This is a genomic window from Micromonospora sp. NPDC050397, assembly GCF_044901685.1.
In the GTDB taxonomy this organism is placed as follows: Bacteria; Actinomycetota; Actinomycetes; order Mycobacteriales; family Micromonosporaceae; genus Micromonospora_G.
The window spans coordinates 172,281-229,951 of the sequence record NZ_JBJDPS010000006.1; the positions used below are offsets into that span (position 1 = coordinate 172,281).

The 57,671-nt window shown below is 67.4% G+C and carries 50 protein-coding genes, 1 tRNA gene and 1 pseudogene (2 of these 52 cut by a window edge); 21 read left to right on the plus strand and 31 right to left on the minus strand.

All coding sequences use genetic code 11. From position 1 onward, the window contains the following. Positions 1-1,495, plus strand: the 3' portion of a protein-coding gene (locus ACI2K4_RS21835; protein WP_404513626.1) for a UPF0182 family protein. The gene continues 1,532 nt to the left of window position 1, outside the view; the window shows 1,495 of its 3,027 coding nt (coding positions 1,533-3,027); the start codon falls outside the window, past its left edge; the stop codon is at positions 1,493-1,495. A 182-nt stretch (positions 1,496-1,677) separates the two neighbouring features. Then, positions 1,678-1,754, plus strand: a tRNA-Met gene (locus tag ACI2K4_RS21840). A 737-nt stretch (positions 1,755-2,491) separates the two neighbouring features. Here ACI2K4_RS21840 and ACI2K4_RS21845 read toward each other — a convergent pair. The 7 genes from ACI2K4_RS21845 to ACI2K4_RS21875 form a co-directional block, all read right to left on the minus strand. Beyond that, complete coding sequence (locus ACI2K4_RS21845) at positions 2,492-3,331, minus strand: hypothetical protein (protein ID WP_404513628.1); 840 nt, start codon at positions 3,329-3,331, stop codon at positions 2,492-2,494. 170 nt (positions 3,332-3,501) lie between these two features. Next, positions 3,502-3,819: a hypothetical protein gene (locus ACI2K4_RS21850; RefSeq protein WP_404513630.1), complete on the minus strand. Its 318-nt coding sequence runs from the start codon at positions 3,817-3,819 to the stop codon at positions 3,502-3,504. Then, positions 3,816-5,219 carry an MFS transporter gene (locus tag ACI2K4_RS21855; protein ID WP_404513632.1) on the minus strand — a complete coding sequence of 468 codons (1,404 nt, stop codon included), beginning with the start codon at positions 5,217-5,219 and terminating at the stop codon, positions 3,816-3,818. The genes ACI2K4_RS21850 and ACI2K4_RS21855 overlap by 4 nt, the downstream gene beginning before the upstream one ends. After that, positions 5,210-6,058 carry a phosphotransferase gene (locus ACI2K4_RS21860; protein ID WP_404513634.1) on the minus strand — a complete coding sequence of 283 codons (849 nt, stop codon included), beginning with the start codon at positions 6,056-6,058 and terminating at the stop codon, positions 5,210-5,212. Before ACI2K4_RS21860 ends, ACI2K4_RS21855 begins: the two co-directional genes overlap by 10 nt. 50 nt (positions 6,059-6,108) lie before the next feature. Next, positions 6,109-6,657 carry a kinase gene (locus ACI2K4_RS21865; protein WP_404513636.1) on the minus strand — a complete coding sequence of 183 codons (549 nt, stop codon included), beginning with the start codon at positions 6,655-6,657 and terminating at the stop codon, positions 6,109-6,111. Continuing rightward, a complete protein-coding gene (gene fxlM / locus ACI2K4_RS21870; RefSeq protein WP_404513638.1) occupies positions 6,654-7,895 on the minus strand; it encodes a methyltransferase, FxLD system in 1,242 nt (413 codons plus the stop codon). The genes ACI2K4_RS21865 and fxlM overlap by 4 nt, the downstream gene beginning before the upstream one ends. Before the next feature lie 91 nt (positions 7,896-7,986). Beyond that, a complete protein-coding gene (locus ACI2K4_RS21875; RefSeq protein ID WP_404513640.1) occupies positions 7,987-8,469 on the minus strand; it encodes an NUDIX domain-containing protein in 483 nt (160 codons plus the stop codon). Positions 8,470-8,696: 227 nt separating this feature from the next. On the opposite strand from ACI2K4_RS21875, the gene ACI2K4_RS21880 reads away from it, so the two are divergent. Both ACI2K4_RS21880 and ACI2K4_RS21885 read left to right on the plus strand, forming a co-directional pair. After that, positions 8,697-9,560, plus strand: coding sequence for a helix-turn-helix domain-containing protein (locus ACI2K4_RS21880; protein WP_404513642.1), 864 nt, complete (start codon positions 8,697-8,699; stop codon positions 9,558-9,560). Positions 9,561-9,660: 100 nt separating this feature from the next. Next, the gene (locus ACI2K4_RS21885; protein ID WP_404513644.1) at positions 9,661-10,212 is read left to right on the plus strand and encodes an NUDIX hydrolase; all 552 of its coding nucleotides are present in this window, start codon (positions 9,661-9,663) and stop codon (positions 10,210-10,212) included. Positions 10,213-10,379: 167 nt separating this feature from the next. On the opposite strand, the gene ACI2K4_RS21890 is transcribed toward ACI2K4_RS21885, so the two are convergent. From ACI2K4_RS21890 to ACI2K4_RS21950, 13 genes and pseudogenes are all read right to left on the minus strand, one after another. Then, positions 10,380-11,024: a hypothetical protein gene (locus ACI2K4_RS21890; RefSeq protein ID WP_404514085.1), complete on the minus strand. Its 645-nt coding sequence runs from the start codon at positions 11,022-11,024 to the stop codon at positions 10,380-10,382. Between the two features lie 9 nt (positions 11,025-11,033). Next, positions 11,034-11,338: pseudogene (locus tag ACI2K4_RS21895) on the minus strand (protein-L-isoaspartate(D-aspartate) O-methyltransferase); the annotation flags it as partial. Positions 11,339-11,825: 487 nt separating this feature from the next. Then, positions 11,826-12,662 (minus strand): HAD family hydrolase, encoded by an 837-nt coding sequence (locus tag ACI2K4_RS21900; RefSeq protein ID WP_404513646.1) that lies wholly within the window; start codon positions 12,660-12,662, stop codon positions 11,826-11,828. 156 nt (positions 12,663-12,818) lie between these two features. Then, a complete protein-coding gene (locus ACI2K4_RS21905) occupies positions 12,819-13,652 on the minus strand; it encodes an endonuclease/exonuclease/phosphatase family protein (RefSeq protein ID WP_404513648.1) in 834 nt (277 codons plus the stop codon). A gap of 4 nt (positions 13,653-13,656) precedes the next feature. After that, complete coding sequence (locus ACI2K4_RS21910) at positions 13,657-14,493, minus strand: helix-turn-helix domain-containing protein (protein ID WP_404513650.1); 837 nt, start codon at positions 14,491-14,493, stop codon at positions 13,657-13,659. Between the two features lie 3 nt (positions 14,494-14,496). Continuing rightward, positions 14,497-15,321, minus strand: a complete 825-nt coding sequence (locus tag ACI2K4_RS21915; RefSeq protein WP_404513652.1) for a hypothetical protein — start codon at positions 15,319-15,321, stop codon at positions 14,497-14,499. Positions 15,322-15,527: 206 nt separating this feature from the next. Continuing rightward, positions 15,528-16,442 carry a S1 family peptidase gene (locus tag ACI2K4_RS21920; RefSeq protein WP_404513654.1) on the minus strand — a complete coding sequence of 305 codons (915 nt, stop codon included), beginning with the start codon at positions 16,440-16,442 and terminating at the stop codon, positions 15,528-15,530. 100 nt (positions 16,443-16,542) lie between these two features. Further along, positions 16,543-16,872, minus strand: a complete 330-nt coding sequence (locus ACI2K4_RS21925) for a hypothetical protein (protein ID WP_404513656.1) — start codon at positions 16,870-16,872, stop codon at positions 16,543-16,545. 225 nt (positions 16,873-17,097) lie between these two features. Next, positions 17,098-17,718, minus strand: coding sequence for a GNAT family N-acetyltransferase (locus ACI2K4_RS21930; RefSeq protein ID WP_404513658.1), 621 nt, complete (start codon positions 17,716-17,718; stop codon positions 17,098-17,100). A gap of 510 nt (positions 17,719-18,228) precedes the next feature. Further along, positions 18,229-18,642 carry a hypothetical protein gene (locus ACI2K4_RS21935; RefSeq protein WP_404513660.1) on the minus strand — a complete coding sequence of 138 codons (414 nt, stop codon included), beginning with the start codon at positions 18,640-18,642 and terminating at the stop codon, positions 18,229-18,231. A 179-nt stretch (positions 18,643-18,821) separates the two neighbouring features. Beyond that, the gene (locus ACI2K4_RS21940; protein ID WP_404514062.1) at positions 18,822-19,859 is read right to left on the minus strand and encodes an ABC transporter substrate-binding protein; all 1,038 of its coding nucleotides are present in this window, start codon (positions 19,857-19,859) and stop codon (positions 18,822-18,824) included. Between the two features lie 172 nt (positions 19,860-20,031). Continuing rightward, positions 20,032-20,829 (minus strand): class I SAM-dependent methyltransferase, encoded by a 798-nt coding sequence (locus ACI2K4_RS21945; RefSeq protein ID WP_404513662.1) that lies wholly within the window; start codon positions 20,827-20,829, stop codon positions 20,032-20,034. A gap of 65 nt (positions 20,830-20,894) precedes the next feature. After that, positions 20,895-21,158, minus strand: a complete 264-nt coding sequence (locus ACI2K4_RS21950; protein WP_404514063.1) for a hypothetical protein — start codon at positions 21,156-21,158, stop codon at positions 20,895-20,897. Positions 21,159-22,239: 1,081 nt separating this feature from the next. On the opposite strand from ACI2K4_RS21950, the gene ACI2K4_RS21955 reads away from it, so the two are divergent. The 7 genes from ACI2K4_RS21955 to ACI2K4_RS21985 all read left to right on the plus strand — a co-directional run bounded on the left by ACI2K4_RS21955 (position 22,240) and on the right by ACI2K4_RS21985 (position 36,950). After that, positions 22,240-23,220, plus strand: a complete 981-nt coding sequence (locus ACI2K4_RS21955) for a TauD/TfdA dioxygenase family protein (protein ID WP_404513664.1) — start codon at positions 22,240-22,242, stop codon at positions 23,218-23,220. Positions 23,221-23,401: 181 nt separating this feature from the next. Next, complete coding sequence (locus ACI2K4_RS21960) at positions 23,402-24,136, plus strand: DUF6875 domain-containing protein (protein WP_404513666.1); 735 nt, start codon at positions 23,402-23,404, stop codon at positions 24,134-24,136. Continuing rightward, the gene (locus ACI2K4_RS21965) at positions 24,130-31,164 is read left to right on the plus strand and encodes an amino acid adenylation domain-containing protein (protein ID WP_404513668.1); all 7,035 of its coding nucleotides are present in this window, start codon (positions 24,130-24,132) and stop codon (positions 31,162-31,164) included. The genes ACI2K4_RS21960 and ACI2K4_RS21965 overlap by 7 nt, the downstream gene beginning before the upstream one ends. Positions 31,165-31,166: 2 nt before the next feature. Continuing rightward, positions 31,167-33,077, plus strand: coding sequence for an asparagine synthase (glutamine-hydrolyzing) (asnB, locus tag ACI2K4_RS21970; protein ID WP_404513670.1), 1,911 nt, complete (start codon positions 31,167-31,169; stop codon positions 33,075-33,077). Then, a complete protein-coding gene (locus tag ACI2K4_RS21975; protein WP_404513672.1) occupies positions 33,074-34,042 on the plus strand; it encodes a TauD/TfdA dioxygenase family protein in 969 nt (322 codons plus the stop codon). Before asnB ends, ACI2K4_RS21975 begins: the two co-directional genes overlap by 4 nt. A gap of 256 nt (positions 34,043-34,298) precedes the next feature. Then, positions 34,299-35,801, plus strand: coding sequence for an IMP dehydrogenase (locus ACI2K4_RS21980; RefSeq protein WP_404513674.1), 1,503 nt, complete (start codon positions 34,299-34,301; stop codon positions 35,799-35,801). A 210-nt stretch (positions 35,802-36,011) separates the two neighbouring features. Further along, entirely contained in the window at positions 36,012-36,950 is a 939-nt protein-coding gene (locus ACI2K4_RS21985) for a RimK family alpha-L-glutamate ligase (RefSeq protein WP_404513676.1), read from the plus strand. A gap of 138 nt (positions 36,951-37,088) precedes the next feature. On the opposite strand, the gene ACI2K4_RS21990 is transcribed toward ACI2K4_RS21985, so the two are convergent. From ACI2K4_RS21990 to ACI2K4_RS22000, 3 genes are all read right to left on the minus strand, one after another. Beyond that, positions 37,089-37,628 (minus strand): GNAT family N-acetyltransferase, encoded by a 540-nt coding sequence (locus tag ACI2K4_RS21990; RefSeq protein ID WP_404513678.1) that lies wholly within the window; start codon positions 37,626-37,628, stop codon positions 37,089-37,091. Continuing rightward, on the minus strand, positions 37,609-39,048 hold the full coding sequence (locus tag ACI2K4_RS21995) for a helix-turn-helix domain-containing protein (protein WP_404513680.1): 1,440 nt from the start codon (positions 39,046-39,048) through the stop codon (positions 37,609-37,611). The genes ACI2K4_RS21990 and ACI2K4_RS21995 overlap by 20 nt, the downstream gene beginning before the upstream one ends. Before the next feature lie 324 nt (positions 39,049-39,372). After that, positions 39,373-40,197: a diguanylate cyclase domain-containing protein gene (locus ACI2K4_RS22000; RefSeq protein ID WP_404513682.1), complete on the minus strand. Its 825-nt coding sequence runs from the start codon at positions 40,195-40,197 to the stop codon at positions 39,373-39,375. Between the two features lie 540 nt (positions 40,198-40,737). Between ACI2K4_RS22000 and ACI2K4_RS22005 the strand changes: the two genes are divergently transcribed. Both ACI2K4_RS22005 and ACI2K4_RS22010 read left to right on the plus strand, forming a co-directional pair. Continuing rightward, on the plus strand, positions 40,738-41,649 hold the full coding sequence (locus ACI2K4_RS22005; RefSeq protein ID WP_404513684.1) for a helix-turn-helix domain-containing protein: 912 nt from the start codon (positions 40,738-40,740) through the stop codon (positions 41,647-41,649). Next, the gene (locus ACI2K4_RS22010) at positions 41,642-41,878 is read left to right on the plus strand and encodes a DUF397 domain-containing protein (protein ID WP_404513686.1); all 237 of its coding nucleotides are present in this window, start codon (positions 41,642-41,644) and stop codon (positions 41,876-41,878) included. The genes ACI2K4_RS22005 and ACI2K4_RS22010 overlap by 8 nt, the downstream gene beginning before the upstream one ends. A gap of 315 nt (positions 41,879-42,193) precedes the next feature. Here ACI2K4_RS22010 and ACI2K4_RS22015 read toward each other — a convergent pair whose 3' ends face one another. From ACI2K4_RS22015 to ACI2K4_RS22025, 3 genes are read right to left on the minus strand one after another with little or no spacing between them, the layout of a single operon-like run. Continuing rightward, positions 42,194-43,633: an ASCH domain-containing protein gene (locus ACI2K4_RS22015; RefSeq protein WP_404513688.1), complete on the minus strand. Its 1,440-nt coding sequence runs from the start codon at positions 43,631-43,633 to the stop codon at positions 42,194-42,196. A gap of 17 nt (positions 43,634-43,650) precedes the next feature. Continuing rightward, positions 43,651-44,187 carry an AAA family ATPase gene (locus tag ACI2K4_RS22020; RefSeq protein WP_404513690.1) on the minus strand — a complete coding sequence of 179 codons (537 nt, stop codon included), beginning with the start codon at positions 44,185-44,187 and terminating at the stop codon, positions 43,651-43,653. Positions 44,188-44,212: 25 nt separating this feature from the next. Next, positions 44,213-45,190: a hypothetical protein gene (locus ACI2K4_RS22025; protein WP_404513692.1), complete on the minus strand. Its 978-nt coding sequence runs from the start codon at positions 45,188-45,190 to the stop codon at positions 44,213-44,215. A 441-nt stretch (positions 45,191-45,631) separates the two neighbouring features. Here ACI2K4_RS22025 and ACI2K4_RS22030 point away from each other — a divergent pair, with 441 nt between their 5' ends. Beyond that, on the plus strand, positions 45,632-46,060 hold the full coding sequence (locus ACI2K4_RS22030) for a hypothetical protein (protein ID WP_404513694.1): 429 nt from the start codon (positions 45,632-45,634) through the stop codon (positions 46,058-46,060). 430 nt (positions 46,061-46,490) lie between these two features. On the opposite strand, the gene ACI2K4_RS22035 is transcribed toward ACI2K4_RS22030, so the two are convergent. From ACI2K4_RS22035 to ACI2K4_RS22055, 5 genes are all read right to left on the minus strand, one after another. Then, positions 46,491-47,564: a M23 family metallopeptidase gene (locus tag ACI2K4_RS22035; RefSeq protein WP_404513696.1), complete on the minus strand. Its 1,074-nt coding sequence runs from the start codon at positions 47,562-47,564 to the stop codon at positions 46,491-46,493. A gap of 151 nt (positions 47,565-47,715) precedes the next feature. Further along, entirely contained in the window at positions 47,716-48,309 is a 594-nt protein-coding gene (locus tag ACI2K4_RS22040; protein ID WP_404513698.1) for a phosphoesterase PA-phosphatase, read from the minus strand. Next, positions 48,306-49,460: an MAB_1171c family putative transporter gene (locus tag ACI2K4_RS22045; protein ID WP_404513700.1), complete on the minus strand. Its 1,155-nt coding sequence runs from the start codon at positions 49,458-49,460 to the stop codon at positions 48,306-48,308. The genes ACI2K4_RS22040 and ACI2K4_RS22045 overlap by 4 nt, the downstream gene beginning before the upstream one ends. After that, positions 49,453-49,989, minus strand: coding sequence for a hypothetical protein (locus ACI2K4_RS22050; RefSeq protein WP_404513702.1), 537 nt, complete (start codon positions 49,987-49,989; stop codon positions 49,453-49,455). The genes ACI2K4_RS22045 and ACI2K4_RS22050 overlap by 8 nt, the downstream gene beginning before the upstream one ends. A gap of 134 nt (positions 49,990-50,123) precedes the next feature. Beyond that, a complete protein-coding gene (locus ACI2K4_RS22055) occupies positions 50,124-50,579 on the minus strand; it encodes an XRE family transcriptional regulator (RefSeq protein WP_404513704.1) in 456 nt (151 codons plus the stop codon). A gap of 223 nt (positions 50,580-50,802) precedes the next feature. Here ACI2K4_RS22055 and ACI2K4_RS22060 point away from each other — a divergent pair, with 223 nt between their 5' ends. The 7 genes from ACI2K4_RS22060 to ACI2K4_RS22090 all read left to right on the plus strand — a co-directional run. Beyond that, the gene (locus tag ACI2K4_RS22060; RefSeq protein ID WP_404513706.1) at positions 50,803-51,102 is read left to right on the plus strand and encodes a hypothetical protein; all 300 of its coding nucleotides are present in this window, start codon (positions 50,803-50,805) and stop codon (positions 51,100-51,102) included. A gap of 12 nt (positions 51,103-51,114) precedes the next feature. Continuing rightward, positions 51,115-51,834, plus strand: a complete 720-nt coding sequence (locus ACI2K4_RS22065; protein WP_404513708.1) for a hypothetical protein — start codon at positions 51,115-51,117, stop codon at positions 51,832-51,834. Continuing rightward, positions 51,831-53,333 carry a hypothetical protein gene (locus ACI2K4_RS22070; RefSeq protein WP_404513710.1) on the plus strand — a complete coding sequence of 501 codons (1,503 nt, stop codon included), beginning with the start codon at positions 51,831-51,833 and terminating at the stop codon, positions 53,331-53,333. The genes ACI2K4_RS22065 and ACI2K4_RS22070 overlap by 4 nt, the downstream gene beginning before the upstream one ends. Beyond that, positions 53,330-54,865 carry an SCO6880 family protein gene (locus ACI2K4_RS22075; RefSeq protein ID WP_404513712.1) on the plus strand — a complete coding sequence of 512 codons (1,536 nt, stop codon included), beginning with the start codon at positions 53,330-53,332 and terminating at the stop codon, positions 54,863-54,865. The genes ACI2K4_RS22070 and ACI2K4_RS22075 overlap by 4 nt, the downstream gene beginning before the upstream one ends. A 64-nt stretch (positions 54,866-54,929) precedes the next feature. Next, complete coding sequence (locus tag ACI2K4_RS22080) at positions 54,930-56,429, plus strand: VirB4 family type IV secretion system protein (RefSeq protein ID WP_404513714.1); 1,500 nt, start codon at positions 54,930-54,932, stop codon at positions 56,427-56,429. 34 nt (positions 56,430-56,463) lie between these two features. Then, entirely contained in the window at positions 56,464-57,345 is an 882-nt protein-coding gene (locus tag ACI2K4_RS22085) for a hypothetical protein (RefSeq protein WP_404513716.1), read from the plus strand. Then, positions 57,342-57,671: the 5' end (the start) of a type IV secretory system conjugative DNA transfer family protein gene (locus tag ACI2K4_RS22090; protein WP_404513718.1), read on the plus strand. Its footprint extends 1,458 nt past the window's final position; 330 of the gene's 1,788 nt are visible here — the first part of the coding sequence; it begins with the start codon at positions 57,342-57,344; its stop codon lies off the right edge, out of view. The genes ACI2K4_RS22085 and ACI2K4_RS22090 overlap by 4 nt, the downstream gene beginning before the upstream one ends.

Here is a 57,671-nt window from a genome sequence, read left to right on the forward strand (position 1 = left end):
CACCGGCGGCGACGCCGAGGGCAGCGGCGGACAGACCTCCTACACCTACACCGGCACCGGCGGGGTGGAGATCGGCTCGTTCACCCGCAAGCTGCTCTACGCGATCAAGGAGCAGGAGAGCAACTTCCTGCTCTCCGCCGCGGTCAACGACAACTCCAAGCTGCTCTACGTGCGTAACCCGCGGGAGCGGGTGGAGAAGGTCGCCCCGTTCCTGACCCTGGACGGCGACCCGTACCCGGCGCTGATCGGTGGACGGATCCAGTGGATCATCGACGGCTACACCACCGCCGCCACCTACCCGTACGCGGAGCAGGTGAACCTCCAGACCGAGACGGCCGACGAGCTGACCGGCCGGGGCACGTTCCAACTCGCCCGGGAGAACGTCAACTACATTCGCAACTCGGTGAAGGCGACGGTCGACGCGTACGACGGCACGGTCAAGCTCTTCGAGTTCGACGAGGGCGACCCGGTGCTCAAGGCGTGGAACAAGGCGTTCGGCGGTGACCTGGTGGTGCCGAAGTCGCAGATCCCGGCCGACCTCGCGGCCCACTTCCGCTACCCCGCCGACCTGTTCAAGGTGCAGCGGAACCTGCTGGCGAAGTTCCACGTCACCGACCCGTCGGAGTTCTTCTCCGGGCAGGACTTCTGGGAGGTCCCGAACGTTCCGGACGCCCCGGACACCGGGCAGCGGCAGCCCCCGTACTACCTTTTCACGCAGCTCCCCGGGCAGGATTCGCCCCGGTTCCAGCTCACCTCGGCGGTGACCCCGGCGAGCCGGCAGAACCTGGCCGCGCTGATCTCCGGCTCGTACGTGAACGGGCAGCCGCAGTTGCAGGTGCTGGAGTTGCCGGACCAGACCGCCGTCTCCGGGCCGGTGCAGGTGCACCAGAAGATGACCAACAACGCGGCGATCCGGCAGGAGCTCAACCTGCTCTCGTCGAACCAGGCCCAGGTGCAGTACGGCAACCTGCTCTCGCTGCCGTTCGGCGACGGCATGCTCTACGTCGAGCCGGTGTACGTGAAGAGCAACCAGCAGAACGCGTACCCGCTGTTGCAACGGGTGCTGCTCTCCTACGGCGACGGCGGCGAGTACGTGGTGCTCGCCAACAACCTCCAGGACGGCATCAAGCAGCTCGTCGAGCAGGGCAAGGCGGCCGGTGCCAACCAGCCGCCGGGTGGCACGCCACCCGCGCCACCGGGTGACAACCCGCCTTCCTCGCCGAGCCCGGGGGCGACGCCGAGCGCGCCACCCGCGCTCACCGGGGAACTGGCCGCCGCCGCCCAGAAGGTCCAGTCGGCGATCGCCGAGGTGGAGGCCGCGCAGGCGTCGGGTGACGTCGAGCGGTGGGGTAGGTCGCTCAAGACGCTGGACGCGGCGCTGACCGAGTTCCAGGCGGCCCAGCGGGCGGCCGGGGTGCCGGGTTCGACGCCGACCGGCTCGACACCGTCGCCTACGGTCACGCCGGGTGCGCCGCCGGCCACGCCAAGCGGCTGATCGTCGGCAGATAGCAGATAAAGCGGCCCGGCGGGCCGGAACGGAGAAATTCCTTCCGGCCCGCCGGGCCGTTCGGCTTTTCCTATCTGTTCAACAAAGCTCCTGGTCAGCGTCGTACTTCGGGGGTTGTGGCGGCTCGTTTTGCGGGTACGTGCGCGAGTGCGCTAGTGTTAACGAGCCGACGCGGGGTGGAGCAGCTCGGTAGCTCGCTGGGCTCATAACCCAGAGGTCGCAGGTTCAAATCCTGTCCCCGCTACCACAGAAACACCAGGTCAGAGCCCGTCCCCGATTTTCAGGGGACGGGCTCTTGATCTCTATTCCGGGCACAGTCCGGGCACACGAAACACCACCAGGCAACACGGGATAGCAGACTGTCGATCTTTGCTGTATCGGTCGTCGGATCGACGTCGAGCCTTCTCTATCTCTGGGGGGACGCTGGTGTTCCGTCCAGGGTCATCCCTGAAGCAAGGTCATCGATCCCACGTCGACGACCGCCCGAGCCTGCCGGCCTATGGTCCGGCTGCCTTGTGGTCGAGCAGGCGGTCGGCGGGCCCGCCCCGGCAGCGTGGCGGACGCCGCGGCCATCCCGCTCGCTGATCTCGGCGCCGGCGGCCCGTGGCAGTCCGTCACGTCGGGTGAGGGGTACGAGCGCGGCGGGGGTTGGGCGTTCGGTGGCGGCAGCGGCCAGGGAGCCGGCTCGACGGATCCGGTTCCACGTCGGTGTGCGGCGGGCGTCGGGGGCGAGACCGTGGCGCAAGGCTTGCCGGTGGACCGCGTGCAGCATGGTGTCGTAGTCGCGCGGGGTACCCGTGCGGCCCTCGACGTACTGGTGGAGAACGGCGACCCCGACCTCGGCCACCGTGTACCCGCTGCCCCAGCCGCTGCCGGTGGCACTCAGCCTCGCAGCACCACCGGCAGCGAGTCGACGCTGACCGTGCGGAAACGTCGCGGCGGGCTGTGCCGGACGACCGCTGTAGCTGGCGCTCGAAGCGACTATTACCCGAATCCCAGCGCCTCGCGGAGCTGCCGGACCGCTGTCTCCGCGTGAGCGAAGGGGTATCGGAGCCGCAGGAAGCGTGGGGCCGTCGGCAGGTTCGGGGGCATTCGGGGCTCGGGCTCCAGACCTAGCCAGCGGGCTCGTACCGGAAGTACGTGCCCGCGCGTCAGCTCCTCAGCCGTCGCGGCATCAAGGTCGACACAGCTGACCTCTAAGGCGGACGACGAGACATCCGGCAGGACGATCGCCACCAGCGGCAAGGGATCCCGGGCGACCCGGTCGGCCGCACCGTCGAAGTACCGTGCCACGGAGATCATCTCTTTCGACCCGGTCGCCGGGTCCAGGATGATGCGGATCGGGTCTGTCCAGCCCTGCACCTCGGTACGGCCGTCGAACGACCATGCGTTGACTCGATCGTTGCTGACAAGTCGGGCGCCTGCGGCGACGGCCGCGAGTGCCGTCGTTGTCTTCCCTGCGCCCTTGTCGCCGATCACCGCGACGGCGTGGCCGCCGAACCCGATCGCCGACGCGTGCAGGGTCAAGGCACCGTCAGCCTCGAAGGTGGTCGCGGCCAGCTGCTTGATGACACGGATCGTGTCGAGGATCCCGCGGTCGAGATCGTCGTTGAGTACGCCGACCCGCTGGCCTACCACCACGAAATGGGATCCGGTGTGCGGGTTCACGACCAGGCGATCCACCCCCCAGGCCGGGAAGTAACGCACCCCTTCGTTGAGGTCGGGTACGAAGGAGTCCGACGACTGGTACAGCTGCACGGGCTGCTGTGGCAGCGCTGCGACCGCCGTGGGTTCCACCTCGCCGTGCACGAGTTCCAGTTGCACCTGATGAGGAGCAGGCGACGCGGCGGCAAGCTGGGGCCAGAAGTAGTCCGCGACGGAGTCATGGAGTCCAGCGGGGCCACGGAGCGCGAACTCCAGCCGGTTGTAGAGGGAGTAGGTCGCTGCCCGAGGACCGGCCGAGCGTATGTGCACGAGGTCTGCCGGGATGCGACTCAGCGTTGTTTCCAAAGGTCCTCCAGGAGAGTCAGGTCGGTGGTGGCGCCGGAGGGGGTGTAGTGGGTGTGCCGCAGTGGGGCCACGAACTCGGGCAGGGGCGCCCCGGCTTGCAGAGCGGTGGTGATCGCCGTGGACAGCGCTTCGGTTAGGCCGGCCAGCGTGGAGCCGTGTTTACCGACGCGCAGATCGACGTGGGTGAGCTGACCGGACGAGGTGGCCGTGGTGAGGCGTCCCCTGATGCCGTCCAGCACGAAGTCGGTCGTGGTGCCGGTGTAACGGCGGGGTGCCCGCCGCTGCGGGTTGTCATCGCTCATTCTGCGTTCTCCCTGGGTGTGGTGGCGGCGGTGGCCGTGACGGCGGTGGGCAGGCGGGTGCTCGCGCTACCGGAACGACGTGCCGGTAGGCGACGTCCGCTGGGCGGGTTGGCGGCGGGGGTGTGGGGCGGGCTGTTCAGGGTTGTCTTCCACGGCAGGAACGCGGCGCTGGTGAGGGTGAGGGCGGCGGTTGCCGTGAGGGCGGTGCGGGGGCCGGTGGCGGCGGCGAGGATGCCGGCGGCTGCGATGAAGAGGGGTTGGGTGAGTTTGCTGGTGATGGACCAGGCGGTCAGGACGCGGGACAGGCAGTGCTCGCTGGTGTGGTTCATTCGGTAGGCGGCGAAGGTGGGATTGAACGTTCCCGCGGCGAACAGCAGGAGTGTGTCGGCGAGGGTGATGATGATCAGGCCCGGTGTGCCGGGCGGGGCGAGGGGGATGAATCCCATCCAGAGTGTGCGGGCGACGCCGGTGGTGAGCAGGATCCTGCGGAGCCCGTATCGGGTGGTGAGGGGACCAGCGGTGAGGGAGCCGAGGATGCCGCCGAGGCAGGGCAGTCCGAGGGCCAGACCGTACTGCCAGGGAGCCAGGTGTAGGTCGCGGAGCATGAACACCGCGATGATGGGCGTGCTGGCCGTGATGGCGCCGCCGAAGATGACGGCGTTGACGAACAGGGCCCGCAGGCCCGCGTGGTGAAGGATGTGCCGCCATCCTTCGATGGCTTCCCGGCCCCGGCTCGGCTCGGGTTGCCGCGCAGGTGGCGGCGGCTCGGCGCTGCGGAGGCGGCGGATCCCGAGCGCGGATACCAGGAAGCTCGCGGCGTCGACAGTGATGGACGCGGTAGCGCCGAGCCAGGACACGAGGACACCGCCGATGGGTGAGCCGAGGCTGTTCGCCGTCCACTGGGAGGTCTCGAATCGGCTGTTGGCGGTGACACATTGATCGGCGGTGACCAGGTGTTTCAGGTGTGCGCCGCTGGCGGCGTTGAACACGATGGTGCCGGCGGTCTGCACGACGGCGACGACGCACAGTTGCTCGTACGTCAGGGCGCCGAGCGCGGCGGCGATGGGGACGCTGGTCAGGGCCGCGCAGCGCAGCAGGTCGGCGCTGATCATCACGGGCCGTTTGCGCCGAAACTCGATCCAGGGACCCAGGGGTAAGACGATGACCGCCGAAGCGAGGCCGGAGATCACCGCGAGCAGGGAGATCTGCAGACTCGATGAGTCCAGCAGCAGGATCGCGACCAGCGGCAGCGCGCCCGCCCCGACGGCGGATCCCAGGTGGCTGACCGAGTAGGCGCCCCACAGGAGGTGGAAGTCACGGCTCAGCGGGGGAGGTGCCTGTGAGCTGCCCGCGGGGCTGCGCTGGGTCCGCGCGCTGGCGGTTGTCCGGTTTATGCCCATCGCATCAGTGCCTGAACGTCGCGGCGTGCCTGGCTGAGTAGCTGTCGCAGGTACGCGAGCCGGGACGTGGTCACGCCGCCTGCTGGCAGCACCGTGTGCAGGCGGATCTCTCGGCAGGTCAGCAGGAGCAGGTTGACGTAGTAGGCGGCGGTGATGTCGGCGGTTCGGACGCGTTCGGCGATCGCGGCAGTCAGGGTCGGGCTGGCTGCGGCGCCGACGATGTGCAGCAGCGCGAGGTCGTAGCCGGGTAGGTAGCTGCCGGTGTGCTCAAAGTCGATGAGAGCGCAGTGCTCGCCGTCGAGGAGCAGGTTCGCGGGCAGGGGGTCGCCGTGTGCGGTGACCCGGCCCGAGCCGAGCTGGTCGACGAGGGTGTGTAGGGCGTACTGGTCGGCGTCGTCGAGGAAGCCAGCGGCGTGTTCGGCGTCGATCCGGCCGTGGTATTCGATCGGTTGCGGCAGTGGCGGTGTTGGCGTCCAGGCGGCGAGGGTGTCGAGGGTGTTCAGGACCAGCTGTGCGGTGGCCGGGCTGACGTCGCGAGTGAGGTGGCGTTGGTCGTCCAGGCGCTGCCCTGGTAGCTGCGTAAGGACGGTCAGGTGGGCGTCGGCGTACAGGACCTGCGGCACGCGTACGGGGGGCTGCTGATCGGTGAACAGTTCGTACATGCGCAGCTCGTGCTGGCGTCGGCCTACCCAGTACGGGTCGTCGGTGGTCAACAGCTTCACGATCACCGGTTGGCCGTCGCGGCGGCCGGTGGCGACGACGGCCTTGTCGGTGCGGTGCACAACCCGGCCGGTGCCCACCCCTGCGGCAGCGGCACGGGCGATCAGCGCCGGGAACACGTCATCCGCCCCGAGACCGGCATGGTCTGGGGTTGCTCTGGGTGGTGCGGTCATGGGACGGCCGGGAGCAGGTCGTCGTTGCGGCCGGTCATCGGCAGGCCGGCGGTGGTGGCGATGCGCTCGATCGCTTGCTCCAGGGTGGTTTCAGGGAGGACGAGTTCGTCGGGCCAGCCGAGGACGTCATGCGGGGTGTACCAGCTGCGCAGGTTTTCCGGCGATACCTCCGCCGCCATGGGACGCGTTTCGTGGCGCCGCAGGGTTTCTGGCAGCGACACGTCGAGGTAGACGAAGAGCGTTCGCCCGCGGTGCGGGTCGCGCAGCTCGGTGAGCATGCTCCGATACCGGGCGGTGTGCATGATCCCTTCGAGGATCACGTGGTAGCCGTGGTCGAGGCAGAAGCGGACGTTCTGCGCGATGAGCGTGGGCGCGAGACCACCTGGCTTGTCACGTTCCCTGAGAAGGATCCGCCTCATATGATCTTGGTCAACGAGGGCGCAGCCGCGGCCGTGCCGATACCGCAACTCACGGGCAATGGTGCTCTTACCGGAGCCGGAGTTCCCCCGAACGCAGATCAGGATCGGCAACTCTGTGTTGCTCATCGGTTTGTCTCCGGCCAGGTGATCGCGGTCAGCGTGTGGCGGCGGGGCACGAGCAGCCGCAACCGTTCAGTGTCGGGCAGGCGCGTGCCGGCCGGGTGCACGGTGATGTCCGCGCCGGCGCCGGCCCGGTACTGCTGATCCCAGGCGACTGTCAGTTCCATCAGATCGCTGGTCAGTCTGGCGGCGTGTGGACCGAAGCCGTGCCCGCCGAGCTGCCACGTCGTCGTGGCGTGGCGGCTCATGGTCAGGTAGGCGAGGCTGTCAGTGGTCAGCAGGGTGGGGCAGAAGAAGCGGTCCTGTGGATCCAGCAGGCCGGCGGTGCGGTCCCGGTCGACTCTGAGTACGCCGTACGGGCGAGGTTGACTGGCCAGCCACAGGTGCAGGCTCTCGAGGCAGGTGCCCATGCTCATGTCCAGGGTCACCGGGGAAGCCAGCTCAACCCGTGGCCCGTCAAGGGCAGCGCGGAGGGACTCGGCGTTGGTGGTGGTGGTGTCGTCGTCCAGGGTGAGAACGGCGTCGTCGCCGCGCAGCGGCACCTGGCGGGCCGGGTTCCGGCCGTGGCCTTGCATCGCGACGAAGCCGCACTGCACGGACGCTGTCGCGGCCAGGTGGTCACCTGCGGACTGCAGGGTGAGGCAGCGGGTGTTGCCGCGCATCCGCAAAGGCACCACCAGCCTGCCGGCTGGGGAGAGCTGGTCGGTCCAGGCGGGTGGGAGGTCACTGGCCTCGACCGTGACGAGCACCGCGTCCCACAACCCGTCGGCGGGATGGCCGTGGACGCCATCGGCGTGGACCACCTTGACCTGCGGGTAGCCGGCCCGTGCCAGCGCCGCTTGCGCGTGGGTGACGACCTGCACGTCGATGTCGACGCTGACGACCGTTCCGGCCGGGCCGACGACCTCGGCGATCAGCGCGGCGTTGTACCCTCCTGAGCCGATTTCAAGAACCCGGGCGCCGGGCCTCAGCCCGGCCGTCTCCAACATGTACGCCTGCAACCACGGCGCGGAGATCGAACTGGTCGCCTTTCCGTCCGAGCCGCGTCGGGTGACGACAACATCATTCGCATACGCGCTCTCGATGCTGGTACCGGCCGGAGCGAACAGGTGCCGCGGCACTGCGGTGAACGCCGCCGCCACCTCCGGTCGGGTAATCCAACCCTGACTGCGCAGCTGGTCGACCAGCTGCCGGCGAGCGTCCTCCGCCGTCAACGTCTCGATCGTCCTGCTTCCAGGTGCCACGAGGACATCTCCTCCCTCGAACGAATATCAGGTGAGCAGCCGGCCGACCGCGACGAGCATCGGCCCCTTGCTGGGATGCGGCAGGTCGAGATCAGGAGACCGGCACTCCGTCTTCGAGGTAGCGGGTCGACCCGTCGGCACGCGCCTGGAGGCATTCGCTGACGCGGCGGGCCAGCAACGGCTGCAACCGCTGGCGCGTCTGCGGCGGGGCAGACCACGCCCAACCCTTCAACTCGGCGGGCGGCACGACGATCCGCTGCGCCTGAACCGCGTCCAGGACACCGCCATCGAAGACGAGCATCACACCGTCGGTGCGGCCATCACGGGCCGGCACCCAGTCCACGACGAGCAGCCGACCCGGCGTCAGGCCCACGCCGAGCTCTTCGCGGCACTCCCGCACCGCCGCCTGCCACGGCGACTCGCCGGCCTCAACACTGCCTCCGGGAATCTCCCAATCCGTTTTGTACGCCGGCTCGACCAGCAAAACCCGATCCCGCGAATCGGTGATCAACAGTCCGGCCGCCATCCGCTTGCGCGGGAGACCAGCGGTGAATTCCTGGGGGTCGGAGGGCATGCGGGCACCGTAGAACTCCCGGCAGCCGACACGCCCACAGCGCCACGCACCGACAATGTCGGCACATCCCGACACCAACTCCAACACCCGCAACCTTGACCGCGTTCGGCGACATCTGATGGTGCTACCTCGCCGCATGATGCACCGGCTGCCGGCCCGGAACCTGTCACAGCGAGCCGTTATGGTGATCGCTCACCGTGAGTTGTTAAACCCGGGGGTGGTGGCCGATGGGCGACAGCGACGAGATCAGTGCTGCGCGCCGCGCGCTCGGCCGTCGCCTCGCGCACCTGCGTAAGGCCGCCGGACTCACGCAGCACGGCCTCGCCCCTCTCGTGAGGTACGCCCGCAGCTCCATCGCCAGCATCGAAACCGGCCGGCAGCACCCCGACCGGACGTTCTGGAACCGCTGCGACACGATCCTGCGAACGGGCGGCACGCTGACCGCCGAGTACGACCGCATCATCGAGCTGGACCTTCACCGTCAACGCGCCCAGGCCACGCCGGTCGACACCGCGGCGGCCAGTCCTGACGTGCTGTGGGAGCCCGAGGAATGCATCACCGCCCGCCGGTCGGCCCTGATAGGCACCGCAGACGATGACGCCCGGCTGACGCACCTGGAACACGAGATCCAGCGGGCGATCACTGACAACGAGCGCTGCGCGCCGAGCACGCTGGTTGCTCGTCTGCGTCCGCTGAGGGCCTGCGTCGACGAGCTGATGGCCGCCACGCAACACCCACCGCAACGGGCTCGGCTCTACACGGCCGCCGCACACCTGTCCGGACTGCTCGCCGCTCTCGCCCTGGACCTGCGGGCCTTCCGCATCGCGCGCGCGTACGCCGCCGAGGTGTCCGACCTGGCCGTCGCCGCTGAGCAGCCCGACGTACTGGCCTGGGCCCACGCCACCCAGAACCTGATCGCCAATCACACCAGCGACCCACAGGAGGCCCTCACTGACGCGGCAGGCGGCCTGAGACAGGTCGAAAATAGTTCACACCGTATCCACGTGGTCATCAACGGGCTGGCGCGGCATTCGCCCGCATCGGCGATCGCAACGACGTCCACCGCGCCGCCGGAGGTGCCGTCGCCTTGATAGCGAGCAGCCGACAGGCGCACAGGTCAGCTCACCTTGTCTGAGCAGGCGACCTGGTAAGAAGTGTGCTCGGGCGGACAACCTAGAACGGAGGCGAGTCGTGGCGATCGACAACTCGGACATCTTGGGAGCCGTGTCTGCCTACCTCACGTTCTACCCCCACGAAGCCGCGTCGCTGGCGGTGCCGACGCGGCTGTTGTCCGAAGGAGCGAACGTCGCCTCTCGGTCTCATCTGCCCATGCACGTGACTGTCGGTGCGCTTTTGGTGCGCGGCGGAGCTGAAGTACTACTTGTCGATCACCTCGCCTACGGGATACTGCTCCAGCCTGGAGGACACCTCGAGCCGACTGATGCCACGCTGATCGGCGCGGCGATGCGGGAGCTCGTGGAGGAGACCGGCGTTGATCCCGCCGGTATTGTCCCGACCTCGCAGGTGCCGGCTTATGTCGAATACGGGCAGGTTCCGGCGCGGCCCGATAGAGGGGAACCTGCACACTTCCATCTCGACTTCGGGTTTCCGTTTGCGACAGCGTCTTCTGATGTGGGTCTGATCCAGGAGTCGGAGGTGCGAGGTGCCGCTTGGTACCCGCTGGCCGAGGCCGAGCGGCTTGTCGGCCGCCGCGTCGCGCGAGCGGTAGACGCGCTGGCGTGAATGCGTGATCGGAGCGGGGCGAAAGTTGCTCCAGCCGAACCGCCGGAGGGCTAACACATGCACCGGTTCAGACCAAGACTTCGTTCACGCTCACGCTTAGGAACGATATCTACGTCTAGTGTCGGTGAGTGCGGATCCGACCGGATGGCGGTGATTGAGTCCGGACGTCATTTGCTGGTGCCGGCGGTGACCCGCAAGTCCCAGCCCGGCAGGTCATCCCCGTCGTTGGGCACAAGGTTCGTGTCGAACCACGCGGCCTCCGGGCGTCCCGCCTGCTCCCATTGGCTTAGCCAGGTCCGCAGCGCGGTCAGGGACGGGGAGTTCGCGGTGTCGGCGAGGATGGTGCCGTCGGTCAGCATGACGGCGGCGGTGGTCACGGTGGTGTGCCCGATGCCGCGCATTCCACTGCCCAGGGCGGCGATGCTGCGTCGTGGTCCGCCAGCGATGAGGGAGTAGGCCGTCCATGACAGCCAGTCCAGGGGTGCGCGCTCATAGGTCTCGGTATGGCCGGGGTTGAGTAGCAGGTTGAGGGCTGTGCGGGCGCCGGTGTGTTGCGGATCGTCGTGGTCGCGCCAGCCGACGGATATCCATGCCGGCTGGGGCTGGTCGATGTGGTGGTCCACCCAGCGTCCCGGAATGGTCAGGGCGTCGTGAACGGCGGTGGCGGTGCTCTGGGCGTAGCCGCCGAAGGTGACCGTCTCGACACGCGGTTGTCCCGCGGACAGGGTGATGGATGCGATCAGGGTGGTGGATGGCTGCGCGGCGATGGGCAGGCAGGCCACGATCCGTCCGTCCGGGGTGAGTTGATCCACCCACGCCCGGGGTAGCCGTGGCGGCGTGCACCAAGCCACGATCCGCTGGTAGGGGGCGTGCGGTGAGTAGCCGGACATGCCGTCGGCGGCGTGGCAGGTGATCGTGGTGACGCCGCGATGGCGGTGGAGCCGGCTCGCGCGGCGAGCAACGCGCCGGAGTAACCCGTGCCAGTGCCAATCTCCAGCACGCGGGCGCCTTCGTTGACGTCGAGGGCGATCACGTCGCGTTGGATGGCTTCTGCGGCGGACCGGTGCAGGGTTTCGCCTCGGTGCTCGTTGTGGGTGTAGTAGCGCTCCGGCACACGGTCGAACATCGGATCGGCGGCGGTCACAGGACCCCTTTCGCGACGCGAGATAGCCTGCCCATGTCACGCATGGGCGATCCGCCTGCGGACATCCGCTTGGCCAAGGAAATGTGCGGCGTGCTTCTTGCGCGATGTCAAGCAGCGGGCGAATGCGAGCACGATGGGGCCCGGTGAGTGTGCACCGGTGATGCCGCGGGCAGGAGGCATGCGCGACCTTTCCAAGTTGTTAACGTGCGGGTGATGTCCGCGGCAACTCACGAAGTTCGCGGAGGATGTCGCGGACCGTTGGTGAGCGCGGTGCGGCGGGGCGAGTTCGTCGTGAAGTCGGCTTAGTAGTACGGAGCTGACGGCGGGTAGACGGCCGAGAGCCACGCGGGCTGTGCTGACCGCGAGGTCGAGGTCACCTGTGGCGTTGTGCGCGAGGCTGAGCCAGGCGCCGTGGCGTAGTGCGGCGGTGGGCCGTGCCATGACCTTGTTGACAGCCGCGGGGTGTCGTTTAGGTGGCATCGGCGGGCGGGCGGGGCCCTATGTCCCTCAAGGGCGAGGGTCTACTGAGGGGTCGAGAGCCCAGGGGACGGAGGATGGCTCGTACGGCCGCATTGACGTTGGGGTAGGCGGGCGTCGATAGCTGCCCGGGTGGAAGCGGCTGTGGGTGACGTGGCACCCAGATGGGATGTAGCCCTGCTCGTCTGGCACCGACGATGTCGTTGGTCCAGTCGTCGCCGACGTAGAGGCAACTGCCCGGGTCCACCCCGAGTTCTCGGCAGCAGCGAGCGAAAGCCTCAGGGTCCGGCTTGAGCACCTGGTCGTCGAGACCGCAGATGACGGCGTCGAAGAGGTCGAGGAGTCCGGCCTTCGCCAACCTGGCTTCGGCATGAACTCCGGCCGCGTTGCTGACCACCGCGAGGGGATACCTGTCCGCCAGGGCTCGCAGGAGTCCGGGTAGGTGCGGGTCGGGGCGGATCATCGTGAGTTGGTGAGCAAGGAGGGCTTTGACCAGCTGATCCAGCTCGGCGTCGGTCGGCGAGATGCCGACGGCGGCCAGGGCGTGCGTCCACATGTACTGGCGGATGGCGTGGACGGAGCCGAGGGGGGCGAGCACCCCGGAGTAGTCACTCCACGCGGCATAGTAGGTGCGACGGTACGCGGCGGCGAGCGCGGCTGGGACGGCGATGTCGTGCTTGCCTGCGGTGAACCGGCACACCACGTCCAGGGCGTACCACATGGCATCGCTGGAAACCAACGTGTCATCGATATCGAACAGCACTGCCTCAACCACGGGCAGGGCCGTGCCGGCTATACCCGAGGAGATCGTGACGGAATCGGTTGTCATATGTCGTATGAGTCCTATAGCCAGAGGAGTGGTGGGTAACCAGAGACAGCCCGGGCATTGCGGCGGGGAGACGGCGAGACGGTGCTCGTCACAAGCCGGACCGGGCACTGCCAACCATTGGGATTGCCGCGACGGCGTCCAGCAGGTGCTGGGGCGTCAGGTGTAGTCGCGCAGGATGCCGCGATCGATGCGCGTCAGGTCGAGTCGGGTGAGTACGCCGTGGTGATCGCCGTGCGGGTTGTTCACCCACACGTAGTCGTCGATGGCGGGTGCCACGCTGGCGGTAGCCCAGAACTGGTCGACACGTACCCCGCCAGCCTTCCCGGTCGGCCGTCGCAGTGAGGGATTCTTCCGCTGATCGGCGATGTGTGCGCAGGCGTCAACGAGGCCGGCGTCCCGCAGGGTCTCGCCGACGATCCGGTTGCCGCGCCAGGGCTCGGCGTCGTGCCGGCGGCGGTGGCACCGCGCGGCGCGGTTGTAGGGCTGGATCGTCTCCCAGTCTGGTTCCTCGTCGCCGAGCGGCAGGTGGTTGATATCTCCACCAACCACGCCGAGCCCGCCGTAGCGGTAGAGCCGGGTGGCGACCGTTTGCGCTTCCTGTGCCGCCTGCTGCGCGGAGTAGGGGATGAGATGGGTGCTGATCACGACCAGCGGCACTGGGAGGCGGTCGGTCAACCCGGGGACATCGAAGCGGGGGGCGCTGTAGCCGTGGTGGAGCTGCGCCGAGTGGGCGGTATCAACCTCCACCAGGGTCAGCTTGTCGCAGCGCCAGGCCACCCCCACCGGCAGGTTTCGCGATGGTGCCCCGACGATCGTCATGCCCAGGTCATCCTCGGCCGTACGAACATGATCGGGGTTGGTGAGCCAGTCGGCTTCCTGCAAGAGCACCAGGTCCGGCTGCTGCGCGCGTATGACGCTGGCGAGTCCCGGCCACCGTCCCTCCTTCATTGACCGGTGTTGCAGGTTCAAGGTCAACAGGGTCAGGTGCATGGTCTCACTCCTCGATATGCCGGGTGAAGGAAAGGGGTAATGCTGCTGCGGCCAGGTCGGTGAGGATCCGGTCGTAGTGGGAGACCTGGTGTGCGGCGGTCACGGTCGCGCGGGTACGGCGCGGCAGGTAGGCGACGCTTTCGCCACCGGGCAGGTCGAGCAGCGTGACCGACTCGTCCAGACCAGGGAACAGCCCCATGCTCAACGGCAGGACGTGGAAGGAGATCGTGTCCCGGCGAGCGAGGTCACGCAGTCGGGTCATCTGGTCGCTCATGGCGGTTACGTCGTCGGCGCCGCGGATCGGCCGACGCAAGGCCGCCTCGTCCAGCACGATGTGAATGATGGGTGGGTTGTCGCGGTCGATGATTGCCTGGCGGGCCAACAGGACTTCCCATTTGCGTCGCAGCAGCTGGGGCGGTGTTCTCGCCGCGAATGTCTCGATGACTGTCCGGGCGTACGTCTCGGTACGTAGTAGCTCCGGTATGAGCAACGGCTCGTAGTGCCGCAACCGCGTCGCCGAGCTTTCCCAGCTCAGATACGTCTGATCTTGAGCCGTGAGCACATCGCGAAACGCTCCCCACGGCTGGCGTCGGACCAGTCGCGCGTTTTCTTCGAGCTGGCTGCGCGCTTCCTCGTCCTGAACGTCGTAGAGGTCCAGCATCGCGCGCAAGTCGGTCTTCGATACTCCGACCTGTCCGCCCTCGATCCGCATGATCTTCGACGTGGCCCAGCCCAACAGGTCACCGACGGCCGCCTGTGTGTGTCCCGTAGCCTCTCGCGCCGCGCGGAGTTGCCGACAGAGGGACAGTCGCGGCGCTGCTGGCCCGGACCGCTCACGCATCTCTCACCGCCCTTGGAGGCGTCGCCACCGGGCGACTCTGGTGGCGAGCTTGAGACGAGGGAGCACCAGGTCGTTGAGGATTCTCGCTACCTCAAATGCGAGACCGGGCAGCCGGCCGACGGTTTGCCAAGTGATATCTACGCGCATGTACCCGCGGGCACAGAGGTCCGTCGCGATAGGAAGCAGGTGGCGAGTGCCCCAGACGAGAACGACGTCGCGCTCGGTGCCGTAGAGATGTACCAGCGCTGTGTCATTTCGCCGGTGATCAATGACGGGATGCAACGTGTTGGCGATCTCCCGCTGAATCGTCGCACGGTTACTCGCGGCGGCCCTGAAGGCGGTGACGGTTTCCCTGCGAAATTTCACGGCGGGTAAATAGTGCCCGTCCGGCCAGTCCAGTCGTCGGTGCGTGACACGAGCGCGGTCACGTACGTCGTCGATTCCCATGAGTCGTAGGATTTCAAGCTCGCTGAGATCGTGGTTTTGCCACGAATCGTCGGGAAGGCCGTCGCTCTCTCGAATCCACCCGCACTCTGCTGCTCGTCTGCCGACCAGAACACGGACAGCATCCAGTTGATCGAGGACTTCTTGCTCGGCAGGAGTCGCGGCGGCGTCAGTCGGGTGCGCCCGAACGCCGTTGCCCTCTCGGTGCACGACCGCGCCCTCCTGATGGAGTTTGGCGATGTCCGCCAGCAGAGCGGCGTAATAGCGGGCTTCCCCGATGGGGGCGGTGCCCACGAGCGTTACACGGCGCAGGTTACTTGGATCGATGAACTGCGCGATGGGTGTCTGGAGGCGTCGCGCTCTGATGCGCAGATACTCGGCCATGGGCGGGTAGGACTCCCTTGAAGTTCTGGTCCGCATCGCTACTGACGGCGGCTGGGGCACCACAGCGTGGCCGCGAGTCCGCTCGTCCTGCCCCCATGGATCGCGGCTTGGCGTGGCACATACCCATCGAGGAACCCGGTCCGGTCTGCGTCCCTCAGCTCAGCGTCTGTAGGCGCGTGGCCGGACCGGGTCCCGTCATGCTGGTGCTACTGGAAGTCGACCTTGAGCAGGTTCAGGAGTTCTCTGTTGGTGTTGTCCATGGCCCCTGCCGGTGGGCAGGTGCACGGCTGTGTCTGCCGGGTGAGAATCGTGGTGTAGATCCAGTTACGGAACGGCACGTGGGTGGGGTCGGTGTAGACAGTCGGCGCGCCACACGGGTCCGTCTGACTGGTCTCCCGGCTGGCGACGCCGACCGATGCCCAGGACGGTCGCGCACCGGTACTGAAGCCGGAAACCTTGAGCAGCGGGCTGCCAGAGTCGCCGAAGCAGGGTCCGCCGCCGACACATATATCGCCGATTCCGGCGAATCCGCCTTCACAGGCCGTGGCGGTCAGTCGGCGGGTGTCAAGCTCTTGTAGGATCGCGGGAGGCGTCACGCCCGGTGCGGGCGGGAACTCGGTGAGACCCCACCCGATCGCCCGGACGACATCTCCCTTGGGTGCCTGCCGGAGGGCGAGCGGCAGGAGTGCTGCCCGTACGGGCTGGTCGAGCTCGACCAGGGCGAAGTCGGAGACCGCCCCGGCGGGCCAGTTCGCGCCCCACACCCACTCGGGGTACAGATAGACCTTCTTGCCCGTAACGACCTGGCCGCCGGTGGTGCGGTCGACGCTGCCGATGCGCAGGGTGACGTTGCTGCCGGGCACGCCGATCGGCGTGGGCGCGGCGAGCTGGTCGCTGACGCAGTGCGCGGCGGTCAGCACCCACTGCGGGTGGATCAGGCCGGCGCCGCACAGCGCGGTGCCCTGACCGGGAAAGAAGATCTGAGCGGAGGCCATGCCGTCGTACGGCTGGGTGGCGGGCCGCCCGCCGACTATCGCGGCGGCTGGGGTGGCTGCGCCGGCGAGGATGCCGGCGAGCGCGACCGTCACGACGATGGTCGACCGTTTGGTGAGGAGTTTCATCGAGCCCTTTCTCGGTTGGTTCGGGGTTGTGTGCACGGCCCGGCACGGTGTGGTGCTGGGTTGTCTTCGGAGCGCTGTGGTGACCCCGCCTGCCGTCTGGTTACGACGGTGGTCTCCTGCACTGGTCGGCCAGCAGCCGAGTGCGTCCCTGCGGTAGGTGTCTGCGAGCCCGGCCGAGGCGGTTGTCAACGAGCGCGTGATCCTCCCGCTGTATGGCGCATTCGTCCCGGACTCGAACGTCAGGTGTGACGATGCCCTGCTCAGCCAGTACCTGCATGCGCTGTTCGGCGTCCGCGCGTATCTCCTCGGCTGGCTTTCGAGGCGGTGGGACAGGTGTCGTCGGTTCAGGAAAGAGGACAGCCGCGATGGCACGGATTACCGGGTCCGCGCGCCACTCTTCGAGGTCGAAATCCTCGTCGTCGTAGGCCACGCAGGAAACCACTGCCCAGCGGGATCGCATTTCTACTACTCCTTTCGCGTGGTCACCGGGCGACCAGAGCCGATTTCGACGTGGGTTCCGGGTCTGGCGCGGCTGCGGCCGGGGCATCGAGCGCTGGTCATGGGATGGGTCTGTGGGGTGGCCGGGCGACGAGGGTGCCGGCCGCACGAAACCGGCCATCCCGTTGAGTTGTCCGTACCAGTTGGCCGTCTCGGGTCAGGTCGCCTGTGCGGGGCGGAAGTCTCGCCACATTGGGTAGAGCGATGCGCCGGTTGGCAGCTCGATAGGCACACCGTGATCCACGTATCCGAAACGGAGGTAGAGCGCACGGCTTCGGAAATTGGTGGCGACCAGGTACGATGGCATTTGCGCTACGTCCAGAATTTTGAGGCGGTCGCGCAGCAAGGTCGATCCGCGCCCTTTGCCTTGCGCCTGTGGCGCGACTCCCAAGTGTGTAAGGACGACGTGTCGGGACTGCGGTTCGCGGTTCTGCAACAGGAGTTCCAAAACGGTTGCGCGGCCCTTAAACCCGGGGTACAGCGAGGCACAGGGATCGTCCTTGAATGCACGTAGCGGCGATGCCGTCGACCAGTGCCAGACAGCCGCGCCACCGTGGTCCACGGTGCACCAAACGCTTCCGCGGCCGGGCAGTACGGCATCTTCGATCAGGTTGGTATAAAAACTCTTCAAGGCCGGCATGCGAAGGTCGCGGTCTGGAATCAGATACGCGTACTCCGAACTATCCGCCGAGGCCTCCACCAACGTTTCGACTATTGCCTCAATGTCCGCCGCCTCGACTCGGCGTATTCCGACAACCCTTGTCGTGAAGATTCTCATGGTCCCTCTCGTCAATGCTCGAAATCTTTCGTCTCAGCGCGCGCTACTAATCGATCAGCGCCAGCGCCAGCGCTAGGACGAGGACCACGGCTGCGGTGATGAATACGACCTGGGCTGCCCTCTCGATCAGGGGAACTTCGGCTCTCCACCAGGCGAAGGGGCCCGCCGTCGGAGGTACGGCCCGCGCTGTTCTCCGAAGGCGGAGGGGACGGGAGTCGGTCTTGCTGGTCCTGGTCATGACGCGGGTCGGTTCCTTGCTGGGGTCGGTTTCGGCCGGGGGGCGCGACTGCGGGGCCTCGTGCATGGGGGCACGGTGTGCGCCAATCGGCTTCGCCATGGGGAGGTGGCCCGAAAGGCGGGTCGTGGTGTCCGGCGATTCGATGGCAGCCGGCGGTGGCGCTGGCAGCCGTCGAACGGAGTAGCTGCGCGTGTTTGGCCCACGATGGGACGGTCCCTGGGCCTCAGGGAACCGGCTTGGACTCGTCGGGGTTGGCCTGAACCGAGACTGGATCATGGCCGTACCTGCCCACTCTGCGAAGGAATGAGCTGGGTTGCCGTTCCACTGCCCACGGTCGGGTCGGCAGGTCTACGAGGCGACGGAATGCGTGATGCAGACACGAGGCCGCGCCTGGCCGATTCCGGAGGGAGGGCGGCCTTTGGGATTAGGTGGATCTGCGGCTGACGCAGAGCCGCCGCGCGGACGATGAGTCGACGGCGTCCGGGGTCCGGCTGCCCGGGAGTCGCCTCGGGCCGCTCCGGGTCGGTGACAAGGACGTGGATCCACTCCAACCTCGTGATTTTGTCGAGGTCAGGACCGATCTGGGCGATGCGGACGGTCACCGGGGTGGTGCCGTCGAAATAGTCGGCGGCGGCGATCCGCACTACGTCGCCGGCTTGAGCCAGGGGAGTGCTGGGGCTGGTCACGGTGCGGACCGTCCTTTCCGTGCGAGCAAGAGGGTGGTGACGGATGGTGGCCGGCTGAGGAAGCGCGAGCCCGGGTGCGGTGGATGCGGGTGGGCACCTGCCGCCGCCCACAACGGGGGAAGTAGGCGGCGGCAGGTGGTATCAGGCCGGCGGTGGCCGCAGGACGCGGCTACTGCCGGTCACTTCGGGGTGGCTACTGGGCTGTTCAGGTCGAACGCCACGATCTGCTCGGGGGTAATGCCCGGTGCCACCTTGCCGACGCCTTGCAGCAGGGCGATCCCACGGGCGACTCGGGATGGGTCGAACGCCCCGACCATGTCCGGCCCGTTGGCCCTCACGTAGGAGATCATCAGGCGGGTTTCGGCGGCTGCGGTCGCTGCCGGGTACGCGGGCTGGTGGCGGTGGAAGATGGCGCCGGCCTCGTCGGGGTGGTCGATGGCGTACATCAGCCCTTTGACGGCGGCCTGCCGGAACCGGCGTACCAGGTCCGGGTTGGTGTCAACGGTCTTGGTGCTCGCGACGATGACGTTCCCGTACAGGTCGGACAGCACATCGCTGTAGGGCAGAACGACGGCCTTGCGGCCAGCACCGAATGCCTCGACACCGGGGGTGCCGATCACCGTCTCGGTGACCGCATCGAATTTGCCCGCGCCGAGCAGGGGCCGGAGCTGATCCGGCGATGTCTGCTGCCATCTGACCTTCTTCGCGTCGATGCCCACAGCCTTGGCGTACGCATCGAACAGGGTGTAGTTCACACCGCCGGGCTGGTAGCCGATCCGCCGACCTTCGAGGTCTTGCGGGCGGGTGATGCCCCTCCCTTCCAGCGTGGTGATGGAGGAGACGGACCGCTGGTAGACCGCGGCGACGGCCCGGAACCCGGACTCCTTGGCGTAAGCCATGAGCGCCCCGGACATGTCTACGGTCGCGAAGGTCGCCTTGCCCGACACGAGTACCGAGAGGTTGTTCTCGGTGCCCTGGCCCGGCCGGATCTCGACCTTCAGACCGGCCTCGGCGAAGTAGCCCTTCTCCTGGGCCACGTACATGTAGGCGTCCTGCCCGATGATGCCGAACCCGGGCAGGTAGGCGACCGTGACCGGCTCGCCCCCCTTGACCCCGCCGCGGATCACACCGGTCGCGTCGTCGCTGCTGCATCCAGTGCTGGCCAGCACCACGATGGTGGCGAACGCCGCCAGCACACGTCGACGAGCTTGTCTCATCACGTTGAATCGGTCCTTTCGGGCTTATTGACCGCGACCAGGGCGCGTAGGGTCCGCACACGACCGGTTGCGGATCGCGCGCCTAGCGAGTCGAGTCAGTCAGTTCTGGTCGGGTACAGGTGGCAATGCGGTCCAGAGGATCGCCGCTGCCCGGGTGCGGGCACGCCTACAACTACAGTTCCGGGCGGTAGCCGATGGTGGAGAAGCTCATGTTGCCGAGCAGGAGCGTGCCCCGGTTGGTCATGACGTCGGGCAGCGCGTCCAGATCCTCGGCCGTGGCGCCGACCGCGAGCAGCTTGTCCCGCAACTCGCGTGCCACCGCGACGGGCAGCATGCAGCCAGCCGTTCCACCTCGCCACGACTCGGCCCTGGTCGCAACGCTGACGTCTTCCAGCCCAGCGGTGGTCATCGCGTCGGCCGTTCGCCCGGCCCATGTGGGGTCGTTGCCAGCAGCCCGGAACACCTCCAGGAGCGCGGCCTGGTACCGGGCGTAGATGCCGGCCGCGTCAGGAACCGGTGAGGTCAGCACCCACCCGGACCAGTCGCCCCAGTCCTCGATCACCAGTGCGCCGCCCGGAATGAGTGCCTGTTCCATCTTCTTGACCACGGCCTCGCGGGTCGGCCAGTGCGCCAGCGCACATCGAGCGTGGATGAGGCCGAAGCCCGGACGCGGAGCTGGCTCCAGCTCGTCGTTTCGCGTCAGGATCGAAATCTGCGCGTGCGGATCGATGTGCTTGGGGTTCACATCGGTGGCGGTAACCCATGCTCCCTGCGCGGCGAGCCAGTGCGCGATGGTTCCCTTGCCCGCCGCCGCTACCCAGGCCGTCGTCCCTTTCGTGAGGCCGGCGGCCCGGAGACGGGTCTGGGTGAAGGGATCCCAGATCTTGGCCAGGTAGTCCAGCACCGAGCCTGCCGTCACCTCGTCGTTGTCCAACGCGTACGGCACCCCGTCGGTCTCGGTCGTGCTCACAGCCGTCCTCCCCTACTCTTCATCTCGGTGATCTCTCGAACAGGCCCTGATGGGCCGTTTCCTACTCATCCGCGTCGTTTGCGGGCGAGGGTCTGTTGCGGTGTGAGGGCTACGCGCCGGAGTCCTCCCGGCTGCACGAAGATCGAGCGACGCTCGACCGCGAGCAGTTCCTTGTTCAGGACGTACCCGTCCAGCCAGGCCCAGCCGTCGTAGGTCGGCCAGTCCAGCGCGCGGATCATCCGGAACAGCAGCGGCTGCACGAACTGAACCGACGCCTCCCGGCGGACCAGGAGCACCTCGCCGGCCCTCGGCACCTCAAGGCTGGGCATCATGTGCTCCACGCGAACCACGGCGCGGCGCTCGCCTCAGCGGCGATCAGGTCTGGTCGCGTTCGGCCTGGCCGACGGCGCGGCAGAAAAGTCGAGTGCTGAAAAACAGCGGAAGCGGTTTCTCGCCGGATACAGGGACCCGGGACATCACACGCAATGCACCGTCCCGTCGCACTCGACGTCACATGCTTGTCTAACACTTCCTGTGCAAGCACGATTTGATCCGCTGCACCACGATACGTAGCGGACGGGGCTGCTATGTCCACTAGGCGCCGCAATTCTGATGGGGCCACCCGGCCTGAGCGCGCCGCTGGGTAGACGTATTAGTGGCAGGCGTCATGGTTGTTGGGTTCCTTTGATCGGCGCGACTGCCCGCGGCCAGTGGGGTCGCGCGTGATCGCGCTTCGGACACCTGCGGATGTTCGCACCGTCGTTCGCTCCCGCATCTCTTGTGCGAACGGGTTGGCAGGCTCCCGTCCGGAGGGCGTCAATTCGAGGCTGAGGCCGGATAACTCCATGTCGTAGTGATCGCTTCGGGGTAGTTAAGTTCACGAGGCGGCATGTCGTGAATAGGTGTCGTCAACCGGCGACATTCGAGTGACAACAGACCGATCACGTTGCGCGAGGGCTCCCACGGCAGCCGAGATGCACCAGCAGGTTTCCGCACTTCTAGCAGGCGATCTGCAACCCCAGCCAAAGTCCCGCCGTACCTGCTACTCCAGCTCCCAGGGTCGCCCCGGCCGGAGCGTGCCTATGGGCCGCCCGGTGCTGGCCGCGACCGTCGGCCCTTTGCTCACTCGCTACGCCCCCTGTACCCCCGCGGCGGCAGGCCACTGTCCAACTGGACCCTCTACTGGATCACTGCCCGCGCCGGCTCGTGAATCCCGAGACCGCTGGCGGAGCTTGAACGAGATCGACTGTCACCGGAATGTCGCAGCCACCGGCTGGGTCTGGCCGACATCGGTGGCGACAGGTTGTGCTGACCGCATCCCGATGGATCGAGATTGGCCAGCCTCCGCCCACTGTCCGTCGCGGAAGGCGAGTCGTCCGTGCTACTCGGATTAGGAAGGAGTTCGACTCGATGCCTACGACCACGAGCGAAAGTCCCAACCCGAAGCCGCTCGATGTCCGCCGGGTCGCCGGCCACATCGGTGCTGAGGTAACCGGGGTGGACCTGGCCGGCCCACTGGATGACGCCACGGTGGTGAAGCTCCGCAAGGCAATGTTGGCCCACAAGGTGCTGTTCTTCCGAGACCAGAGGCTGACTCATGCCCAGCACGTCGACTTGGGTCAGCGGTTTGGGCAGCTCACGCGGCGTTCCCGCACCCAAAGCAACGCTGCGTTGGATAGCTATCCGCAGATCCTGACGATTTCGCCCCAGGTCGACGAGGAGCGGTACGGCCGGGACTACGAGGCTCACTACCGGACGCGGTGGGCAACGACGATCACGGGCTGGCATTCGGACATGACACATGCCGTCAACCCTCCGGCCGCCTCGATTCTGCGCGCGGAGGTGGCCCCGTCGGCGGGTGGGGACACTCAGTGGACGAACCTGGTCGCGGCCTACGAAGGGCTGTCGGTGCCGCTGCGTGCCTTCGTCGACTCCCTGCGGGCCGAGCACAGTTTCTTCGCCGGCTACCGAATGGTCGCTCACGACCCGATCGATCGGGAAATCATCGACATGATCGACGGCGACCCGCTGGTCGCCGTCCACCCGGTGGTTCGGGTCCATCCTGAAACCGGCGAGCGGGCGCTCTTCGTCAATCCGTCGCGCACGGGCAGAATCCTCGGGCTGTCGCCCGCCGAAAGCGGGCACATCCTCGACCTGCTGTTCGCGCAGATCACGAGGCCGGAGTACACGGTCCGCTTCCGCTGGGAGGAGGGGTCGGTGGCGATGTGGGACAACCGGTCGACGGCTCACATCGCGGCAACGGACCTGGAGCCGGGGACGAGGCGAACGCTGCACCGCGTGACGATCGTCGGGGACAAGCCGGTCGGCCCCGACGGCTTCGTCTCCGAGTTGGTCAGCGGGAGGCCGTTCGGTACCGAGCCCGGCGCCTAGACCTCGTCGTAGCGCCGAGGCGGCAGCAGCCCTGCACGCCGGTGGTTCTCGCCCCCACGCTCGGCACCCCAATCGAGCGATCCCCTGGGTGATCCGCCTCAGTACCCACGCGGCCACACAAGCCCGGTCCGCACTCCTCGTCCGTCCAGCAGTGCCGCCCAAGCGATCATGGAGGAAGACGATGGTAAGCCCACCAACCGGCATGGCGCAGGTGCCCCATGCCGTGGTTGAGCGCTATCCCTTCGAGAACGGGTCACTCACCGACATCAACAACGCGTCGGCGCTATTCCCGCAGTACCCCATGTACCGCTCCTGTCTGCGTTGGCTCGACGAGTTCGTGGCGGCTCCGCATCCCGATATCAAACGGCCGGGCGACGTGTGCACGAGGCTCAGATACGCCATGGACCGCAATCTCATCTGGCTCGTGACGATCCGTACCCACCGGTCGGACAGGGACGAGGCCGTGGAGAAGGGCCTGCACCTGCCGGCGCTGTTCCGCGAGATCTTCAATGAGCAGACGGACTTCCGTTCGGGAGCACTGCTGGCCATCTTTCCCGACGTTCAGCCGTCCGCGACGGCCGGCTTCATCGACGGCGGGCACCGGGTGTTGCGGATGGAGTTCGTGAGGCGAGGTCTCATGCTCGGCGAGTTCCATCCGTCCAGCACCGTCGCCAGCGTCCGTAACCCCAACCTCCACGTCATGCGCTCGCCCGCACCGATGTACGCCGTCAGGGCCATGACCCCACACGACCTGATGTTCCTTGATCGGCCGGAGACGCCACCAGCCGAACGGGTCCAGTACCTACGGCACTTCCTGGAGCACCTCGGGGAACAGGTCAACCCCACGCTCCACGCTCGGGTCACCCGCAGCATCGCCGATGCCGAAACCAGCACGACCGGGAGGATCCCATGCTGATCGACCTGGGCGGGCACCTCGGCAGCGCATGGCGGGCGATAGCAACGTCTCAGGCAGATCGTCCGGCGCTGCGGTACAAGGGCCGGACGACCACATACTCCGAGGTTGACGAGGCATCACGAGTGGTGGCCGCAGCACTGACGACGCCGCTCGCCGAGATGACCGGGCCGATGCCGCTGGTCGCCGTGGTGCTGGAGGCGTCGGTCGAGTTCGTCTGCACGGTGCTCGGCGTGGTGCGGTCCGGCGCTGCCTATCTGCCGCTCGACGTCGACATGCCCGACGACTACCTGCTCGATGTGCTGCGGCAGGCTCAGCCGGCCGTGGTGGTAACCACGCCGGACCGCGCCGCGCGGCTCGGCACCTCCGGTGCACTGGTCGTCACCTACGACACCCTGGCTTCCACGGACAGCTCCGAACCCGCCGACGCATCGCCGAGTGCGGATGATCCCGCGTACGTGATCTACACCTCCGGCTCGACTGGACGGCCGAAGGGCGTCGTGGTCAGCCACCGTGCGCTGCTGAACTCGACCGGGGCACGGACGCTGGCCTACGGGATCCCGGAGCGGGTGCCGCTGGTGCACTCCGTCGCGTTCGACCTGGCGTCCGGGGTGCTGTGGTGGACGTTGCTGTCGGGGGGCACGCTGGTGGTCGCTGACTCGCGGCTGCGCGACGTCGGAGCCACGCTGGCCCTGGTGCGAGACGAAGGCGTCACGCATCTGGTCTACGCGGCGTCGCTGTACGCCCCGTTCTTGCAGCGCGCCGCCGCTGCTCCGCCGACCGGGCTGGCTGCGGTGATGATCGGCAGTGAGCGGTGGAGTGAGGTTCTGATCGAGCGGCATGCCGAGTTGCTGCCCTCCGCGTCCTTGTACAACGAGTACGGGCCGACCGAGGCGTGCGTGTGGTCGAGCTACGCGCACGTGTACGACGGGCAGACCGGCCGGCGGGCGCCGTTGACGCTCGGTCGGCCGATCATCAACACCGGTTACCTCGTGCTGGACGACGCCGGCAATCCGGTCCGCTCGGGCGGTCGGGGCGAGTTGTGCATCACCGGCTCGAACCTCGCCCTGGGCTACCTGCATCAGCCCGAGTTGACCGCGCAGCGGTTTGTCCAGATCGACGGGCAGCGGGCCTACCGAACCGGTGACCTGGTCGAGGTGACCGACAGCGGTGAGTGCGTGTTCCTGGGCCGCATCGATCGGCAGGTCAAGGTGGGTGGTAACCGCGTCGAGGCCGGGCACGTCGAAACGGTCTTGATGTCCCATCCCGGGGTTGTCCAGGCGTACGTTCGCGCCGCCACGGTTGGACGCGGAGTCGTCCTCGTGGCGTACCTGGTCGCCGAGCCGGGCGGCGGCGACCGGGCGGGGTGGGACACCGCCGGTCTGGACGCCTACCTGAGTGAGCGGCTGCCTGCCTACATGAAACCCTCGGCGTACGTGGTGGTGGACGAATTGCCGCGCACTCCGTCCGGGAAGGTCGATGAGTCGCGCCTGCCGGAGCCGGCCGCGCCGGCCAGTGACTCGGCGGATGAGGTGGCGAGCCCGTTGGAGGAGGTACTGGCCGTCGAGGTGGCCGACATCCTCGGCCGTTCCGCAGTCGGCGTGCTGACGCCGTTGACGCAGGTAGGAGCGAACTCCCTGGCGTTCGTCCAGGTCGCGGCGGTGATCTCGCGCCGGTACGGCGTCGAGGTGCCGATCAGCGCGCTGTTCGAGGACCCCACCGTTCGGGCGATTGCGGCCCACATCCAGGTCGCGGTCCCCGGGAGTCGGCCACCGCTGGTCGCCGCGCCGCAATGCCACGGTCCGGCGCTCTTGAGCGCCCAGCAACAGCAGATCTGGGTGTTGCACCAGCTCGCACCGCGCAGCTTGGCCTACAACGCGCAGTGCTCCCTGCGGCTGACCGGCCCGTTGGACGTGCCGGCGCTGGAAGCGGCTCTGTCCTACATCGTGGCGCGGCACGAGATCCTGCGCACGACCTTCCACGACGGCCCGGACGGGCCGGTCCAGGTGATCCACGAGCCGTGGCCAGTCCGCGTCGATGTCGTCGACCTGACGCACGTCGGTGAGGCGCTGGGCGCCGCGGCTATGGCTGCCGAGGTGGATCGGCAGACCCGGCGCCGGTTCGATGTCGGCGCGCTGCCGCTGGTGCGCTGGCACCTGTACCGGTTGTCGCCGACGTCGTTCAGCCTGTTACAGGTCGAGCATCACTTCGTGCACGACGGCTGGTCGGCGGTGTTGTGGCTGCGGGAGATCCGGGACGTCTACCGTGCCGTTGTCGAGGGCAGGCAGCCCGACCTTGCGCCGCTGGCCGTGCAGTACCGGGACTACGCCCGCTGGTACCAGGAGTGGGCCACGACGGAGGACTTCGCGGAGCAGGGCCGGTTCTGGCAGCGCACGCTCGATGGCTGCCCGGCTCAGGGTGTGACGTTCCAACCGGATCATCCCCGGCCACAGCGGCGGGCCTTTCGCGGCGGCTGCCTGCGTGCCGAGATACCCGCGGCGACCGTCGCCGGCGTGGATGCCCTCTGCGCGTCGAATCGGGTTAGCCGGTTCGCGGTGTTCTTGACCGCATTCGCGTCCCTCGTGTGGCGGCACACCGGCGAGGACGACGTGGTTGTCGGCTCGGCGCTGTCCAACCGGCGCCTGCCGAACACGGCACCGATGATGGGCATGTTCGTCAACGCGCTGCCGCTGCGGCTGTCCATCGCTGGGGACCGGACCGTGTCGCAGGTGGTCGCGGACACGATGCAGACGATCTTGCAGGCGCAGGACCGCCAGGAGTTCCCGCTGGTCGAGATCGTCCGGCGGCTGGGGCTGCCGCGGGATGCATCCCGCAATCCGCTGTTCTCGCTGATGTTCGCCTTCCACGACAGCCCTCGACCCCGGTTCGAGGTCGGCGACCTGCGCGGTGAACTCGTCATCGAGCACAACGGGTCGGCAAAGAATGATCTCAATGTTGTGTGTGTGCCGCATCCGCCCGTGGCCGGGTCCGACCTGTCGCACGACGGGGTGCAGGTGCTGTGGGAATACGACGAGGATCTGTTCGATCGGGCCACCGGGCAGGCCCTGCTGACGAACTTCAGCCACGTTCTCGACGTGTTGATCGAGGGCTGGAATCAGCGGATTGACGCGCTGGACCTGCTCGGCGCCGATCAGACCGCCACCATTCTGCGCGCCGGGACCGGCCCGCAGGTCGCGGTGGTGCACCCCACGCTGCACGGCGGGGCCGACGCGAGTATCGCCCGACAGCCCGACGCCACGGCGGTGGTGCAGGGCGACCGGCAGGTCACATACCAGGGCCTCGACCAGCTCTCCGCGCACCTGGAGCAACAGCTCGTCCAACATGGGGTGGGCGTGGGGGCGATCGTGGCGATCGCCGTACCGAGATCGCCGGAGTTGGTCGCCGCGTGCCTGGCCGTCCTGCGCCGAGGCGGGGTGTACCTGTGCCTTGACGATCAACAGCCGCCCGCCCGCGTGGACCTGCTCGTCGCCGACGCCCAACCCGTCGCGCTGGTCTGCACGGCGGCCACGGCCGCCGGTCTACGGCGGCTCGACGTGCCTCTCATCGTGGTTGACCGGCCGGACGTCGGACACGTCTCGGCACCCGTCCGGCCGCAGGTCGAGTCCGTCTCGGCGGCGTACCTCGTCTACACCTCCGGCTCGACTGGCACCCCGAAAGCGGTCCTGGCCACCCATGGCAACGCCGCCGCCGCGATCCAGGCCCGCGCGGCGTTAGTCGGCGCTGCGGCACCGCGCACCCTGGTTACCCTGCCACCGATCTTCGACGTGGCCACCTCGGTAATCTTCTGGACCCTCACGCTCGGCGGCACGGTGGTGTTCCCGCCGGCCGAGGACGACACCCGCGACCCCGACGCGCTCCGGCACCTGGTCGAGCAGCACGCGGTCACCCACCTCAACGTGGTGCCCTCGTTCTACCGGCACCTCGTCGGCGGCCCCGTTGGGTGGGGGAGGTCGCTGCGTCTCGTCGCGGTCGGCGGCGAGCCCTGCCCGCGGGATCTGGTAATCGGGCACGCCACCCACCTGCCACATGCAGTCCTGCTCAACGAGTACGGACCCACCGAAACCACCGTCTTCAGCTCCGCGGCACGTCTGTATGACCCGCAGACGCAGTCGACCGTCAGCCGAGTCAGCGTCGGGCGCCCGGTCGCGAACGCGAGCATGTTCGTGCTCGACCCGCAGCGCAGGCTCGCACCCATCGGCGCCGCTGGCGAGCTACACATCGGCGGCGCTGGAGTGGCCGCCGGGTACCACCAGCGCCCCGGCCCGACGCTGGATCGGTTCGTGATCACCGAGGGCGGGCTGCTCGCCGGGACGCGGCTGTACCGTACCGGGGACCGGGCCCGGCTGAACCAGCGCGGCGAGTTCGAGATTCTTGGTCGCCTGGACGAACAGGTCAAGCTCCGCGGGTATCGCATCGAACTCGGGGAGGTACGCCGCTGCCTCACCCGACACCCGCAGGTTGACGACGCGTTCGTCCTCCTCCAGCAGCCCAGCGACGGGCCCGGCCGGCTGCTGGCCTACATCGCCTCCGACCAGCCGGCCGACCACCTGGTGACACAGCTGCGCGGCTGGGTCAACGACCGGCTGCCGAGCTACATGATGCCCGCCTCCTACACCGTGCTGCCCGAGCTTCCGCGGACCTCGACCGGAAAGGTCGATCCGAGCCGGCTCCCCGCACCCCACGAGCACGCCGAGACGGCACCACCCGGGCGGACAGCCACCGAACGGGAAGACCGGCTGATCACCCTCGTGCGGGACGTGCTCGGTACCTCGGCGAGCCCCGGCGACGACTTCTTCGCCCTCGGCGGCGACTCACTTCAGGCCATCCGTCTGGCCAACCGGGCCCGCACGCACGGCATGCACCTCACCGCCGCTCAGGTGCTCCAGGCCCGCACCGTCGAAGCCATGGCAGCGCTAATGGTCAGCACTGCGGGGGGCGCGACGGCGGTACGCCGACCGCCGGGAACGGGGATCGCCCTCACCCCGATCCAAGGCTGGTTTTTCGCCCAGCGGTTCGCCAACCCGCACCATTTCAACCAGGCCAGGCTCTACCAGATCGCTCCGGACACCCCGCAGCCGACGCTGCTGGAGGCTCTGGTCTGGACCATCGCACGCCACGACGCCTTCCGCACCCGGTTCCGCCGCGACGGCCACACCTGGCTGGCGTTCCTCGAAGACAACCCGGTACGGATCGAACAGCGGGTGCTGTCCGGTCCCGCCGAACAAGTCCTCCCGCAAGAACTCAACGAGCTGCAACGGTCCCTCAATATCGAGGACGGTCCGCTGTTCCGGATCGTGGTGTTCAGCAGGCCGGGCATCCCGCAGCGATGGTTGTACCTGGTAGCCCACCACCTGATCATCGACGCGGTGTCCTGGGCCATCCTCGGCGAGGACATCGAATCGGCGTGCCGGCGGCTGGCCCTCGGCGAACCGCTGCCCGACCAGCCCGCACCGGGTCTCCCCGAGCTGTCCCCGCCGGGTGCGCCCAGCGACACGGAACTCGGCTACTGGCGGGGCCTGCTCGACCAGCCCAAGCCCACCTTCGAAACCGGTCGGCTCGCCGAACCCGCACCGGTAGGACATCTGCGGCACACCGCCCGGAGGCTGACCCCGCACGCGACCCGTCACCTCCTTCGCGACGTGCCGCGCCTGTACTCCTCTACCACCGAGCCGATCCTGCTCGCCGCGCTCGCCCGAGCGCTCGCGCCGCTATCAGATCGGCCGGGTCTGTACACCTTCGTCGAAGGGCACGGTCGAGACGGCGATCCCCCAGCCGATGGCGTCGTCGGCTGGCTCACCAACCTGTACCCGATCCTGCTGTCGCCGCCGCAGGGCGACGGTCTGCTCGACTGGGCCGCCGCGTTCGGCCAACAGCTGGCGCACGTGCCCGTGGGCGGGGCCACGTTCGGGCGGGCCCGCTACCTCGAACCCGACAGCTCCTTGGGCACGCTGGTCAGCAAGCTCGACCTGCCGAAAGTCACCGTCAACTACCTCGGGCAGACGGCAACCGTCGACGGGCGTGCCGCGCTGCGTTCCTCCCCGCTCGATACGAGCCAGGCCATCAGTCCGGGCAACGTCCTGCCCACGCCGCTGCACGTCACCTTCGCGGTCGATCGAGGAACGCTTCAGGCACGGTTCAGCTACGACGAGGGCGTGTGGGCCGACGCCATCGAATCCGTCGCCGACCGTTTCGTCGCCTCCCTCGAACACACCGCCCGAGCCGTACCGCTGACCGACCGGTGGCACGAGGCCGCCGCCCAACCGCACTGGCTGGTACACCCGGTCGGCGGCTCCGTCGACTGGTACGCCCCGCTTGCCCGCGCGCTGGCGCCGGAGCAGAGCTGCTACGGCCTGCCGTACGACCGCGACGACAACGCCCCCGACATCCCCATGCTGGCGGCGGCATACCTCGACCGGATCCGCTCGGTGCAACCGGCCGGCCCATACCGGCTGACCGGATGGTCGTTCGGAGCCGTGATCGCCTACGAGATCGCCCGCCGGCTGGAGCAGGATGGCCAGAGCACACGGCTGACGCTGTTGGACCCCGTCGTGCCGTTCGACCGCACTGGTGACGCCGCCGCGCTGGTAGCGCAGGTGAGCAGACTCGCCCCTCACCTCGACCACGCGACGCTGGTGACCGCCGTCGACACGACCAGGAACCTGCCGCCGCTGGCGCGGGCTCAGGTGCTGGCCGAACAGCTCGGCCTGACCGGTCCAGAGCCGGAGCACGCGCTCGCCCAACAGCGGCTGGACATCATCGTGCGCAACCACGCCGCGCTGACCGCCTGGCGGCCGGAGGGATCAGTGCAGAACCTCCTGTTGATCCTGTCCGCCGAGACAGCTGCCCGCCAGATGGAGGACCTCGCCGACTGGCAGGACCTGGCCAGGATGTGCGTCGGCGTCGAAGTCGTGCCCGGTGACCACCAGACGATGCTCACCGGCCCCGGGCTCAAGGAGATCGAGGAGCACCTGCGCGCTCCGTTGCAGGATCCGCACGGCGAGGGGCGGTAGGCGTGTGCGGCATCGCGGGAGTCCTTCGGTTCGCCTCAGGCGGCGGCAGCGTGCCCGGCGTAGACGAGATTCGGGCGGTCACCGCCGCGCTGGCCCACCGCGGCCCGGACGGCGGAAATATCTGGCACCGACGCGCGATCACGCTCGGACACCGGCGGCTGAGCATCCTCGACCTCACCGAGCACGGCACGCAGCCGATGACCCGCGACCACCTGACGCTCGTCTACAACGGAGAGCTGTACAACTTCACCGACCTGCGCAGCCACCTACAACGCCGCCACCGCTTCCAGTCCGGCACCGACACCGAAGTCGTCCTGCGCGCGTGGCAGCAGTGGGGACCCGCCGCCCTCGACCGGTTCGACGGCATGTTCGCCTTCGCCCTCTGGGACGACCGCGCCCGGCAACTGCACCTCGTGCGGGACCGGCTCGGCGTCAAGCCGCTGTACTACCACCGCGGCAACGGGTTCCTCGCCTTCGCCTCCGAAATCGAAGCCCTCCTGCGCTGCCCCCAGGTACCACGCCGACCGGACCTGGACGCCTTCCACTCGCAACTGCTGTGCTCGTCCACGCTCCAGGTCGACCGGCAGCTCACCCTCGTCGACCAGGTACACGCCCTACCGCCCGCCACCCACCTCACCCTCGACCACGACGGATCCGAAGCCACCCACACGTACTGGCAGCTCCCCACCCAGACCACCGGACAACGTCCGGCCGACGCCCCGCCAGCGCCCACTGAACTGAACGCCCTGTTCCAGCGCAGTGTGACCAGCATGCTCGTGGCGGACGTCCCGGTCGCCGCCTTCCTCAGCGGCGGCCTGGACTCCAGCGCCATCACCGCCACAGCCGCCGCCACCGGCCCGCTCACCGCCATCACCCTCACCCTCACCCACACCACCGCAGGGTGCCGGCCGGCCAGCGACACCGCCAACGCCGACCTGCGTTTCAGCAAGCTGCTCGCCGCGCACACCGACCGGATCACCCACCGCATCGCCGCCCGCCCGAGCACGGTCACTCTCGACGACGTCGATGCGGTCTGCGACCTCGCGGCGATCGGCGACGACGTACGGCACGTCAGCATCGCGCACAACTACCGGATGGTCCGAAACCTCGGATTCAAGGTCGTGCTCAACGGACAAGGCGCCGACGAAACCATGGCCGGCTACGTCAGCCTGCCCACCTTCGTTAACCACATCCTCGACCTACGCCAGCCGTCCACCGCCACCATCACCTCACTGCCCGGCTCCCGGGAGACCATCGGACTGACCCCCGAAGTCCTCGCCCACCGCGCACGGATGCACGAGCGTGTTCTCGACTTCCACGCCGGACTACCCGGCACCCCGCTGGAACGCGCTCATCGGCTGCTCGTGCACACCCAGCTCAACCGGGTCGTGCAGTTCGAGGACCACCTCAGCATGCGCTCCGGGGTGGAGAGCCGGGTGCCGTTCCTCGACCACCACCTCGTCGAGTGGTGCTTCACGCTGCCCTTCGAACACCACGTCGACCGCCACACCCGGCAAGGCAAAGCGATCCTGCGCGCCGCGCTCGCCGGGATGCTCCCGGCCGCGCTGCTGGCACGGCCGAAGCAGGTCTTCCCCCACCCTGAACCGGCCACGCTGCATCGGAGTCTCGCCGCGCTCGTTCGCCTCCACGCCGCCGAGCTGCACGCCGACCCGCTCGTCAACCACCTCTTCACCCTGCCGCCCGGCAGCAGACTGTCCGCCCTCCCGACCAAGACGCTCTGGCTGCTACTGACCACCTGGAGATGGCACCACATACTCCAACGCCCCCGCCCCCGCCCCGCCAGCCAGCAGCCGACAACGAGCGAAGCTACCGACCCCGACCTCAACTCCCACGGCACTTCAGCCCGCCGCGTACCCGCACCCAGGGGCGCCGATGAAAGGACCCAACGGTGACGACGCAGACCCTCCCCGACCAGATCACCGTCCAACGGATCGCCGGCCACATCGGCGCCGAGATCCAGGGCGTCGACCTTTCCCAGCCGCTGAACGACGACGTCATCTCGACCATCCGCGCGGCACTGCTCGCCCACAAGGTGATCTTCTTCCGCGACCAGCAACTGACCCACGCAGAACACATCGCCCTCGCCCGCCGGTTCGGCGAGCTCACACGCCGTCCCGGGGCCAAGCACGGCGTCCACCCCAAGGGCTTCCCGCAGATCCTCACCATCGACCCCGACGCCGAAGACGCGCGGTACGGGCGCGACTTCGAGGAGCGGTACCGCCAGAAGTGGACCTCCTACACCGCGGGCTGGCACACCGACCTCACCCCCGCGGTGAACCCGCCGGCCGCCTCGATCCTGCGCGCCGAAACGGTCCCACCCTTCGGGGGAGACACCCAGTGGACCAACCTCGTCGCGGCGTACAACGGCCTCTCCGAGCCGATGCGCAACCTCGTCGACGGACTCCGGGCCGAGCACACCTTCTTCGCCGGCTGCCAGATGCACCCCGCCGACCCCGAGGACATCGCGATCCGCAAGATGAACCGCGACGACCCGCAAGTCTCACTCCACCCCGTGGTCCGGGTCCACCCCGAGACCGGCGAGCGGGCACTGTTCGTCCACCCGGCCTCCGTCAGCCGGATTCCCGACCTCAGCCCCGCCGAGAGCGCCAAGCTCCTCGACCTGCTCTTCGCCCAGATCATCCGCCCCGAGTACACCGTGCGGTTCACCTGGCGACCCGGCAGCGTCGCCATGTGGGACAACCGCGCGACCGCCCACCTCGCCGCCACCGACCTGTCCCACCTCGACGTACGGCGAACGATGTACCGGGTGACCATCCTCGGCGACCGCCCCACCGGTCCCGACGGATTCACCTCCGAGATCATCGCCGGCGAACCACTCGCCGCGTTCGAGGATTGAGCCCAGCAGCGCCGGCCCGCCCGACCCACGAGCAACTGAGGGACCGCCGTCAACGAGCCAGTCGGCTGCCCCAAGCATTCCCCGGCGGGCCGGCGTTGCTGGGCCGAACCGCGGCCCGACCCAAGCCCTGGCGAGATCCGCCCTGATACGGCAGGCGGCTGCGGCAACACCCACAGGAATCAGCGGTCCAACAGGCACCGACTGATAACCTGCCGCAACCGCCAAACGCACATAGCTCGCGGAACAAGGAGATCGCGTGAAAATCCTCGACGAAACTTCCCGGACGCTCAACGAATATCTGCTCGTCCCCAACCTCACCACCGAGGACTGCACACCCGGGAATGTCGACCTCAGCGCACCGCTGGTACGGCACCGCCTCGGCGAACAGTCGCCGATCCGGATCGCAGTCCCCCTGGTCAGTGCCATCATGGGAGCGGTCTCCTCGCCCCGCATGACGATCTCGCTCGCGCAGTGCGGAGGGCTCGGCTTCATCCATCACAACCAACCAATCACCGCCCAGGCGGAGATGGTCAGCAACGTCAAGCAACACAAGGCCGGATTCCGGCACAGCGACATCAACATCAAACCAACCGCGACGCTCGGCGAGGTCGCCGGACTTCTACAGGCAGCAGAGCGCGACATCGCCGCAGTCACCGACGACGGCACGCCTCATGGAACCTTCCTCGGGCTAATCTCCACCCGCGACTTTCACCCCAAGCGCCACGACCTCAACGACTCTGTCGAATCGCGCATGCAGCCCGCCAAGTCCCTCGTCGTGGCCGACCCGTCGATCTCACTCTCCCAAGCCAACGCGATGATCTGGGACAACCGCATCGACGTTCTTCCCGTGGTCGCCGACAGTGGGAGACTTGAGTCAATCGTCCTGCGTCGCGACTACGAACTCCATAAGACTTTCCAAAACGAAACGATCGACAGCGACAAGCGGTTTCGAGTCGGAGCAGGCGTCAATACCCACGACTACAAGGAACGCATCCCGGCCCTCGTTCGGGCCGGAGTCGACGTCCTGTGCATCGATTCATCTGACGGATACTCCGTCTGGCAGCGCAACACGCTCCAATACGTCAAGGGCGAATTCGGAGATCAAGCCCGTATCGGAGCCGGCAACGTCGTCGATGGACGAGCCTTCCGCTACCTCGCCGACGCGGGAGCCGATTTCATCAAAGTCGGGATCGGCGGCGGCTCCATCTGCATCACCCGAGACCAAAAAGGAATCGGCCGCGGCCAGGCGTCGGCGCTGATAGACGTCGTGGCCGAGCGTGACGCCTACGCCAAGGAAACCGGCGTCTACATCCCAATCTGTTGCGATGGCGGGCTGCTGAGCGACTACCACATGGCGATCGCGTTCGCGCTGGGCACAGATTTCATCATGCTTGGCCGCTACTTCGCCCGCTTCACAGAGAGCCCTTCAAAGCTGGTTCGCGTCAACGGCCAGCTCTATAAGGAGTACTGGGGCGAAGGCTCTCAGCGGGCCCGAAACTGGTCCCGCTACGACCAGGGCGGCGAGCAGCAGCTCGTCTTCGAGGAAGGCGTCGACGGCTACGTGCCCTACGCGGGCAGCATGTACGACACCGTCAGAATGACCATCGCCAAGCTCAAAGCAACAATGATCAGCTGCGGCTCGACGACGCTGAGCAGCTTCCACGAGAACGCTGTGCTCGTTCCCGTCTCGCATCAGAGCTACCTACAGAACACGTCCGAAATCCAACTCCGTGACCGTCCGAGCGACGCAGAACGGTAAACGCTACGATCGCGGTTGCCAGGGCCGGCTATTGCAGCCGGTCCGGGCGCAGTACCCTACGGCCCCAAGCGCTCGTCCCCGCACATAATCGCTTAGGCTAGGGAAATACGGCCAGGGTCGCCCAGACCACAAGGAGCGATCCGAAGCCTCTTGGCGATGGAAACGGTGCTGTCCCGGTGAATGGGGCTTAAGTAGACCCAGGAGCACAAGATGGCTGGAACACCTCTTCTCACTATGGTATATCGACCGGACGACTTCGCACCAATGTATCTACGTGACGCGACTGAAGAACTATTGTCTGTGTCCAGCGATGCAGCAGAACGGGCTGGGTTCCGGTTCCGAATCCTGCCCGCCGGCGAACTGTTACCGGCCAGCGCCAGCCGTCCCCAATTATGGCATCAGGGCGAGGACCTTTTGCAAACGCGGCAATTTTTTCAAGTTGACGACTTCAGCTGGGACCCCCAAACAGGACACCATCTCAAGGCCGTGCGCCGCGTCGTGCAGGCAAGCGATTCCATCCTGCTAAATCAATCGTTCAGAGGCGCCGAGCACCTCGCGACAGACAAGCTCGCCATCGTCCAGTACGCTACTCGGATGGGACTGCATACTCCTGCCACTGTAGCAATCCCATTTGGCCGATATGCGCGCATGGTGTTGCCTCTAGTCGAGCAACAAATCGGATCGGGTCCCTATGTCGTCAAACCCAGAGAGATGGGCATGGGCTTTGGTGTTGTCAGGGTGGATGGTATTCAACCACTATCCTCCACGATCGACGTCGTAGGGCAGACAGGGATGGGCTACATCGTTCAACCATTCCTGGCGAACGCTGGTGACCTCCGCGTTTATGTCATCGAAGGAAGGGTTATCGCAACCCAGCACCGTGTCCCGAAGGCAGGAATGTACCTAGCCAATGTCAGCCAGGGTGCTACGAGCGCGCCAGATTTGCGAGACCCTGAGGCTGACAGGTTGAGTCTCCAAATCGCGGAAAGCCTCGGCGCCGCTTGTTTACAGGTGGACTGGCTACTCACCGAGCAGGGCCCCGTGTTGAACGAGTGGAGCACTGGCTTCGGCGGTTTCTCCGCCTTACCCGAACCGCAGCGTACGCGGGTGAGCGATGCGTTGTTCGGCTGGGCTCGAAGGCTTTACTGATCGATAGGCGCATTAGACAGGGGATAGCGAGTCGCGGTCTCCCAGGTGGCTTTCCAGAGGAGTTCGCCGTTCCACCCCCACGATGGACGATTCCATTTGCCCAGGGCTTGGAGGGTGGTCCTCGGGTTGCCCCGATGGTCAGGCACTTTTTGGAAGCGGAAGGACCAGTGCGTCCAAGAGGGGAGAATCGGGAGTATGGCGGGCAGTCCCTACCTGATGCCACCCCCAGCGCTGATACATCTGCCGAGCATGAGCCGTGGGCATTGCCGTGAGTACGGCGTACGCCTCGTTGCGTCCGGCGAGCAGACGGTCGTGCATCTGGTGTCCGATTCCTAAGCCTCGCCATTCCTTCAGAAGAACAAGCTCAATCACCGCGAACTTTTCAGCATGCAAGATGTGCTCAGGCGGGTCGGATGCCTCGCCGGACCACCATCGTCCGGCAGCGAAGGGCAATCCGAACGAAAATCCAAGAACCTTCTCGCCCCTGCGGGCCACAACGAAGGAGAAGCCTGGGTGAGTTGCCTGTCGACGGGTGCGATCCGCGAACGCGTCGGCAGACCACAGGCTCCCGGAGTTGTACGGCGGTTCGGCATAGACCGCAAGATAGATGCTGGTCAACTCCGCGAGGCGTAGAACAACAGTGGAGCTGTCCCACGTTTCAAGCTCGAACGGTCCCACGCGTACTCCCTATCAGTAGCGTTGACGTCTGGGCCGCCTGCACCCGCTCTCGAAGCTCGATTGCCTCGCCGCGCTGGCGCTGGGACTGCGGTACTGCGTGTAGTACCTGGCGAGCGACCGCCAGAACAAATTGTTGGCGCTGATCCACCCCAAGGTAATCAAGCGTCGCACTCGCATGACGAAGCCCATCGCTGAGACTGCCATCCCGAATTAGGCATCTGGCTCGGTGCAGCTCGATCTGACAACGACCAATCCGTCGGGCCTGGGGGTAGAGACGCAGGGCTAGCTCCTGAGCGCGGTAAGCAGCGTCGGTCTTTCCCGCCATCGAGTACACAAAGGACTCGGCATGGCGAAGCCGCTGTTCAGGCCAGCCATAGATCGAGTCCTGCTCGCCGGAGACCGACGACGGCAAGTGTTCGAACGTCAGTCGCAGCGAGTCCAGGGTCTTCTGCGCATCACGAGTACGTCCCAGGAGCGCGAGCGCCTGAGCCTGTCCACCTAACAGCTCGGCCTTCCCGGCACTCGGCGCGGTCTCATCAGCGAGAGCCAAGGCCCGGTTGGCAAGGTCGAGCAGCACCGGCAACGGCCGTTGCTGGTAGCTACCCAGTGTGATCTCGTGGCCAGCAACCCATTGCTGCACCGCTGCGTCCGTCGACTCTTCCGCCCGATAACGAGCGAGGCGCCATAGATGACGAGCCTCGCGGGCGAATCCAAGGTCGGTACATGCCATAGCCGTCAGGCCGGCGAGCTGCGCCGCCACGGCTGCCAGTGGCTTCGCCGTGCCAGGCGAGGTCTGTCGGTGTAGCTCTTCCTGCACGGCAGCGAGGTCGGCGGCGAGGTCGGCAACGAGGTATCGCCGCGGGGTCGTGACATAGGCATATCCGTACTCCCAGGCCGCTTCCTGCCAGCGGTCAACGCCTGCCAGCCCTCGTCCTACGTCCTCGCTTACAGGGCCGAAACCTGTGGCTACGCTGCCGACCGTGCCGGCAAGCGCGATCAGGACCGTTCGCCGCAGCATCTCGTTAGTGTCACCGCCCTGGACGGGGTTGTCGACCGGACGACGGGCGCCCCCTCGGAGTAGCTCGGCTGAGCCGGCTGCGGTGGCGGCTGACCGCGCCCGCATAGCAGCAGCGTCCGACACCGCGCGACGCACTACCTCCCTTGCCTGGTCGCGCTTCAGATCATCGACGTGGTCAAAGGCTTTCATGAGCTCTCCACCTGCGTGAAGATCAACGTCAGCCGCTTCCCAGAACTTGCGCGAAGACCGGCTCCGTCCTGTCTCAAGGTTGGCGATGGTGCTGCGCGAGTACCCGAGGGAGCGGCCCAGCTTTTCTTGGGTTTTTCCTGACGCCTTCCGCCATGTAACGAGGAGTCGGCCAAGGTCCTTATGTGCCTGTGCTACCTGCTCGGCGGTAATCATCGCCACTCCAACCAGGTCAGCCCGTGATCGTCTGTCGTCACCTCGGGCGATGGCAGGCGATCTCCGTCGGCGCGCTCGGAGCCAAGATCATTACCCAGCGCAGGTTGGAGGTCCACGCTCATAGCGATGCCGCCAGGGGTCATGCGGGCGCCGACCTGCAACCAAATGGTCCTCAACATCTGACCGCCGGGACATCTGCCGAAGTTGAGTCGTCCGATGTCGTGTCTACCCTGCGAGTAGGTGACCCTGCCAATGATCTCTTGCCCCGAGTGCAGGCTTGGGCCGAGAGTGGTCGCAGGCATCTTCACCTCTCAACTGTCACTGCTACCCGATCTGTCGTTGACTACGCTGCCTCGGTATCTTGACCGGGAGTGCCTCTCCAGTCCCATCCGGCAAGGAGCCGGAACGAAACACCGTTGAGGCCAGCGCTTTGTGCTGCTCTGTCTCACTGTTATCGAGCGTCGGGGTCCATCGAGCCACCCGTCCCGGAAGCTCCTTCGCGCGATACATCGCGGCGTCCGCCCGGCGGTGCGTCTCATCAAAGGATGCCGGCTGATCGATGTGTGCCACCCCCACCGACGCCATGACCTGCAAGAGGAATGTGCGGATTTCCATCGGCACAGCTATCGCTCGGACAACCTCCTTAGCGACTGCCTCGAAGCGCTGCCACCCCGTAGGCTGACCGATGACTACCCCAGCGAACTCGTCGCCGCCGATTCGAGCGATGATCAGGCCCTCGACTGCCGCGAGTCGCTGTGCGACGGTAGACAGGACGGCATCGCCGATGTCGTGCCCGAAAAGGTCGTTCACCTGCTTGAAGTCATCGACGTCGACCATGAGGTAGGCCCCCACCTTGTCCCACCCCAGGCCAACGAGATGATCAAGAAAACCGGCACGGTTTAGAAGACCGGTGAGGGGATCATGCGCCGCCTCCCACCGCGCGGCCAGAACGTCCTCCTCAAGCTGTGCGATCCTGTTCCGGAGGTGAAGGTTCTCCGCTGCACGAACCTCTTCTTCGAGACGTGCTACCCGCTCCCGCAGGTCGGCGTTCTCCCTCCGAAGCTGGTTGTTTGGAGTCTCATCCTCTGAGGGATGCGGTGGACCTGAGCAACTGATGGGGCTGCCGAGGTCGAGAGCTACCCCTCCCATCGGGCCACCTCCCAGCCCTCGTGGTGTGGGCGGGTGGAGCCGAGCGCCGGGCACCTGTCGAGCCGCAGCCACGTGGAGCCGTACGACCGCACCCATTGTGCAGCGGGATGCTGGCTCGCTCCGGGCGGCAAAGCCGATCTGTAGCTCGACGGCTCCAGGAGCGGGCGACAGTTGACAGGACCAGTCATAGGTTCTCCTCCCGGACAACACGACCGACTGAAGGGGCGACGGCAGCCTGGCACAGAGCCGAACCTGTCCGTCCTTACTGCTCACTGGCGCCTTGCACCGTTCGGTCTGACGCACCGGAGAACGTCACGGCGTGCCCCCTGCGATGACCTCCCTGGTCCGAGTCAACCATCGCATCGACAGAACTGCAACATTCAAAATTTAGCTACACATCCTGATCTTCGTTGGCCCAGACGATGCGTCCGTTGCCCGTCGCTACGCTCCGTTGCGGATCTGCTGATGCGAGTGTTAAATCTCTACTGAACATGCCCGAGAAGGGCGCAACGTGCGCCAGCAAGGAGGGAACCTCCGACCGTGGCTGTTGACGACGACCCCAGCGCAGCCGTAGCTCGGCGGAAGCTGGGCAGGGAACTCCGGGCCCTTCGCCTGGCAGCGCAGACCGAGGACGGTCAGAAGATCACAGCCGAGCATGCTGCCAAGTACATGGAGCGTGCCCGCCCAACCCTTTATCGCATCGAGGAGGGGCTTCCTGGCGTCAGCATCAAGAACCATGACATCACGGCGCTGGCAGAGCTTTACAAGGTCGACGAGGCGACGAAGGCGGACCTACTGGCGCTCGCCGCCGCGACCCGGGTTAAGGGCTGGTTCGCGCGGTTCTCCGATGTACTACCACCAGGCTTCGACATGTACGTCGGTCTTGAGACTGCTGCGGCATCTGTTTGGGCGTACGAGGGCGAGCGCGTACATGGCCTGTTGCAGACCGAGGAATACGCCCGGGAGATCCTCCGCATTCCTGCTGCGGATGCCCCCGTGCCGGACGATGTCGAGATCGAGAGGCGGGTCGCGGTCCGGATGCGACGACAGGAGATCTTGACTCGGGCCGACCCACCGGCGGTGCGGTTAACGTGGGTGCTCGGCGAGGCCGTACTGCACCGGCCTATCGGCGGACCCGCGGTCATGGCGCATCAGTTACGGACGATCAACGAAGTGGCCGAACTTCCCAACGTGACAGTCCGAGTAATTCCCTTCAACGCCGGATTGCACTACGGAATCGACACCGGACCGTTCGCTATTCTGCGATTCCCGGATAACGCGGAGCCACCGACGGCGTACATGGACAACTTCACCGGTCATCTACTGACCCACAAGGCGTCCGACATAAGCCGATTTGACGCCGCACGCGACGCCATCCAAAATTGTGCCCTGGACGAAAAGTCGTCCAGAGAACTGATACACCGTGCAGCAAAGGAGCCATTTGGTGCTTGACAAATACGACGCCCTGACGCCGGAGGTGCTGGCAGGTGCGCATTTCCGCAAGGCGCTCAGATCGGACAGCTCGGGGTCGTGTGTCGAGGTAGCGAAGAACCTCCGTAGCTCGCACAACGTGATCGTTACGCGCGACAGCAAGGACGCGGACGGCCCAGTATTGGCCTTCGGTCCTCAGGCATGGATCGGGTTCCTCCTCGGGGTACGCAGGGGCGAGTTCGACGCCTGATGCGCGACGGAGACCCTGAACCTTGGTCCCTGGGTGCCTTTAACCGAGATGTGCGGCGGTAGGCGAGGGCTCAGCTGACCAACATCCGGGTCTATTTTTCGGGCCCGGCTTCACCATAGGGCCCGACATCTTCGACGGCGTGGCCGGTCATCGGCGTTTCGCGCTGACGGCCTCGCCGCCGAAGATTTACGGGCCGGCTGACCTGCGGACACAGGGTGGTGCTACCAGGTACGCTGTTTGGAGCCACAGTCACCCGCGGTGTCTGTGCAGGTCACACCTTCCCCGGTCCCGGGCGCCGCCCAAACTGGTCGGTGGTCAGGTGGGGATCAGCTCGATCTCGATGGCGAGCACGCCGAGGGCTTCCTTCTCCGGGCCGTAGATGCGGCGGATGTTGGCGAGTTGCTGGTGGCGGGGGCTGTCGGGATTGACCTTGGCTGGGCCTTCGGTGTCGAGCATCTGCTCGAAGGACTCGTACCGAGACACCCGTTTGACCTTGGTGAGGGCTTCGTCGCGGCCGCACACGAACCGGATGTGCTGTCCGGGGGCGAGGTTGCGCAGGTTCGGGTATTGGACGCGGACCTCGATGGTCTTGCGGCCGGCGGCGAGCAGGTCGAAGTAGCGGCGGTAGAGGTTCATCTCCCTGGCCCTCGGCGGGGCTTCGGTGACTGGGTGGGCGGTCATGATCCGATTCAGCTCCTGGGTGGTGTAGCTGCGGTAGAAGTGCTTCGGGTCGGACAAGAATTTCGATACCAGCCACACGAGGGTGTCGACGTAGTCGTCGATGCCGCCGGTCCACGCGGTGCTGTCGAGCATCCACGGCTGGGTACCGGGCGGGAGGGCGACGCGGCCCTCGCGGATGAGGCTCTTGGAGAGTTTCGCGCCGGTGTCGGTGAGCACCATCGGGGTGAAGATCCGTGGCGGGGCGAGCAGGCCGCCGAGTTGCTGGTGGGCCTCGTCGACGAGTTGGCAGCCGTATGCCCAGTCGCCGCCCTTGACCATCACCGACAGGGTGACCGGGTCGCGGGCCAGGACGCGTTCCTTCACGAGGTTGCGATAAAGGGTGGCCAGGTCAAGGTAGCCGCCGCCGTCGGCGGCGACGTTCACCTTGTAGGCGCCGTGGTCGGTGCAGACGGCGGCGAACGTGGCATCCATCCGTCGGTGCATGGCCACCTTGGTCCGTTCGGCGCGTTTCTCCGCCCACCCGCATTGTGGGCACGGGACCCGGATGTGGACCACCCCGTGCGACGGGGCGAGGGGCCACCGTATGGTGTCGAGCCGATCCAGGGTATGTAGGAACTCGGCCCTGAACGCGGGTTGTTCCTGCTGCTCGGTGTACGTTTCGATTTCGTAGTCGACGCCGGTCGCGTCGGCCAGGGAGTCGAAGAATGCGCGGTAGTACCGCTCGATCACCTCACCGATCTGGGTCTTGCCGAGCGCGTGGAAGTATGTCTGCTGGTACGAGTGCAGGGTTTCCGGGTCGAGGCGGATGTCGTGCGGGGCGTTGTCCAGGGCGCCGAAGCGGACGATCGCGTCGATGTTGAAGGTGCGACGGATCGCCTTGGCGAGCAGGAACGCCGCGGTCTGCACCAGACTGGTGCCCAGGTGCGGAGCCCCGTTGATCTGCGTACCCACCACCAGTGCGACCCGTTCGGGGCGGGTGGCCTGCAGGCGGGGGCGGACCATGTCGACGGCGCGGAGCATGGCGTTGGCGGTGACGTTGTTCGGGCTGACGAGGTCGAATCCGGGGGTGGTCACAGCGTGGTCCTCCAGCTCTACGGGGCGGGCACGTTGGCGAGGATGAAGTTGACCCGCGCTGCGGCGTCGTTGGCGGGGACGAAGATCGGCGAGTATCCGGCGTCGTAATACCCCTGGATGATCAATTGGTGGACGCGGACGATCTCGCGTTCCTTGGCCCAGACCAGATCGTCTTCGCTGTTGAAGTCGTCCAAGGGGTCGAGGATGAAGACCCCGTCGTATCGGAACTTCTCTGTGGCCTCCCGCAGCTCGGGGTACGGCTCCAGGCCGAACGCACGGTCCCAGCCGTCCCCGTCGGGGATGCCCCGGTTGTAGAAGTGCAGCCCGTCGATGTGCGCCCCATATTCGGCGATGAACGCCTGCAACACCTCCCGGGAGTAGGCGCGGCGGTCGCTGACCTCCAGGTGCCGGCCGAGGCGTTCCCGGTGCGCGCGGTAGATCTCCCGCGCCGGCTCGCCCTCGGTGATGGGCAGCCCGCGTTCGGCCATCTCGGCGAACACGGCTTCCTTGCCGGCGGACGGCCCGCCGGTGATTACGTACCGCTGTGCCGTCACGATGCGCTCCTCGACATGATTTCCCCTATTTCTTCCTGATCGGATCGGTCCCGAGGTCGGCAGCGAGGCCGGTGGCACTACCAGGGTTGAACCCGGTCAGGGCCTCGCACCATCCGGCTGTGATCTCGCCTGGGACAGCGGCGAGGAACGCCAGCTCGGTACCGGCACCGTCGGCAGCTCCCGCCAGCGCGGCCCGCTGGGTCGGGTCAAGTCGCGGGGTCCACCCGGCGAGGTCGACCAAGCCCTCCGGGGGCAGGCCGGTGTCGGCGTGCAGCAGCACCTCGCCGTACGCCGCCCGGTACCGTCCGGTCAAGGCCAGCAGCTCCGCGTATCTCCGCAGGGCGGTGCACGCGGCGGCGACCAGCGCCGCCGGCTCGCCCCGCATGCTGCGCGCCCGGGCCAGGCCGAGCAGTTCCGCACGCAGCAGGTAGACGCCGCTCCAGAGTCGCGACAGCAGCTCGGCGTGCTCGGCCGCTTCCCACGCGAACGGGTCCGCGGGCACCCGCGGCCGTGCCGAGGGCCGGGCCAGCGGCGGCGCGACCGCACGGGTCAGCGCGTACTCGTCGCTGTCGCGGCGCAGCGCCCACGCCAGCACAATGAGCAGCCGGGGTTCGATCCGCTTGCGAAAGTGATGGACCTCGTGCCCGCACGCGGCCGCCGCGATCTCCCGCCGCTGGGTCAGCGTCGTACCACTCATCCCGGGCGGCAGCCCGAACATCGCTCGGGCCGCGTCGGTCAACGACTCGTCGTCGAAGCGGGCCAGGCACCAGCGCAGCAGACCGTCGAACGCGGCCAACCGCGACGCGCGGTCATCCGGCTGCGTCGCCCGCGCCCGCACACCCGGCAGGTCGAGCAGCACATCGTCCACGAGACCAGGGGCCAGCGGCAGGCCGTACCGCACCAGCTTGCGCAACGCAGCGGTCAGCGCCTCGGCCCTGTCATCGGTCGGGTCGGCGGAGTCGGGGGTGAGCATCAGGGTGATCTCCTCGGTCGAGCTCATCACCCAGTCAACCAGAGATGCCCAGAAAATGCCCACACATTGCGCCCAGAAAATGCCCAGTCGCGCCGGGTGGGATGCACCTGGCGCGCTTGTCCTCGGGGCGTACCCGACTGCAGACACGTCGCTCGCGGTCCAATCCCAAGGTCACCAGGTCGGGGCGCAAGGCTGGGCGGGGCGCAGCGGGAACCGCCCGGAGGGTCGAGCACGTCGCATTCCGAGCAGAGCACTACCGTGGGTAAGGAAGACGTCACCGAAAGGTTGCGGATGCGCATACCCTCACGACTCGTCGCCACCATCGCCGCGATGCTGCTGCCGGCCCTGACAATGGGATGCGGACAGCCTGGCACCAGCGCCCCGCGGCAAGAAGCCGTGTCCTCGCCGTGTGCAACGTATCCGCCCCCTGGGCCGGTCACCCCCGGCCAGTCGTACTGGCCGGACCAGGATGTGCTCGATGAGTACGCGCAGGCGGCACAGCGGATTGGCCAGGAACACCCTGCCGCGTACGCCGGACTGGAGGTCCACCTCGACCGGGTCGTGGTGTGGGTCCATCGCAAGCCGGCGTCACCGCTCGACGACGCCCTACGGCAGGCGATCCCACCGGGACATCTTTGCCTGCGAGACGCCCGGTACAGCGCGGTCGAACTGGACACCTGGCTTCACGAGGTGCGGGCCGATATCAACTACTGGGCGACCCGGCAGATCGTTATCAACACCGTGGGTACCCAACCGGGCCGGGACTGCGTCGAGATCGGCGTCGACCACCCGGACACCGACGGCCCCACCCTGACCGCCCACTACCAGGCAACCATCCCAGTCTGCGTCGAACTGGGCGGCGCCCTGATCCCACTGGTGGCCCCGTCGCCCACGACCTGACTCAGCCCCGCAGCACACCGGGGGAGGTTGCACCGGTGATGGTGGTCTGCGGCGCAACTCGGTCGGGCCAGACGGGAGGCCCCCTCGTTGCGGCCGAACTCGGTTATCAACTCGGCGACGGTTGCGCCATGCTCGGCCCACAGGGCCAGACGCCGATCGTCTTCGGGCTCCGCTTGTGTCGCCAAGTGACAAGTCGAGTGCGATGAGACAGTGCAAGATTCATTGAGAACCTACAGGTGTGTAGGTTCTCGCCAGAAATGTCGGCGGCTGGTTCGTCGACCTGGGCCTGATCGACGGCGTCTCATCGATCTGTCGTTTCCTTCGAGTGGGGCGCGTTGGCAGCGGTCGCCGGGGCTCTGACCAGGCGGGCGACATCTGCGGCGACATTTCGATGAGAAACCGACAGATGTAATGAGGACCTACAGGCGGCTCACCCAAGGTCGACTCCGTGGGCGCGCATGAAGGCGAACGGTTCGGTGGCGTTGGTGCTGGTGGGTGGGGTGCTGGTGTGGGTTTCGAAGTGTAGGTGGGGTCCGGTGGAGTTGCCGCTGGTGCCGACGATGCCGATTTGTTGGCCGGTGGTGACGGGTTGGCCTTTGGTGACGAATGGTTGTCGGAGCATGTGGCAGTAGCGGGTGGAGGTGTTGTCGGGGTGTTGGATTTCGACGTACCAGCCGCATCCGGGGGTGTTGATGGATCCGTCGATGTCGCAGTTTGGGCTGTTGCAGGTGGCGGTGATGACGATGCCGGCGTTGGCGGCGTAGATGGGGGTGCCTTTCGGGGCGGCGACGTCGACGCCGTCGTGGTCTGGTCGGTCGGGCGTACGGAAGCCGCTGGTGAAGGTGCCGTTGACGGGTTTGATCCAGCCTGAGGCGGAGGGGGATCCGGGGGCGGTGCAGGTGAGGGTGCCGTCGGTGATGGCGTTGACGATGGCCGTGGCGAGGGGTTCGTGTTTGGCGTAGGCGTCGGGGAAGGCGCTGACTTGTACGCGTTGGGCGACGACGGCGAGGGGCATGGTTTCCCAGCCGTCGATGGTGCGCATCTTGGAGAAGAATTTGGTGGCGGAGATGGTGGGGGTCATGAGCTCCTGCACCGTTCCCCAGCCGCCTTCGCCGTCTGGTGGGAGGGGTCGTTGTTGGAACAGTCCGACGCTGTCGTGGTCCGAGCCAACGCCTTCGTGCGGCAGGGTGAGTGACCTGGGCACGTTCGAGTTGGCCATGTTCTTGAGGTAGGACTCCTGCAGCGCGGTGGCGATGCCGATGACCGCAGCCCGCGCCGGCAGTTTCATCTGCGCCGACGTGTCGTAGATGGTCTTGGCGTTGATCAGGGCGGTCGGGGTGAGCGCTTTGAGGGCGGTCTGCGCTTCGCTTCCCTCCGTGACGGCGGGGAGGCAGCCGGTTGTGGATGCGACGGGGTCGAGGGCGCCGCTGCCGGTCGCGGAGACGGCGATGGCGAGCGCGAGCGCTACGGGGGCGAGGGGTGCGAGCGCGAGCAGGCGCCTCATCGTGCCTGCTGGGGGTGTGGGGGCATTGCGCGTTACCTCGGGGATCAACCATCAGGGGTGTACGCGATTGCTGGCGGCAAGGCGTGCGGCCGAGGGTAGCCCCTGACGAAGCGGGACTGTCAACTATTGTTAACGGATGTTTCCCGGATGGTCACCTCAGTGAGGTGAACAGCAGTCCGGCGATCAGGGCGCCGAGAACGCCACCGGCGACGATCTGGGCTCGGGTGTGGTCGTGTAGCGCGACGCGGGACCAGGCGACGGCTATGACGACCAGGGTGAGGATCAGGATCGCGATGAGGGGTAGTTGGCTGGCGAGCATGGTGGTCGCTCCGGCGGAGACGGCCGTGTGGACGCTGATTTTCCAGCGTGGGGTGATGGCGGTCAGGACGGCGAGGGTGGTGAACATGGCGACGGTGAGCGCGACGACGGACGTGGGCGCCCCACCGAGGAGCATGATCGCGATGCCGATGGCGACCGAGGTGAGGATGAGGGCCATCACGATGAGGCGGGTGCGGATGACGCCGAGGTGCCGGTCGGCCCATCGTCCGGCGTGCACGCCGCGTTTGATGATCAGGACGGGGATGATCGCGGCGAACAGCGCGCTGAGTGCTCCCCAGCCGAGGCCGGGCCACCGGTCGGCGGTCCAGCCGGTGATGAGGCTGACGGCGATGATCCACGTTTTGGGGTCGAGCCAGTCGGTGAGTAGGCGGGCGGTGCGGGATTCGGTGGCGGTGACCGTGGTCATCGGGCGGCCTCTTGTGTGGCGAGCAGGTCGGCGAGGGTGTCGTTGACGGCGGGGGTGTCCCAGAGGCGGGCGAGGTCGAGCAGCCAGGCGAGTCCGCTGGCTGGGTCGGCGGACAGCGGTGGTGAGGTGTTCTGGATGACGCCCGACTGCCGTGTGTTCTGTTGCCAGGTGGCGCGGAGCACAAGGGCGTAGGTGGCGGTGTCGAGGTCGTCGCCGACGAGTCCGCGCCCGGCGAGTCGGGTGCGGGCGAGGGGAGCGAGGTGTGGGGCGGCGTTGCGGTGCAGCACGTGGATGGCGTCGTAGAGCTCGACGGTGTGTCGGGCCAGCCGGTCGCGGGGAGTGAGGCCGGGCGGGTCGAGGCGGCGGTTGGCCGGGACGAGCGCCTGCCACAGCGGTTGCAGGGCGCGCAGGTGACGGCGGGCGCGGAGGCTGGCGCGGGTGGCGGGGATACCGGCGGTGCTGAGACCTATCGCGATGAACAGGATGGCGAGGTATTTGATGTCGTCGGACAGGTCGACGTAGAACGTGTCGCCCCGGGCCGGTGGGCCGTGGACGAGGCGGGCGCCGAAGTAGGCGAGGCGGTAGAGGCTGTATCCGGTGCCGATGGCGCAGCCGATGGTGAGCACGAGTTGCCCGGCGCGGACGACCCGGTGGCGGCTGGCGGTGTGGCCGTGGTGGAACAGCCGGGTGGACAGGGCCATCGCCAGGCCGAGGTAGGTCGTCCAGATCAGGATGTACCAGGTGGCGAGGGGGTGTCCGCCGGCGCGGTCGGCGAAGTCGGCGGAGTCGTCGCGGGGCATCGCCCAGAACAGGACGGTCATGGACACGGTCGTGACGACCAGTCCGGCCAGGGGCAGGCCGTGCCGGCGGATCCGGGTAGTGGTGCCGAGGACGGCGAGGTCGAACAGCGCGGCCACGGCGACCAGCCCACTAACGTGCTTGATTAGCACCCCCGCGCCGTGGACCCCGGTGAGCTGGTCGATGTCGTGGGCGATGACATCGACGCGGGCGGTCATCGACAGCGCCAGGGCGGTGATCGCCACGAACAGCGCGCGGTGGGCCGGGCCGGCGCGCACCGTGTGCACACGGGCGGCGGAGGCCAGCCACAGGACGGCGACGACGACGAGTTCGGAACTCGAGATCTCAGACATCGTCGAGCGACAGGGCGGACGTGACCCGGTCGATAGCCGAGGGAACGGCACCGGGGGTCCGGGCGGCCCGGTCGATGATGACGGTGGCCATCATCTCCGCTTCGCGTTCCTGCTCGGTGCTGAAGTCGTGCCGGCCGAGCATGGCCCGTACGACGCTCATGTCCAGGTCAGGTAGCAGGATCTCGCCGAGGTCGACGTCGGATGCCTCGTGGTTCCACAGCATGTGTCCGACCTCGTGGGCGGTGATGTGGTCCTGCTCCCACGGGCTGCGTGTCGGGTCGACGAAGATCAGGTCCTGGGTCGTGGTGTGTACCCATACGCCGGAGTGCTGGTCTGCTCGTACGGGTACGGGCAGGTCCCGTACCTCGACGGGGCGCCCGCGGTGGCGGGAGACGACGGCGGCCAGGGAGTGCCGGTCGAACGGCGACGGCACCACGATTCCGTTGTCGTCGAGGAGACGTTCGCACCGGCGCCGTAGGTCGCGTGGGCGGGGTTCGGTGTTGTGCTGTGGGGTGCGTGGTCGGCGCACAGCTTCTCCCCGCGTCGCATGGGTAAGCCCGGCGACAGAAAGCCACCGGGCTGGAATATCCGCATTCGGGAGAGTAGCGAGGAAATGTGAGTACCGACCAGGGGGAAAGCGCAGGTCAGAGGCACATCTCACAATCAGGCCGACGGCTCCACCGGGTCGTCCGTGATCTCCGGCAGCCCTTCCAGGCGCCGGAAGTAGCGCAGCTGAGCCTTGATCGGATCCAGGGCTTCGGCGGACAGCCCAGCGGCCAACCGGGCGAGTTCACGCACCCCGTGATCGCGCAGCTCGGTGACGATCGCCAACTGCGCGTCGACGCGATCGGCGATGACGCCGTCGGCGAAGTACTCCACCGGGACGCCGAACAGGCGGGCGATCCAGATCAGCTTGTCCAGGCTCGGGGTCGCGCGCTTGCTGGTGCGGATCTGCTGCAGATACACCGAGGACACGGCCCGGTGACCGGCGAGTTCCGCGATCTTCGCGGCGGCCTCGCGGTAGCTGTAGGGGCGGCCGAGTGCGGCGGGATAGACCGTCCGGAAGAGGTGGTCCAAGCGCGCCGCGACGAAGTTTGGCCCGTCATTGTCGGTGGTCATCCCAGTGGTTGGCCTCTCGACTGTTGACGTTCCAACCCAGGATGCGTTGTTCGCGATCGTTGGCGCAACTCCTTCGCCTATGAGCCATGTCACTCCGCTGGAGACTATCGCGCCGGGGTGGGGGACCGCTTACAGTTCCCCCGCTGTTCGTGATTGTTGTCTTCCCTGGGTTGACCAGGGAAGACGCCAGCGGCGACACCCCTGCTCGCGAGGAGAACTCCCCATGCATCACCTTGCCTCCGCGTTGTCCGTGTTCGCGGACGTGCCCAATCCGGCCCCCGCCGACCCGACTGGTGGCAGCAACGGAGTCTCGCTGCTGCTGTCCTACGTCAAGTGGGGCGCGTTGATCGCCTGCGCCATCGCGGCTCTCGCCTCCGGCGGTCTGATGGCCGCCGGCAAGCTCTCTAACCGCCCCGACACGGCCGAGAAGGGCAAGAGCGCCTTCATCTGGTCGCTAGCCGGCGTGATCGCTACCGCGATCGCGATTCCCCTGGTCAACACCGTCTTCGGTGCGGCCGGCTAACCACCAGCGCTTATGAGCACCTTCCTGGATGAGACCCCCCGCCGACGGCGCGTAACGGTGATCGTCTCCGTGGCGATCGCCGTGGCCGCAGCGGCCGTGCTGATCACCTGGACGCTTTCCCGCTCCGCCGGTGACCCACCGAGGGGCAGTGCGGCGTCGGCGTCCCCGGCTCCGCCGTCCCCGGTCCAGCAGGTTCCCGCAGGCCCGTTACAACTCGTCAAGGGTAAGCGGACCGTGGAGGGGATATCGGTCGGTTATCCCCACACCATGCAGGGTGCGGCGATAGCGGGCGCGGAGTACCTAACCCAGATCCTGTCTACCCTCGACCCGCAGCGGGGCCGGCAGATCGCCTCGGTGATCGCGGACCCGTCGTTCGACGGCGCCGAGGACGAGATGGCGCAAGGGCGACTCAATATCCGCCGTTCCTTGGGCCTGCCGACCACCGGCCCGGTCCCGTCGGGTGCGTCGATCACCTTTGGGCCCGCCGCCTACCAACTGCGTGACGCCTCACCGGACACCGTGACGGTGGTGATCCTGGCCTATCTGACCACCAACTCCGGTGGTCAGGTCACGCCAACGCTCGGGGCGTACCCGATCGAACTGCATTGGGACGGCACCGACTGGAAAGCCCTCAGGCCCGGGGCGAGCAGGTTTGCCGACTACGCCAGCCTGGTCGCGCAGCCCAACACCGCTGATGCCGCCGCTCGGGGATGGCAGGTGCTTACCCCATGATTGCCGTGGTCGCCGCGTGCGACCCCATCCACGGGGACTCCAGCGGCTGCAACCCCGGGGACATCATCGGCGGTGTCATCGGTGGTGTCGCGGGCAACGCCTGGGAGTCGGTCTGCAAGTCGTTCGCCGACGCCGCGACGTCGCTGCTGAAGACGTTCGCGGACGCGTTCGTGGCCTTTCCGAACATCGACCTGATGAGCATCGACGGGCCGTACGCGATCTCGAAGTGGCTCGCGATGGGGATCGCCGCGCTGCTGCTGCTGATCCAGATCATCCGAACCGCGGTCACCCAGGACGGTTCCGCCCTGGCCCAAGGGTTGGTCGGCACCGGCAAAGCGGTGCTGGCGTTCCTGGCCACGATGCTCGTCGCGAACGCGGCACTGATCGCCTCGGACGAGATCACCAAAGGCATCGTCGACAGATCCCTCGGCGGCAACGACGGACTGAAGGCCAAGCTGACCGTTCTGTTCCAGCTCACCAGCGTCAACGGCACCTCCGCCTCGCTGATGCTGATACTGGCCCTGGTCGGGATCGCGCTCACGCTGGTGCTGTGGTTCGAGATGCTGCTGCGCAACGCCGCGATCGCGGTGCTGCTGGCGACCTCGCCGATCGCGGCGGTCGGGCAGATCTCGGAGACGACGAAGAGTTGGTGGTCGAAGCTCTGCGCGGCGACGATCCAGCTGATCATCCTCAAGCCCGTGATCGCGATGGTGTTCGCGATCGGATTCGGTATCTTCGGTGACCCGACCGACCCCACCCGGGCCAAGGACCTCACCACCCTCCTGACCGGCATGCTGGTCCTCCTCCTCGCGGTCGTGGCGTGGCCGGTCATCGCCCGCTTCTTCACCTTCGCCACCGTGCAGGCCGCCGCCGGCGGAGGCATGGCCGGTCTACTCGGCTTCGCGGCCGGTCGCACCAACAGCGGCGGCGGATCCCCCGTCGGGGTGAACCCGGCCCAGTTCAGCCAGGCCACCGAGGCCCGCACCATGGCCGCCGCCGGCACCGAGACCGGCGCGGCCGGCGCCACCGGAGCGACGGGAGCCGGGGCAACCGGCGCCGCCGCGACCGGGGGGTCCGCTGCGGCCGGCGCCGGAGCGGCTGGGGCTGCCGGGGCGTTGGGAGCGGTCGCCCTACCGATCGCGTTCGCCGCCGCTGGTATCGACATGGCCCAACGCGCCGTGAACTCCCTCGCCGGGCGAATGGAGCAGACCGCCGGGCACGCCGGAATCCACGGCGCGAACCCGCACGCCAGACCCGCCGGCTACCCGCAGTACGGGGGAAGTTGGACCGGCGCCGCCACTGGCGGTGGTTCCAGCGGCGATACGCAGCCGGCGCCGCCGGTACAACCCGACCGCAGTAGCTCCGTGGCCACTCCCGAGGTCCCATGGGCGGGGTCGATGCCGGAATCCCGCACCGAACCGGTGGCGCCGGATCCCGGGCCGCCGCCGGTTCCTCATCAGCCCACGTACACCAGCCCGATTGAGGAGGTCGGCAAGTGAGCACCAACTCCGACCACAGCACCCGCACCTACTTCGGGTGGCAGCACGAGAAGGTCGCGTTCCTGTTCGGGATGACCCTTCAACGCGTCGTGATGGTCGCCGCGGCGGTCCTCGCCGCGATCTGGCCGCTCGCGTCGGCGCGGATGCAGGCCGGCGTGGTCCTCTGGCCCGTCGCCGCGATCCTCACGGCGTTGGCGTTCCTCCGTCTCGGCGGGCGAACCGTCGACGAGTGGGTCCTCGCCTTCACCTCATACCACGTTGGTAGGTCCCGCACCCGCCACCGTTTCCTGTCCGCGGCCTTCGCACCGGATGCCACGGCGGACAAGACCGCGCCGAAGCCGATGGACCTGCCCGGCCTCCTCGCCCCGATCAAAATCATGGAAGGGCGGGGGCCGACCGGTGCACCCTTGGCGGTGGCGTACCACCGCCTGGACCGGACTTACACCGCGGTCGCCCGGGTACGGTACTCCGGCATCAGCCTGGTCGACTCCAGCCGCCGCGACCAACGCGTCGCGAGCTGGGGCGCCCTGTTGGCCGGGTTGTGCACCGAGGGGAACCCGATCACCCGTGTGCAGGCGTTGCAGCGGATCGTGCCGGAGTCCGGTGCCGCGCTGCGTCGCTGGCACGCCGACCACGTCGCCGACGGGGCACCACGGCAGGCGGTCGAGGTCACCTCGGGTCTACTGGCCGGCGCCACCCTCTCGACCAGCGGCCGGGAGGCGTATCTCGCGTTCACCATGGACGAGCGCCGCGCCTCCGGGGCGATCAAAGGCGCCGGTGGCGGAAGCGCCGCCGCCGCCGGAATCCTCACCCGGCACCTTCGCGCCCTGGGCGCGTCGATCGCCGGAGCGGATCTGCAAATCGAGTCGTGGCTCGGCCCGCGTGATCTCGCCGAGGTGATCCGGACCGCCTATGACCCGCACTCGGGTCGGCACCTGGCCGAACGCCGCGCCAACGCCAGCGCCGTGAACGCCGACGGCCTGGCAGCCGGCGTCGACCCGGCGGTCGCTGGCCCGGCGGCGGCGGAAAGCAAACCGCACGCCTACGCCCACGACGGCGCCCATTCCGTGACGTACTGGATTCACGACTGGCCGCGTAACCAGGTGTACGCCACCGTCCTCGCACCACTGCTCGGCGAGGGCGTGCACCGCCGATCGTTCTCCATGCACATCGAACCCCTCGGGCCTCGGGAGGCGTCGCGGAAGGTGATGGGGGAGCGGACCAAACGTTCCGTCGCCGTGGGGATGCGCCAACGGACCAAGCAGATCGTGCCTGAGCACGAACGCCAGGCACTCGTTCGCGCGGAGGCGCAGGACGCCGAACTCGCCGCCGGCCACGGACTGGTCCGCTTCACCGGTTACGTGACGTTGACCGTCACCGACGCCGACCAGCTCGAAGACGCCTGCCTGGCGCTGGAAGCCGACGCCGCCGCGGCCCGGATCGAAATCCGCCGCATGTGGTACGCCCACGATGTCGGCTTCGTCATGGGCGCCCTCCCGCTCGGCTTCGGACTACCGAAGAAGAGGTGGTAACCCGCCATGAACACCACATCCCGCAGTGCTCCCACACCGCACCAGGCGCAGGGAGGTGAGGTGGATGCCGTTGCGGCGTAAGCGAGGCAACGACCTGCCCGTCGTGGACCTGGCCGACGTGCTCGGACAGCTGCCCACCCCGACCACGATCCGGATACCGGAAGCGGCACCGGAGCGGGTCCGGCCAGAGCCGACGCCACCGCGACGCGGCTGGGCCCGCCCGTTCGCCGGCCGCGCCGCCCGCGCACCGCAGGTCCCGGTCTTCCGCAGTTCCACCGGCCAGATGCAGGGCCTCTACCCCTGGCTGTACGGACAGACGATGCCCCCGACCGGCACCTACATCGGCATCGACACCCAATCCGGCGGCAGCTTCTCCTGCCACCCCATCGAATGGCTGCGACTCGGACTGATCACCAACCCCAACTTCCTGATCACCGGTGTCCCCGGGTCGGGTAAGTCGGCCACAATCAAGCTGCTCTGCTACCGGCTGATGGCGTACGGGGTCAAAGCCTTCGTCCTGGGCGACATCAAGAACGAGTACGCCACCCTCGCCCGGCACCTCGGCGTCGAACCGATGGAACTCGGTCCCGGCCTCGGCAACCGCCTCAACCCCCTCGACAGCGGACCCCTGGGACGTAACCTGCCCGCCGACCCCGAACAGCTACGCGAGCGCCTCGACGAGATCCACCGCCGCCGCATCACTTTGTTGTCCTCGCTGCTGGTTATGCGCCTCGGCCGTGCCCTGTCACCGACCGAGGAAGCGGCCCTGTCGTTGGCGATCAAACACGCCTCCGGCGAGGCGACCGGTCACAGCGATCTGACCGATCCGACCATTCCCGCCGTCTGGGCACTGCTCCGCGATCCGCTGCCGGAGATGGCGACGGAACTGCGTATCCGCGGTGACGACACCGCGGAGCTGCGGGAGATGATTCGGCCCACCGCCGACGCACTCGGCAACATGATCCACGGCTCCCTCAGTGGCCTGTTCGACGGACCCACCACGGTCAACCTGGACTTCGACGCGCCGATCCAGACCGTTGACCTGTCTCGGATCGACGGGCGCGGTGACGAAACCGTGGCGATGACCCTCGCCTGTGTGTCGTCGTGGGGGCAGGCGGCGATTGACGAACCGGGCGGCCCGGTACGCATGGTCATCCGCGACGAACTCTGGCGGGCCATGCGCGTCCCCGCGATGATCCGCAAGGTCGACTCCGACCTGCGACTGTCCCGCGCGCAGGGCACCCTGCAGATGCTCAGTACCCACCGGCTGGCCGACTTCGAAGCCGTCGGCGCCGCCGGCAGCGAAGAAGTCATGATTGCCAGCAATTTGATCGCCTCCTGCGACGTGCGGGTCTGTCTGCGCCAGGACACCGCCCCGTTGGCCATGACGAAGGAGCAGATCGGGCTCACCGACACCGAATGCGCCCACATCGCCTCATGGTCCGGCGAACACGTCGGCCGGGCCCTGTGGAAGGTCGGACGGCAGCCCAGCCAGATCGTGCAAACGATCCTCACCGCCCAAGAGCGGCAGCTGTTCTACACCAACGAGCGGATGGCGGTGTAGTCGGATGGGATGGGCGGAGACCCGGTGCCAACAATTGGTCATCGGCACGACACTGGCCGAGCGACCCCCGCCGGCTGAGGCCGGGTACCTGCATGCCGACGACTTCGACCACCCGATCGCCGGCCGGCTCTACACCGACATCCTCCGCGTCCAGGCGACCCGCCCCAGGTGGACAGCGGGCCAGGTCGCGGCCGACTGCGCCCAGCGCTTTGCCCATGGTGGGATCACCGTGAACCTCCTCGAAGAACTCGCGGCCACGGCCCGCAGCGCCGACGAGGCGGAGATAGCGATCGCCTACGTCGAGGTGGTGAGGTCGGGCAGCGAGACGGCGATCGACCGCGAACTGCGCCAACTCGGCCGACCCCGAGGCGATGACGAATCTCAGGTCCGCCGCGACGCGTACGCGCGTCTCGGATTGGCCCTGACCCGACGGGCGGAGATTCTCCGCCTTCGACCCGACCACGCCGAAGGCCCGACGTCGACGCTGTTCGAGCAGTGGTACGAGCAGCGGCCGGCCACACGCGCACCGGCGGAGCCGAGCAGGAGCCGCCTCCGGGCCGAGCAGAACATCTTGGCCGGGCTCCTCCAGTTTCCCGACATCGGCTGGGTCGTCACCGGATTGCTGCCCGAGGAGGTCTTCACCTCCCAGCTTCGCCGCGATATCTACCAGGCGCTCAGTGAGGACTTCCTGCCCAGTCCCACCGTCAGAACGCCGCGGCACATCTACACGGCGCTGCGCGAGGTACACGAGGGCGGCTGCCAGCACGACACCCCCATCGCCAAGGAGCGAGTCCTGATTCAGCGGTACCTCACCCACCCGGTGACCCGCGATGCCGCCGTGAGGGCGGCGCGGGAGATCTACGCCGCGGACCTCGAACGCGCGGCGGGGCGAGCCGTAGACGAAGGGTCGAGATGAGCGGGAACACCACGCGTCTACGCGGCGGTGGTCTGACCAGCGGATCGGACTACGCGATCATCGCGATCATCGGGGTCGCGGGGTTCGCGATGGTCGGCACCTGGCTGTCGGGGCAGGTCGCCGGGCTGCTGTTCAAGTTCACCTGGCCGGGCGTCTCGATCGGCGACGCGTTCGCCATCGCGGTCGCTCTGCCCAAACACCCGGCCGATCCGCGTTTGGCCTGGCCCGCAGCCGCTCAGGCACAGCTGCCCGGTCCGGTTGGCCTCTACACCGCCATGGCACTGGTGCTCGCGGCCATGGTCACCGTCGCGGTGCTGGTGGGTCGG

Excerpts from the sequence above, each read along its gene's own strand:
- ACI2K4_RS21850 (WP_404513630.1), bottom strand. The coding sequence starts at position 3,819 with ATGAGCGATGACAACCCGCAGCGGCGGGCACCCCGCCGTTACACCGGC.
- ACI2K4_RS21855 (WP_404513632.1), bottom strand. The coding sequence starts at position 5,219 with ATGGGCATAAACCGGACAACCGCCAGCGCGCGGACCCAGCGCAGCCCC.
- ACI2K4_RS21865 (WP_404513636.1), bottom strand. The coding sequence starts at position 6,657 with ATGAGCAACACAGAGTTGCCGATCCTGATCTGCGTTCGGGGGAACTCC.
- ACI2K4_RS21875 (WP_404513640.1), bottom strand. The coding sequence starts at position 8,469 with ATGCCCTCCGACCCCCAGGAATTCACCGCTGGTCTCCCGCGCAAGCGG.
- ACI2K4_RS21880 (WP_404513642.1), top strand. The coding sequence starts at position 8,697 with ATGGGCGACAGCGACGAGATCAGTGCTGCGCGCCGCGCGCTCGGCCGT.
- ACI2K4_RS21900 (WP_404513646.1), bottom strand. The coding sequence starts at position 12,662 with ATGACAACCGATTCCGTCACGATCTCCTCGGGTATAGCCGGCACGGCC.
- ACI2K4_RS21905 (WP_404513648.1), bottom strand. The coding sequence starts at position 13,652 with ATGCACCTGACCCTGTTGACCTTGAACCTGCAACACCGGTCAATGAAG.
- ACI2K4_RS21910 (WP_404513650.1), bottom strand. The coding sequence starts at position 14,493 with ATGCGTGAGCGGTCCGGGCCAGCAGCGCCGCGACTGTCCCTCTGTCGG.
- ACI2K4_RS21915 (WP_404513652.1), bottom strand. The coding sequence starts at position 15,321 with ATGGCCGAGTATCTGCGCATCAGAGCGCGACGCCTCCAGACACCCATC.
- ACI2K4_RS21920 (WP_404513654.1), bottom strand. The coding sequence starts at position 16,442 with ATGAAACTCCTCACCAAACGGTCGACCATCGTCGTGACGGTCGCGCTC.
- ACI2K4_RS21930 (WP_404513658.1), bottom strand. The coding sequence starts at position 17,718 with ATGAGAATCTTCACGACAAGGGTTGTCGGAATACGCCGAGTCGAGGCG.
- ACI2K4_RS21940 (WP_404514062.1), bottom strand. The coding sequence starts at position 19,859 with ATGAGACAAGCTCGTCGACGTGTGCTGGCGGCGTTCGCCACCATCGTG.
- ACI2K4_RS21950 (WP_404514063.1), bottom strand. The coding sequence starts at position 21,158 with ATGCCCAGCCTTGAGGTGCCGAGGGCCGGCGAGGTGCTCCTGGTCCGC.
- ACI2K4_RS21955 (WP_404513664.1), top strand. The coding sequence starts at position 22,240 with ATGCCTACGACCACGAGCGAAAGTCCCAACCCGAAGCCGCTCGATGTC.
- ACI2K4_RS21960 (WP_404513666.1), top strand. The coding sequence starts at position 23,402 with ATGGTAAGCCCACCAACCGGCATGGCGCAGGTGCCCCATGCCGTGGTT.
- ACI2K4_RS21965 (WP_404513668.1), top strand. The coding sequence starts at position 24,130 with ATGCTGATCGACCTGGGCGGGCACCTCGGCAGCGCATGGCGGGCGATA.
- ACI2K4_RS21985 (WP_404513676.1), top strand. The coding sequence starts at position 36,012 with ATGGCTGGAACACCTCTTCTCACTATGGTATATCGACCGGACGACTTC.
- ACI2K4_RS21995 (WP_404513680.1), bottom strand. The coding sequence starts at position 39,048 with ATGATTACCGCCGAGCAGGTAGCACAGGCACATAAGGACCTTGGCCGA.
- ACI2K4_RS22000 (WP_404513682.1), bottom strand. The coding sequence starts at position 40,197 with ATGGGAGGGGTAGCTCTCGACCTCGGCAGCCCCATCAGTTGCTCAGGT.
- ACI2K4_RS22035 (WP_404513696.1), bottom strand. The coding sequence starts at position 47,564 with ATGAGGCGCCTGCTCGCGCTCGCACCCCTCGCCCCCGTAGCGCTCGCG.
- ACI2K4_RS22040 (WP_404513698.1), bottom strand. The coding sequence starts at position 48,309 with ATGACCACGGTCACCGCCACCGAATCCCGCACCGCCCGCCTACTCACC.
- ACI2K4_RS22045 (WP_404513700.1), bottom strand. The coding sequence starts at position 49,460 with ATGTCTGAGATCTCGAGTTCCGAACTCGTCGTCGTCGCCGTCCTGTGG.
- ACI2K4_RS22055 (WP_404513704.1), bottom strand. The coding sequence starts at position 50,579 with ATGACCACCGACAATGACGGGCCAAACTTCGTCGCGGCGCGCTTGGAC.
- ACI2K4_RS22060 (WP_404513706.1), top strand. The coding sequence starts at position 50,803 with ATGCATCACCTTGCCTCCGCGTTGTCCGTGTTCGCGGACGTGCCCAAT.
- ACI2K4_RS22065 (WP_404513708.1), top strand. The coding sequence starts at position 51,115 with ATGAGCACCTTCCTGGATGAGACCCCCCGCCGACGGCGCGTAACGGTG.
- ACI2K4_RS22070 (WP_404513710.1), top strand. The coding sequence starts at position 51,831 with ATGATTGCCGTGGTCGCCGCGTGCGACCCCATCCACGGGGACTCCAGC.
- ACI2K4_RS22080 (WP_404513714.1), top strand. The coding sequence starts at position 54,930 with ATGCCGTTGCGGCGTAAGCGAGGCAACGACCTGCCCGTCGTGGACCTG.